The 56480-nt window shown below is 65.8% G+C and carries 61 protein-coding genes, 2 tRNA genes and 1 pseudogene (2 of these 64 cut by a window edge); 19 read left to right on the top strand and 45 right to left on the bottom strand.

Going from position 1 to position 56480, the window contains the following annotated elements; translation table 11 throughout:
- The 6 genes in view from H7J86_RS00455 to H7J86_RS00480 are tightly spaced (at most 49 nt apart) and all read right to left on the bottom strand, a layout consistent with a single transcriptional unit that may run on beyond the window.
- Positions 1-103: the 5' portion of an MCE family protein gene (locus H7J86_RS00455; RefSeq protein WP_267288684.1), read on the bottom strand. 1187 nt of this gene lie to the left of the window's left edge; only the first 103 of its 1290 coding nucleotides appear in the window; the start codon lies at positions 101-103; the stop codon falls past the left edge of the window.
- Positions 100-1461: an MCE family protein gene (locus tag H7J86_RS00460; RefSeq protein ID WP_187095965.1), complete on the bottom strand. Its 1362-nt coding sequence runs from the start codon at positions 1459-1461 to the stop codon at positions 100-102. The genes H7J86_RS00455 and H7J86_RS00460 overlap by 4 nt, the downstream gene beginning before the upstream one ends.
- Positions 1458-2486, bottom strand: coding sequence for an MCE family protein (locus H7J86_RS00465; protein WP_187095966.1), 1029 nt, complete (start codon positions 2484-2486; stop codon positions 1458-1460). Before H7J86_RS00465 ends, H7J86_RS00460 begins: the two co-directional genes overlap by 4 nt.
- A 49-nt stretch (positions 2487-2535) precedes the next feature.
- A complete protein-coding gene (locus tag H7J86_RS00470; protein ID WP_267288685.1) occupies positions 2536-3933 on the bottom strand; it encodes an MCE family protein in 1398 nt (465 codons plus the stop codon).
- A gap of 4 nt (positions 3934-3937) precedes the next feature.
- Positions 3938-4777: an ABC transporter permease gene (locus tag H7J86_RS00475; RefSeq protein WP_187099433.1), complete on the bottom strand. Its 840-nt coding sequence runs from the start codon at positions 4775-4777 to the stop codon at positions 3938-3940.
- Between the two features lie 14 nt (positions 4778-4791).
- Positions 4792-5502 (bottom strand): MlaE family ABC transporter permease, encoded by a 711-nt coding sequence (locus tag H7J86_RS00480; RefSeq protein WP_170847502.1) that lies wholly within the window; start codon positions 5500-5502, stop codon positions 4792-4794.
- Positions 5503-5996: 494 nt separating this feature from the next.
- On the opposite strand from H7J86_RS00480, the gene H7J86_RS00485 reads away from it, so the two are divergent.
- Complete coding sequence (locus H7J86_RS00485) at positions 5997-6455, top strand: nuclear transport factor 2 family protein (protein WP_267288687.1); 459 nt, start codon at positions 5997-5999, stop codon at positions 6453-6455.
- A 40-nt stretch (positions 6456-6495) separates the two neighbouring features.
- Positions 6496-7689 (top strand): aminoglycoside phosphotransferase family protein, encoded by a 1194-nt coding sequence (locus H7J86_RS00490; protein WP_267288689.1) that lies wholly within the window; start codon positions 6496-6498, stop codon positions 7687-7689.
- Between the two features lie 28 nt (positions 7690-7717).
- Here the strand turns inward: H7J86_RS00490 and H7J86_RS00495 are convergent, their stop codons facing one another.
- The 3 genes from H7J86_RS00495 to H7J86_RS00505 all read right to left on the bottom strand — a co-directional run bounded on the left by H7J86_RS00495 (position 7718) and on the right by H7J86_RS00505 (position 10698).
- Positions 7718-8722: a MaoC family dehydratase gene (locus H7J86_RS00495; protein ID WP_267288691.1), complete on the bottom strand. Its 1005-nt coding sequence runs from the start codon at positions 8720-8722 to the stop codon at positions 7718-7720.
- Between the two features lie 84 nt (positions 8723-8806).
- A complete protein-coding gene (locus H7J86_RS00500) occupies positions 8807-10003 on the bottom strand; it encodes an acyl-CoA dehydrogenase family protein (RefSeq protein ID WP_090364139.1) in 1197 nt (398 codons plus the stop codon).
- A 71-nt stretch (positions 10004-10074) separates the two neighbouring features.
- Entirely contained in the window at positions 10075-10698 is a 624-nt protein-coding gene (locus H7J86_RS00505; RefSeq protein ID WP_090364137.1) for a TetR/AcrR family transcriptional regulator, read from the bottom strand.
- Positions 10699-10901: 203 nt separating this feature from the next.
- On the opposite strand from H7J86_RS00505, the gene H7J86_RS00510 reads away from it, so the two are divergent.
- Entirely contained in the window at positions 10902-11486 is a 585-nt protein-coding gene (locus H7J86_RS00510) for a calponin homology domain-containing protein (protein WP_267288693.1), read from the top strand.
- A 66-nt stretch (positions 11487-11552) separates the two neighbouring features.
- Here H7J86_RS00510 and H7J86_RS00515 read toward each other — a convergent pair whose 3' ends face one another.
- The 6 genes from H7J86_RS00515 to H7J86_RS00540 form a co-directional block, all read right to left on the bottom strand.
- Entirely contained in the window at positions 11553-11765 is a 213-nt protein-coding gene (locus tag H7J86_RS00515) for a CsbD family protein (protein WP_090364134.1), read from the bottom strand.
- Positions 11766-11869: 104 nt separating this feature from the next.
- A complete protein-coding gene (locus H7J86_RS00520) occupies positions 11870-12424 on the bottom strand; it encodes a hypothetical protein (RefSeq protein WP_090364132.1) in 555 nt (184 codons plus the stop codon).
- Entirely contained in the window at positions 12421-13185 is a 765-nt protein-coding gene (locus H7J86_RS00525) for a hypothetical protein (RefSeq protein ID WP_267288695.1), read from the bottom strand. The genes H7J86_RS00520 and H7J86_RS00525 overlap by 4 nt, the downstream gene beginning before the upstream one ends.
- Before the next feature lie 2 nt (positions 13186-13187).
- Complete coding sequence (locus tag H7J86_RS00530) at positions 13188-13370, bottom strand: DUF2273 domain-containing protein (RefSeq protein ID WP_187095973.1); 183 nt, start codon at positions 13368-13370, stop codon at positions 13188-13190.
- Positions 13370-13675, bottom strand: coding sequence for a hypothetical protein (locus H7J86_RS00535; RefSeq protein ID WP_090364127.1), 306 nt, complete (start codon positions 13673-13675; stop codon positions 13370-13372). The genes H7J86_RS00530 and H7J86_RS00535 overlap by 1 nt, the downstream gene beginning before the upstream one ends.
- A complete protein-coding gene (locus tag H7J86_RS00540; RefSeq protein ID WP_187095974.1) occupies positions 13672-14139 on the bottom strand; it encodes an Asp23/Gls24 family envelope stress response protein in 468 nt (155 codons plus the stop codon). The genes H7J86_RS00535 and H7J86_RS00540 overlap by 4 nt, the downstream gene beginning before the upstream one ends.
- 134 nt (positions 14140-14273) lie before the next feature.
- Between H7J86_RS00540 and H7J86_RS00545 the strand changes: the two genes are divergently transcribed.
- From H7J86_RS00545 to H7J86_RS00555, 3 genes are all read left to right on the top strand, one after another.
- Positions 14274-14834, top strand: a complete 561-nt coding sequence (locus H7J86_RS00545) for an RNA polymerase sigma factor (protein WP_187095975.1) — start codon at positions 14274-14276, stop codon at positions 14832-14834.
- Between the two features lie 89 nt (positions 14835-14923).
- Entirely contained in the window at positions 14924-15436 is a 513-nt protein-coding gene (locus H7J86_RS00550) for a hypothetical protein (protein WP_267288697.1), read from the top strand.
- A 192-nt stretch (positions 15437-15628) separates the two neighbouring features.
- The gene (locus tag H7J86_RS00555; protein ID WP_267288699.1) at positions 15629-16150 is read left to right on the top strand and encodes a hypothetical protein; all 522 of its coding nucleotides are present in this window, start codon (positions 15629-15631) and stop codon (positions 16148-16150) included.
- An 848-nt stretch (positions 16151-16998) separates the two neighbouring features.
- Here the strand turns inward: H7J86_RS00555 and H7J86_RS00560 are convergent.
- Positions 16999-17169, bottom strand: a complete 171-nt coding sequence (locus H7J86_RS00560) for a hypothetical protein (protein WP_267288701.1) — start codon at positions 17167-17169, stop codon at positions 16999-17001.
- A 163-nt stretch (positions 17170-17332) separates the two neighbouring features.
- Between H7J86_RS00560 and H7J86_RS00565 the strand changes: the two genes are divergently transcribed.
- Genes H7J86_RS00565 through H7J86_RS00575 form a run of 3 tightly spaced genes read left to right on the top strand, consistent with a single transcriptional unit; the run spans position 17333 to position 18416 of the window.
- The gene (locus tag H7J86_RS00565) at positions 17333-17830 is read left to right on the top strand and encodes a hypothetical protein (RefSeq protein WP_267288703.1); all 498 of its coding nucleotides are present in this window, start codon (positions 17333-17335) and stop codon (positions 17828-17830) included.
- Between the two features lie 52 nt (positions 17831-17882).
- A complete protein-coding gene (locus H7J86_RS00570; RefSeq protein WP_267288705.1) occupies positions 17883-18089 on the top strand; it encodes a site-specific integrase in 207 nt (68 codons plus the stop codon).
- A 30-nt stretch (positions 18090-18119) separates the two neighbouring features.
- Entirely contained in the window at positions 18120-18416 is a 297-nt protein-coding gene (locus H7J86_RS00575) for a tyrosine-type recombinase/integrase (RefSeq protein WP_267288707.1), read from the top strand.
- On the opposite strand, the gene H7J86_RS00580 is transcribed toward H7J86_RS00575, so the two are convergent.
- The 10 genes from H7J86_RS00580 to H7J86_RS00625 all read right to left on the bottom strand — a co-directional run bounded on the left by H7J86_RS00580 (position 18322) and on the right by H7J86_RS00625 (position 25531).
- Positions 18322-18705 carry a hypothetical protein gene (locus tag H7J86_RS00580; protein ID WP_267288751.1) on the bottom strand — a complete coding sequence of 128 codons (384 nt, stop codon included), beginning with the start codon at positions 18703-18705 and terminating at the stop codon, positions 18322-18324. The genes H7J86_RS00575 and H7J86_RS00580 overlap by 95 nt on opposite strands.
- A gap of 163 nt (positions 18706-18868) precedes the next feature.
- A complete protein-coding gene (locus H7J86_RS33335) occupies positions 18869-19273 on the bottom strand; it encodes a DUF3263 domain-containing protein (RefSeq protein ID WP_308204802.1) in 405 nt (134 codons plus the stop codon).
- Positions 19274-19578: 305 nt separating this feature from the next.
- Positions 19579-19758 carry a hypothetical protein gene (locus H7J86_RS00590; RefSeq protein WP_267288709.1) on the bottom strand — a complete coding sequence of 60 codons (180 nt, stop codon included), beginning with the start codon at positions 19756-19758 and terminating at the stop codon, positions 19579-19581.
- A 43-nt stretch (positions 19759-19801) separates the two neighbouring features.
- Positions 19802-20926 (bottom strand): MFS transporter, encoded by a 1125-nt coding sequence (locus tag H7J86_RS00595; protein WP_267288711.1) that lies wholly within the window; start codon positions 20924-20926, stop codon positions 19802-19804.
- Positions 20927-20997: 71 nt separating this feature from the next.
- Complete coding sequence (locus H7J86_RS00600) at positions 20998-21690, bottom strand: hypothetical protein (protein WP_267288713.1); 693 nt, start codon at positions 21688-21690, stop codon at positions 20998-21000.
- A gap of 527 nt (positions 21691-22217) precedes the next feature.
- Complete coding sequence (locus tag H7J86_RS00605) at positions 22218-23666, bottom strand: hypothetical protein (protein WP_267288715.1); 1449 nt, start codon at positions 23664-23666, stop codon at positions 22218-22220.
- Between the two features lie 218 nt (positions 23667-23884).
- Complete coding sequence (locus H7J86_RS00610) at positions 23885-24130, bottom strand: hypothetical protein (protein ID WP_267288717.1); 246 nt, start codon at positions 24128-24130, stop codon at positions 23885-23887.
- Between the two features lie 5 nt (positions 24131-24135).
- A complete protein-coding gene (locus tag H7J86_RS00615) occupies positions 24136-24486 on the bottom strand; it encodes a hypothetical protein (protein WP_267288719.1) in 351 nt (116 codons plus the stop codon).
- A 158-nt stretch (positions 24487-24644) separates the two neighbouring features.
- Positions 24645-24718: transfer RNA gene (locus H7J86_RS00620), tRNA-Cys, on the bottom strand.
- 60 nt (positions 24719-24778) lie between these two features.
- Positions 24779-25531 (bottom strand): DUF899 domain-containing protein, encoded by a 753-nt coding sequence (locus tag H7J86_RS00625; RefSeq protein ID WP_267288721.1) that lies wholly within the window; start codon positions 25529-25531, stop codon positions 24779-24781.
- 92 nt (positions 25532-25623) lie between these two features.
- Here H7J86_RS00625 and H7J86_RS00630 point away from each other — a divergent pair, with 92 nt between their 5' ends.
- Positions 25624-26358 carry an MgtC/SapB family protein gene (locus tag H7J86_RS00630; RefSeq protein WP_090364120.1) on the top strand — a complete coding sequence of 245 codons (735 nt, stop codon included), beginning with the start codon at positions 25624-25626 and terminating at the stop codon, positions 26356-26358.
- On the opposite strand, the gene H7J86_RS00635 is transcribed toward H7J86_RS00630, so the two are convergent.
- Together H7J86_RS00635 and uvrB are read right to left on the bottom strand one after the other, a co-directional pair.
- Positions 26334-27776: an MFS transporter gene (locus H7J86_RS00635; RefSeq protein WP_267288723.1), complete on the bottom strand. Its 1443-nt coding sequence runs from the start codon at positions 27774-27776 to the stop codon at positions 26334-26336. The two genes, H7J86_RS00630 and H7J86_RS00635, sit on opposite strands and share 25 nt — an antisense overlap.
- 45 nt (positions 27777-27821) lie before the next feature.
- Positions 27822-29993: an excinuclease ABC subunit UvrB gene (gene uvrB / locus H7J86_RS00640; protein ID WP_090364208.1), complete on the bottom strand. Its 2172-nt coding sequence runs from the start codon at positions 29991-29993 to the stop codon at positions 27822-27824.
- A gap of 80 nt (positions 29994-30073) precedes the next feature.
- Between uvrB and H7J86_RS00645 the strand changes: the two genes are divergently transcribed.
- Positions 30074-30577 (top strand): ribonuclease FAU-1 family protein, encoded by a 504-nt coding sequence (locus H7J86_RS00645; RefSeq protein ID WP_267288749.1) that lies wholly within the window; start codon positions 30074-30076, stop codon positions 30575-30577.
- 11 nt (positions 30578-30588) lie between these two features.
- Positions 30589-31134: a hypothetical protein gene (locus tag H7J86_RS00650; protein WP_267288725.1), complete on the top strand. Its 546-nt coding sequence runs from the start codon at positions 30589-30591 to the stop codon at positions 31132-31134.
- Between the two features lie 7 nt (positions 31135-31141).
- Here the strand turns inward: H7J86_RS00650 and coaE are convergent, their stop codons facing one another.
- From coaE to rpsA, 3 genes are all read right to left on the bottom strand, one after another.
- The gene (coaE, locus tag H7J86_RS00655) at positions 31142-32305 is read right to left on the bottom strand and encodes a dephospho-CoA kinase (RefSeq protein ID WP_267288727.1); all 1164 of its coding nucleotides are present in this window, start codon (positions 32303-32305) and stop codon (positions 31142-31144) included.
- Positions 32306-32335: 30 nt separating this feature from the next.
- Positions 32336-33568 (bottom strand): zinc metallochaperone AztD, encoded by a 1233-nt coding sequence (gene aztD, locus H7J86_RS00660; protein ID WP_267288729.1) that lies wholly within the window; start codon positions 33566-33568, stop codon positions 32336-32338.
- A 115-nt stretch (positions 33569-33683) separates the two neighbouring features.
- The gene (gene rpsA, locus H7J86_RS00665) at positions 33684-35126 is read right to left on the bottom strand and encodes a 30S ribosomal protein S1 (RefSeq protein WP_090364112.1); all 1443 of its coding nucleotides are present in this window, start codon (positions 35124-35126) and stop codon (positions 33684-33686) included.
- Positions 35127-35319: 193 nt separating this feature from the next.
- On the opposite strand from rpsA, the gene H7J86_RS00670 reads away from it, so the two are divergent.
- Positions 35320-36441 carry a PrsW family intramembrane metalloprotease gene (locus tag H7J86_RS00670; protein ID WP_372517198.1) on the top strand — a complete coding sequence of 374 codons (1122 nt, stop codon included), beginning with the start codon at positions 35320-35322 and terminating at the stop codon, positions 36439-36441.
- A 40-nt stretch (positions 36442-36481) separates the two neighbouring features.
- On the opposite strand, the gene polA is transcribed toward H7J86_RS00670, so the two are convergent.
- Both polA and H7J86_RS00680 read right to left on the bottom strand, forming a co-directional pair.
- Positions 36482-39142 carry a DNA polymerase I gene (polA, locus tag H7J86_RS00675; RefSeq protein WP_170847499.1) on the bottom strand — a complete coding sequence of 887 codons (2661 nt, stop codon included), beginning with the start codon at positions 39140-39142 and terminating at the stop codon, positions 36482-36484.
- A gap of 46 nt (positions 39143-39188) precedes the next feature.
- Positions 39189-40079, bottom strand: coding sequence for a LysR family transcriptional regulator (locus tag H7J86_RS00680; protein ID WP_090364205.1), 891 nt, complete (start codon positions 40077-40079; stop codon positions 39189-39191).
- A gap of 71 nt (positions 40080-40150) precedes the next feature.
- On the opposite strand from H7J86_RS00680, the pseudogene H7J86_RS00685 reads away from it, so the two are divergent.
- Together H7J86_RS00685 and H7J86_RS00690 are read left to right on the top strand one after the other, a co-directional pair.
- Positions 40151-41273: pseudogene (locus H7J86_RS00685) on the top strand (FAD-dependent monooxygenase).
- Entirely contained in the window at positions 41270-41941 is a 672-nt protein-coding gene (locus H7J86_RS00690) for an alpha/beta fold hydrolase (RefSeq protein WP_267288731.1), read from the top strand. The pseudogene H7J86_RS00685 and the gene H7J86_RS00690 overlap by 4 nt, the downstream one beginning before the upstream one ends.
- A 6-nt stretch (positions 41942-41947) precedes the next feature.
- Here the strand turns inward: H7J86_RS00690 and H7J86_RS00695 are convergent, their stop codons facing one another.
- On the bottom strand, positions 41948-42334 hold the full coding sequence (locus H7J86_RS00695; RefSeq protein WP_267288733.1) for a hypothetical protein: 387 nt from the start codon (positions 42332-42334) through the stop codon (positions 41948-41950).
- 183 nt (positions 42335-42517) lie between these two features.
- Between H7J86_RS00695 and H7J86_RS00700 the strand changes: the two genes are divergently transcribed.
- The 3 genes from H7J86_RS00700 to H7J86_RS00710 are packed head-to-tail and all read left to right on the top strand — an operon-like array spanning position 42518 to position 44376.
- The gene (locus tag H7J86_RS00700; RefSeq protein WP_090364103.1) at positions 42518-42955 is read left to right on the top strand and encodes a Zn-ribbon domain-containing OB-fold protein; all 438 of its coding nucleotides are present in this window, start codon (positions 42518-42520) and stop codon (positions 42953-42955) included.
- On the top strand, positions 42952-44151 hold the full coding sequence (locus H7J86_RS00705; protein ID WP_267288735.1) for a lipid-transfer protein: 1200 nt from the start codon (positions 42952-42954) through the stop codon (positions 44149-44151). The genes H7J86_RS00700 and H7J86_RS00705 overlap by 4 nt, the downstream gene beginning before the upstream one ends.
- A 3-nt stretch (positions 44152-44154) precedes the next feature.
- Positions 44155-44376 (top strand): DUF167 domain-containing protein, encoded by a 222-nt coding sequence (locus H7J86_RS00710; protein ID WP_267288737.1) that lies wholly within the window; start codon positions 44155-44157, stop codon positions 44374-44376.
- Here H7J86_RS00710 and H7J86_RS00715 read toward each other — a convergent pair.
- From H7J86_RS00715 to H7J86_RS00760, 10 genes are all read right to left on the bottom strand, one after another.
- Positions 44366-45961 carry an ATP-binding protein gene (locus H7J86_RS00715; RefSeq protein ID WP_187095990.1) on the bottom strand — a complete coding sequence of 532 codons (1596 nt, stop codon included), beginning with the start codon at positions 45959-45961 and terminating at the stop codon, positions 44366-44368. The two genes, H7J86_RS00710 and H7J86_RS00715, sit on opposite strands and share 11 nt — an antisense overlap.
- 125 nt (positions 45962-46086) lie before the next feature.
- Positions 46087-47406, bottom strand: coding sequence for a sensor histidine kinase (locus H7J86_RS00720; protein ID WP_187095991.1), 1320 nt, complete (start codon positions 47404-47406; stop codon positions 46087-46089).
- The gene (locus H7J86_RS00725) at positions 47388-47807 is read right to left on the bottom strand and encodes a response regulator (protein WP_235633113.1); all 420 of its coding nucleotides are present in this window, start codon (positions 47805-47807) and stop codon (positions 47388-47390) included. Before H7J86_RS00725 ends, H7J86_RS00720 begins: the two co-directional genes overlap by 19 nt.
- A gap of 32 nt (positions 47808-47839) precedes the next feature.
- Entirely contained in the window at positions 47840-48514 is a 675-nt protein-coding gene (locus H7J86_RS00730; RefSeq protein WP_187095992.1) for a response regulator transcription factor, read from the bottom strand.
- Positions 48515-49326: 812 nt separating this feature from the next.
- Positions 49327-50076: an ABC transporter ATP-binding protein gene (locus tag H7J86_RS00735; protein WP_267288739.1), complete on the bottom strand. Its 750-nt coding sequence runs from the start codon at positions 50074-50076 to the stop codon at positions 49327-49329.
- Positions 50063-50899, bottom strand: a complete 837-nt coding sequence (locus H7J86_RS00740; RefSeq protein ID WP_090364091.1) for an ABC transporter ATP-binding protein — start codon at positions 50897-50899, stop codon at positions 50063-50065. Before H7J86_RS00740 ends, H7J86_RS00735 begins: the two co-directional genes overlap by 14 nt.
- Positions 50896-52086, bottom strand: a complete 1191-nt coding sequence (locus H7J86_RS00745) for a branched-chain amino acid ABC transporter permease (RefSeq protein ID WP_090364089.1) — start codon at positions 52084-52086, stop codon at positions 50896-50898. The genes H7J86_RS00740 and H7J86_RS00745 overlap by 4 nt, the downstream gene beginning before the upstream one ends.
- Positions 52083-53120 carry a branched-chain amino acid ABC transporter permease gene (locus H7J86_RS00750; protein ID WP_090364088.1) on the bottom strand — a complete coding sequence of 346 codons (1038 nt, stop codon included), beginning with the start codon at positions 53118-53120 and terminating at the stop codon, positions 52083-52085. Before H7J86_RS00750 ends, H7J86_RS00745 begins: the two co-directional genes overlap by 4 nt.
- 95 nt (positions 53121-53215) lie before the next feature.
- Positions 53216-54427 carry a branched-chain amino acid ABC transporter substrate-binding protein gene (locus tag H7J86_RS00755; RefSeq protein WP_090364086.1) on the bottom strand — a complete coding sequence of 404 codons (1212 nt, stop codon included), beginning with the start codon at positions 54425-54427 and terminating at the stop codon, positions 53216-53218.
- Between the two features lie 198 nt (positions 54428-54625).
- Complete coding sequence (locus tag H7J86_RS00760; RefSeq protein WP_090364085.1) at positions 54626-55237, bottom strand: ANTAR domain-containing response regulator; 612 nt, start codon at positions 55235-55237, stop codon at positions 54626-54628.
- 117 nt (positions 55238-55354) lie between these two features.
- On the opposite strand from H7J86_RS00760, the gene H7J86_RS00765 reads away from it, so the two are divergent.
- Positions 55355-55431 (top strand) — tRNA-Leu (locus tag H7J86_RS00765).
- Positions 55432-55492: 61 nt separating this feature from the next.
- On the opposite strand, the gene H7J86_RS00770 is transcribed toward H7J86_RS00765, so the two are convergent.
- Positions 55493-56480, bottom strand: partial view of a cellulase family glycosylhydrolase gene (locus tag H7J86_RS00770; protein ID WP_267288741.1) — the final stretch only. 1133 nt of this gene lie beyond the right edge of the window; 988 of the gene's 2121 nt are visible here — the last part of the coding sequence; the start codon falls outside the window, past its right edge; the stop codon is at positions 55493-55495.

A 56480-nucleotide genomic window follows, 5' to 3' on the forward strand; every position in this document is an offset into this window, starting at 1 on the left:
TGCGCGAGATGTTCGTCGTCGCCGGGATGACCACGACGAGCCCGGCGATCAGCAGTAGCGCGAAGAGGGCCACCACGGCAATGCGGATGCGCGGTTGTGTCATTGGTGTTCTCCTGCAACGGGAGTGCCGTCGGGACCGATTTCACCGGGCGCGGGCTGGTAGACGGCGCTCGGAGTCGGCTCGGGCACGGACACGTGGCCTGGGGATTCGGGCGCCGGTGGACCGGGCGGGGGTCCGCCGGGCGCCGCCGGTGGACCGGGGTCGCGGTAGGGATAGCACCCGGGGCCGGGCAGCGGGATGCCCGGCGGCCCGCATTGCTGATCGCCGGGATTGCCGGTGATAGCGTCCGGGATGGTCATCCTGGGCTCGCCGCTCTGCCCGGTCCGCGGGAACGGAACGGGAAGTGCCGGGGTGCCGGGCTGGCCGGTCTGGGGGTCGGTGCGCTGGGAGGGCGCGAGCACGTGTGGGTCCAGGCCGAGGTCCGAGAAGGCGGCGTCGATGAACGGCTGAACGAACTGCCCCGGCAACAGGTTGGACAGGTAGGCCTTGAAGAACGGACCCGATGCCACCGACTCGCCGAGTGCGAAGGCGTACGACGTGAAGCCCTTGATCGACTGCTGGACTTCGGCTTTCCGATTGGCGACGATGGTCAGCGCGCCGTTCAGCTTGTCCAGAGCCGGTTTGAGCGTGTCACGGTTGTCACCGATGAACCCGTTGATCTGGGCCGCCAGCGCCGAGATGTTGTTCGAGATCTGATCCAGCGCGGCGCGCTGACCCTCCAGTGCTATCAGCAACGCGTTGGAATCACGTACGAGTTGGACGATCTTGTCACTGCGCTCGGCGAGAACGCTGGTCGCCTTGTTCGCGTTGGCCAGCAGGTTGCGTAGTTGGTCGTCACGGCGGTTGAGGGTGTCCGAGAAGCGACCGACACCGTCCACGGCGAGCCGGAGGTCTTCCGGGGTGTTGCGAAAGGTGTCGGCCAGTGTGGACAGCGAGGCGGACAGCTGATCGGTGTTCAATCCGCTGATCTGAGCCGTGATGTCGCCGAGCGCATCCGGCAGCTGATATGCCGACGTGGTGCGCTCCAGCGGGATGACGTCCTTCTGCTCTCCGTCACCGCGTGGGGTGATGTCCAGAATCTTGGACCCCAGCAGGCTTTTCGTCTTGACCGCGGCTTCGGTGCGATCACCCAGGTGCACATCGTCGTCGACCTGGAACCGGACGAGAACCTTTGCGCCGTCTAGGGAGATGCTCTCGACCTTGCCGATCTTGAATCCGGAGACCTGCACCTCGGCACCGGACGTGAGACCACCCGCTTCGGCGAAATAGGCGGCGTAGCTGGTCTGCGCGGACACCAGGGGCAGCTTGTCGTAGTTGAGGACACCGACGCCGATCGCCGTCACCGCGACGACTCCGACGGCACCGATGACGAACGGGTTTCGTTCTTGGAATGCCTTCATCGCGGAGTGCACCTACCCGAATCCTGGCCTGCCATCTTGACGTAGACGGGCTGTCCACCTTTACCGTTGAGCTTCAACACCAAGTCGCAGATGTAGAACGAGAAGTAGTCGCCGTTGAGGCCCTGCCGTCCCAGAATTCGGTACGACTCGGGCAGGGTGGCCAAGAGATTGTCGACGTAGTCGTGGTCGGCGACCACGATGCCGGCTGTCCGGTCGGTCTCCTTGACCATGGTGGCCAGCGGCGGCCGCGCCTGGGCCAAGAGATCGGCGATGCTGCCGGCCGCGGCATTCGTATACGCCACGGCATTGCTCAGATCGCCTTTTCGCGATTCGAGGGTGTGCACGATCTCCGACAGTGAATCGACTGCGGTGCCGAACTTCTCCTTCTGATCGCCGAGGGAACCGAGCACGGTGTTGAGATTGGTCACGACCTGGCCCACCAGCTGGTCGCGGTCGGCCAGGGTGTTGGTCAGTGCCGCGGTCTGCGAGAGAAACGAGCCGACCGTCGCGCCCTGACCTTGTAATGCCGAAAGTAGTTGTCCGCTCAGCGCATTCACCTGGTTGGGATCCAAGGCGCGGAACAACGGCCGGAAGCCACCGATCAGGGCGTCCAGGTCCAGGGCGGGTGAGGTGCGGTCGACGGGGATGGTGGCGCCGGGCTGCAGCAGCCTGGGTGACCCGGTGCCCTCTTCGAGGGCCAGGTAGCGACCGCCGATGACGTTGTCGTAGCGGATCGCTGCGCGGCTACCTTCGGTCAGCACGACCGAGTCCTGCGCGGTGAACTCGACGGTCACGGTGCTGTCCTTGTTCAGCGCGATGCGCTTGACCTTGCCGACTTCGACACCGGCGATGCGCACGAAGTTTCCGTTCTCCAGTCCGGTCACATTCGTGAACACCGCGCGAAACGTCCGCGCCTCATCGAAACGGAACTGCGCGAAAATCGTGAGCAGTGCGAACATTCCCAGTGCTGCCACGATCACGAACACGGTGAGCCGCCAGGCTGCGCCTGACAGGTTGTCTCTCACGTCGTCGGCCTCTCACTGTTCGTCTGATGGGGTCGTGTCATGCCTGTGCTCATCCCGGTGGCTGCGTCGACGGATCCGGCGCCGGGCCGCCGATCCCCGGAGGGATGGGCGCCTGGGCGTCCGGCGGCGCGGGTGGCACTCCGGGGAAGAGCGGCGTCCCGCCGGGTCCGTATTGCGCAGCGCCGTAGGGCGGTTCCCATGGCGGGGTGGGACCTGGGGCCGGACCACCCTGGTAGCGGATGCTCGGAGGTTCCGGGACGGCCCGGGTCACCGGGAAGAAGTTGGCCCACCCCGGGAAACCGATTCCCGGATTGGGTCGGTTGTCCAGTCCGGTACCGAACCCGGTGTTGGTGACGAGGGTGCGTACCGGCCAGTTCTTGGCGACATCCGGCAACGATCCACAGCCCGGTTTACCGCCGGGACCGCCCTTGGCCCCGTTGATCGGGAGATTGTCGGGATATCGGTAGGGATCATCACCGAGGAGCAGCGCGGCGTCGACGATCAGTGATTTGCCGTTGGCGCCACCGGTGTAGTCCGCCTGGCCGAAATCGATCGCGTTCTTTCCGCCGAGGAACAGACAGGTCAACTCGGGGTTGTACTTGTTGAACAGGCCTGTGGTGGGGCGCAGGACGTTGATCGCGTCGACGAGGTTGTCCTTGTTCGGACCGAGAAGTTGGGTGCCGCTCTGGGAGAACCCGATGACGTTGACCAACAACGAATCCAGTTGGTGCGCCTGGGACGCCACCGTGGTGCTCGTGGTGCTGGCACCGTCGAGGATCCGGATGAGGTCCGGTGCCGCGGCCGCATAGGTGTCGTTGAAATCTCTGAACGCGCGCCAGTCCTGCCCGATGGTCTCCGACCGCGCGTTCAGGGCGGTCAGCACTTCATTGGCCGACGTCGTGGCCTCGCCCATCCGCGGACCCTGACCACGCACACCCTCGGCAACCGCCGAGAGCACCGAATTCAGCTTCGCGGGATCGATCTTCTTGATGACGCCGACGAGGTCCTGGAACACGGTGTTCACCTCGGTGCTCACGTTCTGTGATTGCAGCACCGCACCGGCCGCCAGCGCTTTACCCGACGGGTTCTCGGGGTAGATCAAGTCGACATACTTGGCCCCGAAGACCGTGGTCGACGCGATCCGCGCCACCACGTTGGAGGGCACATAGCGGACCTTGTCAGGGTCCAGCTCCAGTCGCAGGCTCACCGGATCTCGCCCCCCGGCGATCGACCCGACACGCCCCACCTGCACACCGCGCAGCTTGACTTTCGCGCCGACCTCCATCACCAGGCCGGCCCGATCGGAGGTGAGGGTGACCGGAACATACCGCCGGAACGAACCGTTGAACAGCGCCCAGGTGAGGGCGATGCATCCGACCGTGAAGACGATGAGAATCGCTGTCCACCAATCGGCGTGGATCCGAGGTTCGCCTGCTCGACGCGCCATCCGCTCAGCCCGCCAGGTTGAAGTTGCCGGACTGCCCGTAGATGGACAGCGTGACCAACAGGGTGACGAACACGGCGACGACCAGTGAGGTCCGCGTGGCCCGACCGACCGCTTCACCCACCCCGGCGGGGCCCCCGGACGCGGTGAAACCGTAGTACGTGTGGACAAGCATGATGACGACCGCGGTGACCACGGCTTGGACGAACGACCAGATCAGGTCGGTGGGAATGAGGAAGGTGCGGAAGTAGTGGTCATAGACGCCGGTGGACTGGCCGTAGATCACGGTGGTACCGATACGGGCGGCCAGGAAGGACATGATCACCGCGACGCAGTACAGCGGTATCACCACAACGACACCGGCGAGCACGCGCGTCGTGGCCAGATAGGCCAGCGAACGAACCCCCATCACCTCCAAGGCGTCGATCTCCTCGTTGATGCGCATGGCGCCGAGTTGCGCAGTCGAGCCGGCACCGATGGTGGCGGCCATCGCGATGGCCGCCGTCAGCGGCGCGATGAGTCGCACGTTGAAATACGCTGATGCGAAACCCGTCAACGCCTCCACACCGACCTGGGCGAACTGGTTGTAGCCCTGTACGGCAACCAGCGCACCCGTCGAGACGGTGAGAAAACCGACGATGACGACCGTGCCACCGATGACGGCGAGCGCGCCGGTTCCCAGACTCATCTGCGCGATCAACCTGACCAGTTCGGTCTTGTAATGCACGAACACATCCACCGCCGAGCCCAGCGTGCGTCCGTAGAACTGGGTCTGCTCCCCGACCCTGGTCCAGCTCGCATGCCATGCCCGCGACTGCCGCGACAGGCGCGGGAATTGCTGTCGGATAGTGGTTTTGACGCTCACAGGTTCACCTTGATTCCCACTGCGGTCATGAAGATGTTGATGATGAACAGCGCGAGGAACGAGAACACCACGGTCTCGTTGACCGCATTGCCGACACCGGCCGGGCCACCGCCGACGGTGGTGCCCATGTAGCAGGCGATCAAACCGGCCGTCATCCCGAACAACGTGGCCTTGATGAGGGAGACGACGACGTCTCCGACACCGGTGACCAGGGTGAGTCCGGCCACGAACGCACCAGGCGTCACGTGCTGAAAGAACACGGAGAAGGCGAATCCGCCTGCGAGGCCGACCAGAATGACCAGTGAGGACAACAGCAGCGCCACCACGGTGGCGGCGAGCACCCGTGGGACCACCAGGGCCCGGATCGGATCGATCCCCATCACGCGTTGGGCGTCCAGTTCCTCGCGGATGGTGCGTGCTCCGAGGTCCGCACACATCGCCGTGGCGCCGGCACCGGCGACGACCAGCACGGTGACGATGGGACCGATCTGGGTGACCGCGCCCAGCGCTGCGCCGGTACCCGAGAAGTCTGCTGCGCCGAATTCGGCCAACAGCACGTTGAAGGTGAACACCGTCAGCACGGTGAACGGGATCGACAGCATCAGCGTCGGCAACAGTGACACCCGCGCCACAAACCATGACTGGAGGACGAATTCACGCCACGGGAACGGCGGCCGGAAGATGGCGACAGCCGTATCCAATGCCATGGCGAAGAATCCGCCGATGGCCCGTACAGGTTTCGCCGCGGTACTGGTCTTGAACACCAAGCTCCTCACAAGTTCCCGTCTGAACTGGCGGTCACGGGTACGCCGCGCCCGCTCGACCCCGGCCGGCAGTTCGCTGAAGCAAGCACAGCGCGCATCTCCTTCGCCCTCCGGCCGTGGGTCACATCGATAGCCATCGAGTGACGCGGCTCACGGATCGAATCAAACTTAGACTAAAAACGTCAAGTCTGAACGAGGGCCGCACGCAGTCCGATTTCCACGGCCGGGTCATCCACGCAGGCTGACCCCCTTTTGACGCAATCGTCAGAGATTTAGCTGCGCAGCCCTGGCGGTATCACTGGTTAACAGCACTAAATTGATTCCCGAGCCGCCACGGCGCCATCGCCATCCACAGGGCGACGCCGGCCCCGAGCACATCCGAGCGGAAAGTCGCCAAACGACTGACACTGTTTTCGAATCAGTGATAAATTTTTTTGATGGCCAGTACCACTCCCCACCCCGCCGCGGACGATTTCGCCGAGGCCTACGGTCGGGCGTGGACCGACGATCCCGATTTGCTTTGCACGTACTTCGCCGAGCGCGGCACGTACGCGGATGTGGCAATGGGCGGAACCTATGTGGGCCGGGAGGAGATTCGGCGCTTTCACCGGTGGATGCTGAGATTCTCGCCCGATTCGCTGATCGTGTTCTCCCATCCCGCCGTGCAGGACGACCGTGCCTACTACGAGTGGACGTGGAGCGGCTCGATCAACGGCCCCCTCCTCCTCCCCAGCGGCGACCGCGTCGACGCGGTCGGCCGCCACTTCTCGGTCACCGGTATCGCCACCTGCCGGTTCGACCAGGAGGGAAAGTTGACCAGCCATCACGACTACTGGGACGTCGGGCTCCTGGTCGAGCAGGTCGGGCAGTCGCTGGTCGCGAAGCCTCGCCCCTGAGGCTCACCTCCAGCCGACACTCACGAAAGGAGGCGTCGGCATGACCGCGCGCAATGCCGTGGCGACGATCGCCATCGCTGGGCGGATCGCCACCTCGGTCGCCAGGGAGAGGTTCCTTCCTCAGCCACCACTGCTCGACCCGGCGGTGGTGCCCCCGTCGGCGGAAGCCCTCACCCCCGAGTGGCTGACCGCGGTGCTGTGCTCCCAGGTCGCCGGTGCGCGAGTCGTCGACGTCACGGTGTCGCGGGGTGACAACGGCACAAGTGCACGACGAGCACTTGTAGTGGACTACAACGACATCGGCAGACAGGCCGGCCTGCCGGCAACGCTGTTCACCAAGTCCACGGCGACCATCGGCTCACGCATACTGCTCGGGGTGACGGGCATCGCCGAAGGCGAATCGGTCTTCTACAACAACGTCCGCCCCGGGCTCACGTTGCGCAGTCCGCGCGCGTACTACTCGGGATACGATCCGAAGTCGCACCGCTCGTTGGTGATCCTTGAGGATCTCAACGAACGCGGGTGGACGTTCCCGGACCCGATGGCCAACGTCCTCCAGCGCAGCGATGCGGAGGATATGGTGTCCGAACTGGCGGTCTACCACGGCGCGTTCTGGGACAGCCCCCGCTTCGGCGGCGACCTGTCCCGGCTACGCCCGGCATATGACTGGCAGGAGAATCTGAACCGGAAGGTGGGATTCGAGAAGCGAACGCTGACCGGCTTGGACCGCGCCAAAGATGTGGTCGACGGCGAACTCTACGGCCGGCGCGAGAAGCTGTATCCCGCGTTCATGAGGTCACTACTGCTGCATCGCAGCACCGCGTCAACACTGTTGCACCAGGACCTTCACCTGGGGAACTGGTTGCGCGACGAGAACGGCCGGATGGGGCTCTACGACTGGCAGTGTGTGGCGAAAGGCAACTGGGCGTTGGACTATTCGTATGCCCTGGGCGCCACGCTACCCACCGAAGACCGCCGAAACTGGCAGGAAGATCTCCTCCGGCTGTACTTGGCGCGCCTCAAAGAGGCCGGCGTAGCCACCCCGCCGACCTTCGACGAAGCGTGGCTGGCCTACCGCCAACAGCCGATGCATGCACTCGCTTTCGGTCTGTTCACCCTCGGGGGCAGTCGTTTAGAGCCGGAGCTGCAGCCCAGGGACTACACCTTGGCGTCGATCGAACGCCTCGCCCGGCACGTCTGCGATCTCGGCTCGATCGACGCGCTGACCGGCTGAGCGAGCGCCCGATTGCGCGAAGGACCGGTCAGAACATCAATACGGTGAAGCGCCAGTCGAGCACCTGACGATCGGCTTCCCCCTCGGCACCGACGGCATAGACCTGCGACCGGAGATTCAGTCGTCCCCCACGGCCGTCCGACAGCGGGACGGCGTCCTCGACGTGGAGGTCACTGTACAAAGTGTCCCCTTCATGGACCGGCCCGGTGTGATCGCAGGACGCCCAACTCAAGATGCTCGCCACATTGGGCAGCAGTCGCGTCGCCTGCGCCATCGCGATTCCGATGGTGTGGCCGCCGTATACCAGCCGCTGACCACCACTTCGCCAGTCATGGTGAGTGGCAGCAATGTTCAGACTCAACCTGGCCAGTTCCGGCGCACTGCTCACCACGTCACCGGTGCTGCGCATCCGCACGCCCGCCAGGTCGACGGTGAAGTGCGGCCCGGGAACTCGTGATCGGAACGCCTCTGCGTCCCAGTCGCGTGCCGGGTCTGTGACCACCTCATCCACGCCGATCGACGACAAGTCGTCGGCCCGGCCCGTCTCGACGACACCCGGCGACAGGGGCAGCATCGCGCACCGGTGGAAATCGAGCACGAGGCGGTCGCGCTGGTCGACTGTCGTCATCCGCAGCGCCACCAGGCCGGTCGGCGCGCGCCCCTCCCGTACCGAGTTCTGCTTCATCCCGACGACTTCGGTGCGGGTGAACAGCGAATCCCCCAGCTCGACAAAGCGATGAAATGCCAGACCACGATAGAAGAGGTTGGCTTTCACGCGCTGGGTCGCCAACGTACTCTGTCCGATCGCGATATCGGTGACCAGGCACGGATGCGCAAGCGGCCGTGCACTTCCCGTCACCGCGGCGGACAGCGTCGCATCGAGCGACAGCCGCATCCGGTCACCCAGGACAGCCTGGTGCAGCGCGGCCGCCCCTTCGGTCAGCGTCATCCGCGGGGCACTGTCGAAAACCTGTCCCACCCGTAGATCATCGAAGAACGGCCCACCCGACACCTGGGCTTGTACATTGTTCATCGGCTACCTTCTCTCCGGCCGCGGCACAAAATTTTAATATAGATTAATGCGCCGCGCGAGAGAGGGGGTGCCCCCACCGCCGAGCTATCCGGTCACATCGCGACCGATGAGACGTCGTGCGATGATCCACTGCTGCAGTTCGTTGGCACCTTCGAAGATCTCCAGGATCTTGGCGTCGCGATACATCTCCTCCAGCCGCACGGATTCACCCGTCTCCCCGACCTGGCGAGCGAAGCCCAGCGCCCCGTAGATCTGGATCGCCTCGCGGACAAGATCATTGGCCAGCCTGGTGCCGTAAGCCTTGGCCATCGCCGCCTCCGGTTCGGCGGTGCGGTCACCGCGATCCACCAGAGTGGCCGCCTTCTGATAGAGCGTGCGTGCACACTCGATCTCGGTGGCGCGTTGCGCCATGACGAACTGCCAATGTTGCATCGCCCCCAGCGGGGCGCCGAACACCTCTCGCGTTCGCAACCGCTCGACCGCCAGATCCAGCGCCGCCTGCGCGACACCGACTCCGGCGGCGCCGATGCCGATGCGCCCGCGCACGAGTGCCGAGAGCGCCACATTCATCCCGCCACCGTGCGCACCCAGCAGGTTCTCCCGGGGGACCAGCACGTCGGTGAACTCGATATCCGCGGTGATCTGTCCGCGATGACCCATTTTCAGATCGGGAGTTCCGACCCGTACACCCGGCGACGTGAGGTCGACCAGGAGCATGGTTGCCCGGTCACCGTGGGCACCGGCGCGTACCAGCACCGATACCCAGCCGGCCGCCACGCTGTTGGTGATCCAGCGCTTTCGGCCGTTCACCACGAACCCGTCCGCCGTTTCTTCGGCGACCGTCTGCAGCCGCACTGCGGTGAGGTCGGAACTGGTGTCCGGCTCCGTGGTGGCGAAGGCGAAGGCCACCCGGCCGCTCACCAGCTCCGGAATGAGACGGGCCCGCAGTTCATCCGTGGCGAAGGTCAGGGTCTGCGGAACCAGAATGCACTGCCCGTCGTACACACCGGCCAGCGAGGACGAGTGGTAGGCGATCTCCTCGGCGACCGTGCAGGTGCCGAGCATCGGATGGTTCAAGCCCCGGCCGAACTCGGCCCCGAACGGGACCGCGAACATGCCCTCGTCGGCAAGGCCGCGGAACGCCACCCACGGGAAGCTGTCTGCGGATTCCTCGCGCTGCCCGATCTCGCGCGCGTAAGGGGCGACGCTGCGTTGCACCGCGTCCCGCGCCTCGGCGCGCAACGCGATGATCTCGTCGGGCAACCAGAGATCGTGGGTCATCCGGTCCTGAGTACGGGGAGGTGAAACGGTCACGAGGTCACATTAGCAGTCAGGCTTGACTGTTAATAGAGTCAGGCCAGCGCCGCTCTGGCCAGCTTCTGCCACAGTGCGAGATGCACATCCGCATCGGCGTCGCGGTCGTCGATCGCATACGTGAGCGCCACCCCACGCATGCTGGTGAACAGCAGCTCGCGGAGGTCGGCGAACCCCGCATGACTGCTGTGCACCGGACCGAACATCGTCGCGATGACGTGCTCGATCGCGCGCCCCAGTCGCCGCTCGGATGCGGCCAGCTCCGCCCGCAGTGCGGGGTCCGTGCGCGCAGCCAGCCAGAGTTCCATCGCCGCCCAGAAATAGGGTTGCTGAAATGTCCGCCACAACAACACCACTGCGTAGTCGATCCGCTGCGGACTCGCGACCGAGTGCTCGGGCGCGGCGTCGAACCACTGTTCCATCTCCGAGATGCGCTCGACGGCCAGATGCTGCGCGGCGGCAACCAGTAGCTCCTCCCGCGACGGGAAATAATGCAACAGCCGTCCCCGCGAGACACCCGCAAGCCGCTGGATCACCACGGTCGTCGCTCCGCCGTATCCGTACTCGACCAAGGCCCGCACTGCCGCATCGAGGATGACGGCCCGGCTGTCGGCACGCCGCACGACATGAGGCCTGCGTTCCGCCCGAGGCACGACATCCATGGCAGCAGCCTACTCATTGCGGTCATACTTGACTGTGACATGCCGATAGCCGGCCGACGGGTTGCTGCCCGCTCCCCACCGAGGGCCGAGTTCGCCACGCCGGGCGTCTGACCTGGCGTTCCAGCGAGAGCGCGGTAAAGGGTCAGTAGCTCGGCTACACTTTGACTGAATCGTTAGCTGGATCAGATATTGAGGGGCACGTCGTGCAGAAGTCGAAGCGCCGCTACGCTGCGGCGACGCTGGCCGCCTTCACCCCGTTGGCCGCTGTTTCCGTGATCACTGCCGCCCCGAGTTCTGCCGCGTGCGGTGAGGGCAAGATCGACTTCAACGGCAACTGCGTTGCCGAGACCTGCAACAAGGGTTCCGTCCGCACCGACAGCGGCCTCTGCAGCAGCGCACTCTCCGAGGCGCTGCGCAAGGCGCAGCCGCCCGCCATCTCGAAGGTGACGCCCGAGCAGTGGGCCAACTCCTACGCCACCCTGGACTCGGTACGTCGGTTGCCGGGAACGCTCAACGACGTCAACAGCGTGGTCAACCTGGCGATCGACATCCCCACCAGCATCACGGGCGGTGTGAGCGATATCGGCAGCACGTTCTACCTCCTGAGCCAGATCGGCGGCGGTGGAAGCAGCTTCTTCTCGAAGAGCGCGCTCTCGACGGCCGCCAACGTGGCCCAGGCGGTCCCGTCGGTGGGCGTGCCCAAGGTTGGTGTTCCGAAGCTCAGCATGCCCAAGCTCTTCCAGAACTGCCTGCCCGTCAAGCTCGTGTTCTTCCGCCCCTGCATCTAGATAGACCAGACGAAGACGGGCGGTGCCGGGATCGCGTCCCGGCACCGCCCGTCTTCTGTCAGGTGATCAGGAATTGCCGGTCAGCTTGTCCTTGACCGCCTCGACGCCGTCCTTGACCTTGTCCGCCACATCGGCGATGTGGTCCTTCACCGCTGCGACGGCCTGGTCGACCTGACCTTCGGCCTGAAGATCGGAATTGTCGGTGGCCGAACCGACCGCTTCCTTGGCCTGTCCCTTGAGGTCCTGGGCCTTGTTCTTCGCGCTGTCGGCGATTCCCATGTCGGGTGTTTCCTTTCGTTGTGGGTAGCGCATCAAAGATGTTCTGCCCGTTGTTATTTCGACCCGACGCAGACCCCTCGTACCATCTGCGCCGGACGTTTGTGTCAGGTCAGCGCGGGCCGCACCTTATCCGCGGATACCCGTTTGACCAGGAGTTGAAACTCCACATCGTCACCAGCGGCGCGGCGCACCTCCGCCCCGCACCTGCGCGCCAGACGACAGATCTGCGCGCTGGACGTCAGCGCTGCGACGCCGACGGTGATCCGCACGACGGACTTGCCCCCTGCGGTGCGGGTGGCCGCCTTGGCCGATTGCACGGCCGGGTGCCGGCCCAGGTCCGCGGCGGCCGCGTCGGCGAGCCGGTCCAGGTCGACCGACCCGATCCCGGTGGTGACGGCTCGAACCGCCCGGGGCCGGAAGTGCAGCAACACCCACCAGGCACCGACGAGAACCGCGACCACACCGACCGCCGCCGAGACGGTGGTCCACCACGGCCACTCGGGGAGCCGGCCGATGAAGTCCGCGTCGATCCTGGCCGCCGCGTCCCGCGCAAGGCGGTTGCCGGCGCCGTAGCCGATGGTCCACGCGGCCCCGCCGAGCAGCAGCACCGCCACGACGCCGGTCAGCAGCCTGTCGAGGATCCGCACAGCCGGTGTCATGAGTCTTCTCCCGTCAAACCCGTTGTCGTCGAGGCCGAATCGTCGACCTGCCAGTCGTTGACGAGCCCCCGGGGAACCCACACCCCGTCCCCCACCGGGACATGCGTGCGGCGACGTGGTTTCACCGCGGCCACCAGTAGCACCAGGCCCGCGAGCGCAGCGACGACCGCCGCCGGCCATAGCCACCACTGCCAATGGACATCGCCCAGCCAGCACAGTGCCGTGCCGATCCACTCGGTATCGGAGGTCACCGCATCGCGGATCGCCACCGCGCCGACCGCCGTCAGAGCGAGGGCAATCAGTACCCCGGTGACGGTGGAGGCCGCGATACTGCGCGGAGCCAGACGGCGGGAAGCGTTTCCCGGCACCGCAGGCATATCGTCCGGCGCGGCGTAGGCGTCAGCCACTTGCGCCGGGCTGCGGTCGGCTTCCAGACGAGTGATCCGCACGTCGATGCCGGCCGGGTGCTCACCGAGTGCGGTGGCCAGCTCGGCCCCGACCGCGGCGCGCACCCCCTCGATGACCTCGCCGCTGACGACCGGCCACCCGGCGGCGATCTCGATGTTCACCCGGGGCTCATGTCGTTGTCCGCCGATGACGACGGCCGGCAGGGTCCGGCCGGGAACGATGGTGCGGCGCGGCACCACGCCCGGCACGGACAGCACCGCCCGTTCGACCAGACGCTGGCGCACCCGGTCGTTGATCATCGTGCGACCACGGCCGGTCCTCACCGGTGCCGGCACGACCGCTGGTGTTGCCACGGTCAGCTCCTGGGCCGGCGGCCGAGCGCGGTCAGGTCGATGGTTCCGTCCAGGTGAGCGCCGATCGCCGCCCCCGCGCCGCCCAGTACGAGCGCCAGCAGAATCCCGACCAGGCCGCCGCCGATCGCGGCGAGGGCCAGCAGCAGGCCCGCAAAAAGGCCTGGCAGCAGATACTTTCCGTTCATCATTGCCTCCTACTGAATCTCGACACGGGTGCGGCGACGTCGCCGACCACCACATCGACGGGTACGCCGGCGGCGGCGCTGGCCGCTGCTCTGACCTTCTCGGCCGTGGCGAGCAGCGGGCCGCGCAGCTCCAGGACCACGTGGACCTTGCCGTTCTGATGCCCCAGGCGCACCCCGGCCACAGTCCGTCCGGGCAGATGGGTTGCGGGTACGCCGGGGCCGGAATGCAGGCCGACCACGCCGTCCACGGCGGTCACCGCCGCGACGACCCGGTCGACCCGCTCCGCGGCGCTCGCCTCGGTCACTGGACGCGGGGTTGGCTGTCGCCGGCCGATTCGGCGCGGTCGTCCTCGTCGGCGAAGTGGACGTCATGGACGGTGATGTTGACCTCGGTCACCTCCAGGCCCGTCATGTTCTCCACCGCCGAGATGACATTGCTGCGGATCCCGTCGGCGAGGTCGTGGATGGCGACGCCGTACTCGGCGACGATGCCGATGTCCACGGCGGTTTGCCGCTCACCCACCTCGACGCTGACGCCCTGGGTCAGATCGCGCGCACCCGGGAGCGTCTCACGCAGCTTCCCGACCACTCGAGCGGCCTGACCGCCGAGGTCGTACACCCCGTCCACCTCGCGGGTGGCGATTCCGGCAATCTTGGACACCACGACATCGGCGATGGTGGTGACGCCGTGATCGGTCGCCAGCGTCTCCAACTCCTTACCCGCCTGAGCAACTGGACGGGTCTCGCGTGCCTGCGTCGGTGCGGTCATCGATGTCTCCTTCGTTGTTGGCAAACTCGGCCGTGTGTCCGGCACAATCGTTTAGTCGCGCACCGGCACGCCGCGCGCACGCACAAGAGACGTAGAACACACTTTGTTTCGAACGTGGCGGGAGGGACGGCGGCGTGCAGGTCGACGATGTGCTGAGTTCGCTGCCGGACGAAACCCTGGCCCGCCGCGCCCAACGTGGCGACGCGGCGGCCTTCGACGCGCTGGTCGTGCGGCATGCGCCGGCATTGCATCGTTTCGTCACCCACACCTACAGCGAATCCGGCGATTGCGACGACATCGTCCAGGAAACCTTCATCGCCGCGTGGAAGGCGTTGCCTACGTTCAGCTTCCGGTCACAGTTCCGCACCTGGCTGTACGCGCTGGCATCCCGGAAGACTGTGGACGCGCTCCGGCGCCGCCGCCCGCAGAACGATCTGGATTCGGTGGCCGAGGCCGCAGATCTGCGGCCGGGACCCGGACAGCAAGCCGAACACAGCGCGTTCATGGCGGCGCTGCACCGCGAGCTGGCGCGATTGCCGTATCCGGCCCGCGCAGCATGGTGGCTGCGCGAGGTCTACGACCTGCCCCTGGCCGAGATCGCCACGGTGCTGCACACCACCGAGGGCTCGGTGCGGGGTCTGTTGCAGCGCACCCGAAAACGCCTGGCTGTCGCGCTGGAAGGGTTCAAGCCATGAGGCCATCACATGACGCGGCGGTATCCGGCCGGCTGTACAGCCGCGGCCACGTGCGTAACACTGGAGAACGACGCCACCCTGGAGAAGTGATGAGCACGGCAGCCGAGGACGACTACGAATCCACCGCGCTAGCGACGGCCTGGATCGCCGATGCCACGCGCCAATTCGCCGGTCTCAGCGCGACGGACCCCGTCGAGGACGATCGATGGTCGCAGACCGGTACCGCCCTGAGCCAGCTGCGCGCCGGTATCGCACAACGGATTTCGGTTCTCCCGCGACAGGGCAAGCAGGTCCGGACCTCGCAGCCGGGTATCACCGTCAGCCATTTCGCGCTTGCCAAACTGCTCACCTGGGCGCTGGCCGAACCCGCGGCCGCTGTCACGGCGGCCATCGCCGATGTCGAGGTGCACGTGGAGGGGCAGCAGTTGGCGGCGGTCCACATCCACCTGATCGGCATCGGCACCGAGGAACGAGACCGAACCTATCTGCAAGACGGTGATGCCCTGCGGCGGGAAGCAGCCCGCGTGTTACGCGCCGCCCTCGGCGAAGACTCCGCCGAGATCACCGCCAGCTGGGATGACGTGGTGGTGGAACGCCGCTAGCGGCGATGCTGGAGCGAGTGACGGGATTCGAACCCGTGTAAACGGCTTTGCAGGCCGCCCGGTACGCGGCCGGCGAAATCGAATCAACTGGTAGCTGGGCCGTCCACGGCGGGAGGGTGTGGAGGCGTACCCCGCCCGTACCTCCAGACCGGCACAGGCCCTGCGTCGGCGGACGTCTCTACGATCACAGCCATGACCGAATCGTCGCCGCTCGAAACAGCCGGCCCACCTGTCGACTGGACATGGTTGGCCCAGCCAATTGCTACGGTGCTGGCTGCATGCATCGCGATAAGTGCAGCGTGGCTCGCCTACAACGGCGTGAAGAGGTCCATAGCAAACGCGCGCGAGGAGCGCGATCACACGCGTGTGGAAAGCCGCCGCGCCGAGAAGGTGGCTCTACTTACGGAGGCCTTGTCTGCCTCTCACCTTCTCTTTGCAGAGTGCAAACAGATCGCGAACCGAACTGGCGAAGACCGGCTCGATATCGAACGCTGGCGCGAACTCACTGACGCAAACACGCTCGTACTGATGCGCGCACTTTTGTTTGGCTATGACGGTCCCGTCAAGTGCGCAATCACGCTGAGCACTGAAGCATCGGAAATCTACAAGAAGGCGCGCGAAGATCCCGAGTCCGAACTGTCAATGGACGAGATTTCCAAGGCATACGGGCAACTACTCACGTCGTTGCAGGCAGAGTTTCGTGCTCTTAAGTAAGTAGCGATCGCAGGCACATGCCCAACCCCCATCGTCCAACTGGAGCAGCCCCGGTTCAGAAGAACCGGGGCTGCCCGTTACTCAGTGCGGGTGAATCACCCGCACTGCTTAGCGCGGCTTCTTCACCGTGATCTTCGTAGTGAAGCCAGGCATCTTGACAGTCTTCGACTGCCCCGGCTTCACGATCACTGTCTTGCGGACAGTAGCCACAGGAACCACCTCCTTCCGCGCCGGAACGCGTTAAACCGGATGATCGACACGCGCCTGGTGCGCGCCGACCAAGGAGGGGTACGGTTGCCTCGCGCCTTCCCCGTCAAGTTGTGCGCAACAACAGCCCCACACCGGTCGCCCCGGGTGGGGCTGTTTCACTCTCGGCGTGATTGACACTACACCTGGGTACCGACAAGACATGGGACACAACATGTTGTGTTCCAGCGTGTCGCGGCGGCTAAATGCAAAATGCCTGGTAACCGCACCAATACAGGCGGTCTTCGCCATTGGCAGATCGGCGTGTCGAGCTGGTGTGTCGGGGATATGTAGTGGGAACATACGTTCGTCAATCAGCCCCGGAGACGCACAACGTTGCTGCCCTGGACCGGTGAGAAACCCATCGCTGCCGAGGGCATCCATCGTGTCGGAATGGTCGCTCTCGAATAGGTGCGCGTAGATACCCAGCGTTGTGGTGACCTTCGAGTGTCCGACGAAGCGGAAGATCTCCATCGCCGAGATTCCCAGGGCACCGTGAGGCTGACATACGAGTGACGGAGTGAGTGGAAGACCGTCTCTGGGTCCAGCCTCGCCGTCGGTGTGAGCCTGTTTGCCCGAAGAATCGCCGGTCGATAGACGGCCTAGTAGAACGTCATGTGTCTCAACACAATCGCCCAGTCCAGCACCGGCCGCGCCTTGACGTCGTGAACGCTCAACTTTGCGAGGGCGGTGGCGTGGCAGTCGGCAATGAATTGCCAGGACCCGGGTTCAATTCCCTGCAGCTCCACCAATATCACCAGTTCAGCATCCACATTTTATGGGGGCTGACCTCTTCAACAGGATTTTTCAACATATGGTGTCGGTACGGCATCCACTCGCCCTGACAAACTCAAGGACGGCACCCCCGCCACCCGCGTCCTGTTCCGAGCGAACGGCAAGCAACGGTCGAAGACGTTCGGCGATCACGCGGTCGCATTGCGGTTCAAGGACCTGGTCGAACAGATCGGCCGCGAGCGCGCCGAGGAGATCGCCCAGATCGAGTCGAAGAAGCGCAAGTCGCTCACGGTGTCGGACTGGGTGAACCACCTACATCGACCACCACACCGGCGTCGACCAGAGGACAGTCCAGGAGTAACGCGGGTACTTCCGCACCACGATCAAGCCTGTCATCGGCGCGCTGCCACTGGCTGGCTGTCACGGGAAGAAGTGTCGCGGTGGGTCCTGCAGATGCGTGCGGCCGGGGCGAAGCAGACGACGATCGCCAACAAGCATGCCCTGCCGTCCGCCGCCCTCACTTCGGCGGTGACCGCCGGCCACATTCCCGCCAATCCGGCTGCAGGAACCAAGATCCCACGGGATGTCCGGCGGGAGATGGTTTGCCTTGGGGACGAGCAGTTCGCCGCATTGCTCGCTGCGGTGACGGAACCTCACCGGCCGCTCGTGGAGTTTCTCGTGGCGTCCGGCTGTCCGTAGTCAGGAAGCGACCGCGCTGACCCCCGCAGGCGTTGACCGCGTCCGCGGCACGGTGCGCATCACCAGGGTGTGGAAGCGGGGCGGCAGCTACCGCATCGCGCCGACCAAGACCGTCCGGTCGGTGCGCACCATCGACGTCCCGAAGTCAGTGCTGGACAAGCTGGACTGCACCGGCGACTGGCTGTTCACCAACCCCGCCCGCGGCCGGCGCGCTGAGGGAGGCCCAGTGCGAGCGCCGAACTTCCGCGTCAACGCGTAGAACCCCGCCGTCACCCGAGCCGAGTTACCGGTGAAGCCCCGCGTCCACGATCTGCGGCACACCGCGGCATCATGGTGGATTCAGGCTGGCATTCCGCTGCCCGTGATCCAGCGACAGCGCGGCCACGAATCGATCATTACGACGGTCAACACCTACGGGGCATCGACCGGCGGTCAGCCCAGGCCGCCGCTAACGTCATCGCGAGAATTTTGGATCCCCGCAAGATGGCTCCTTAAGGCTCTTCGAAAACCCAGTCGGCGACTGCTTGGTATCTCTCCGACGGCGGCTCATGCGGGAAGGCGACAGTCAGATATGAGCGCTGCTTGAACCCGGGCACTGGATTCTCGCCCTCTCCGTTCCAAGCCAGTAGCAACCTCGCGAGGTCGCGGAAGTCCTTGGCGAATGGAGAGACGACAGCCCACATGGCAACTGCGGCAGCTTTATCCGGGAATGCAAGGGAGCTGCGGTGTTTGGAGCAATCGTCGAATGACCGAGTTAGGGCAATCTGGTATTCGACCATCACTCCGACATGCGAAGGAAAGTGGATGTTGGTCAAATCAATTGCCTTGTCCAGGGCCGCATGCCCAGGCCAGGGTTCATCCGAACCCGACGCCATGCTGGCAGTGTGAGCGTAGAAGGAGTTCTCCGCAGCCAGCAGTGCGTGGGCTACGCTCGCCCCGCCGCTGCTTCTTCCGATTTATCTGCTCGTCGAAGCGCCCGGTCCGTACCGATTTGGTGGCGCAAGAAGAGGTAGGCGAGTAGCAGGCCGACAAGCGTGGCTACCAAGGGAATTCCTGTGTTCGCCATCCATTCTGTCGATGCCAACCGACGCAATAAGTCCGTACCGTAGCCGACATGCACGCACCGCTCACACAGCGTCGAATCCATGCGCGCAGCGTAGGGCAAGTCTCAGGGCGCAAGCCTGATACGCAAGATCCGATCACGACAGTCGCGTTGTACGCCAAGGCTGACTCCCAATCGGCCAAATGATTGAGACGCTGGTAGTACCGGATGGGAGTCAGGCCGAGCGCGCGGATCGCTTCGTCCTTGCTGCCCGAGATGGCCCACCACTTGCGCTCCAGATCGAGGTATTCGGCTAGTTCTCGCGGCTGCCGCGACCACCGCAGGCCATCGGTGAGGGCGGGCAGGGCGATAAGGCGTCGGGAAGCGATCTCGTCGACGATCTTCTCTTCACGATCGGCCGCGGTTGGATCTTAGGCACGGGGCCGTGTTCGCGGTGGACGAGCTCGTGAGTGAGGGTGCAGCGCGGCTCTGCCTGGGTAAAACCCCTCGCGAGCCAGATCCGCCGACCGACCTGCAGACCCGTGACGCGGCCAGGGAGCCGGTATCGGCAGGACAACCTGAACATCATCACGATGATGTTCAGGTGTCCGCCACGGATGGAAGAGGATGTCGATGCCCATGACGACGGACGCTAGGGCAGGGGTCTGACCGAATTAGTCCTGACCTGGAACCAAAAAGCGTGTAACTATCGTGCTGCGTGCCGCGGCTCGTGCGCTTCTTCGCTGACTGCGAACCCGAAGGGCTGCACGCGGGCGTTCTTGAAGTAGGCATCGGGATCAGACTTCAGCAGTTTGATCGCCTCTGGGTCGACAGTGTCAAAGACACGGTTTGAGCGGCGTGTCATTGTTTTCTCCTGTTGGCTCACGCGCGGCACCATCCGCGCAACTTTGAGGATACCCACAAAATCGCTAGATGCGAGGACGTGAATATTTTTCACATTCGTACGTGACGGCCATCAATCGAGTGAGAACGAGCATCATCGGCAAGTCGTCCTCCTCCACTAGATCGCCTTTTCGCGGGCAATCGACAACCAACACACCGTGGATTCGGTTGGGGACATGGATGGAGTACGTGATGCACGTCTCGAAGTCCAGTCCGGCCCCGCCTCCTGGGAGGTCCTTGGGTTCACCCGCGAAGAAACCTTGGCGGTCAAGCATTGCCTGGTAAATGGGGTGATCCGGGCCGAACACGCGCTCCCATGGTTCACCACCCGAGGACCCCCCGGGCTCGAGGCTGAGGGTCTGCTGCTCGGCGTCGTATCTATATAGGTGGGCTTGGGTTCCGTGCCGTGACTTTGGGCCGACGAGGTTGGCCGCGGCGGCGAGGATCGCTGCGCGGGCCGAGTGCGCGAGCTTTTTTCGTTCTGTCAGGTTTGCTGTCGAGGCAGCTTCGGCTACGAGCACCAGCAACCCATTTAAGTTCCGGCCGAGAAGCTCGCGAAGAGTCTTACGGTGGTTTTCCTCAGCAGCGTCGATCCACTGTTCTTGACGCCTACGCTCGTCGTCACGAGCGATCGCGATGGCGCCCGCGAGAAGAACGAGCCCGGCGGTGATGGCGAACCACAAGAGGCGCGCGTTGTCCGTGTAGATGCTCGTGAAAAGACCAGTGAATCCTGCCAGCAGAGTGATGAAGACTGTCACCCAGTCCGGGCACGTCCGCATCCACTCCGGCATACGAGCACCCGCGAAGACGATCCCGGCGGCCTTCTTCGCGTGTGCTCCGCTCGTTGGTTTCCAGCGCCAAACGAGCACTGCCGCAACCACAAAGAGTAGGGCGGCGACCCACAAAACGACCGTCCAGGCGAGCCTCGTCGACAGCGCCTGTTTGCATTGCTTGCCGAGATCCTCAGGCTCGCTGGACTTTTCGTTCGCGCCACCCTGGGCAACCGCTTTCAGCGCCTGTGGGGCAGCTTCAAGTTCACTCCCTTCCTGCATACGCCGGTATTCGTCGAGAGCCTCCTGATCTCGGTTGAACACCGACCCGCATCTCAGCGCCGTTCCGGTCTCGGCGGCGCTTTCCCTCGTAACGACCACCAGGCACAGGATCAAACCTACGCCGACCGCTGTGGCAGCCAGTGTGCTGAAGATTACTGCGACTAGCCACCTCACTCGCGGGCCTGGGTCTCGTCACCGCCGGCATCCCTCTGAAGGAATCTCACCCCGGAGTGTTTGGTGAGAACTAGTTTTCCAGGAGTAGGGCGCAACTCTCCATGGGAATCGAACCGATCGAGGTATCTCGCCCTCAACGCCGTAACGAAAGTGCTGTCGACCCCACCCGGAGGAAGATCGGATGGCGCTGTCACCGTGGGCATTTCGCCGACTCCATCCCACGACAACATTCGTGTCCCCAGGGTCAGCATCGCCGACTGACAAGGCTCCAACACCTTGCGCGCTACTCCGACGTGGTAGGCCACGTCAGGGTTGACTTTGTCACCGCCTTGCACACAGGCCATCCACCCGCCTTCGAGCGCCTGCGCAAGCAGCACTACCTGCGAAAGATCACGAGCATCGCCAGGCGGCAAGGACTGTTCGGCGGTCTTGATCGCCGCTGCCAGTCGATCCCGGTACGGCCAAACTCGCGAGCGCCATTCAGGTGCCTTTTTGTCGTACGTGAATGTGCCTTCAGCGGCTTCGATGAGCACGGCACCCAACGTGCTGACGACTTTCTGTTTCTGTTCCGTGCGCCGCACTCTGGCCGCTGCCTCCTCGGCGGGATCCGGGCGACGCAGCCTCAAGACCCAACCCACGACACCAAAAATTGCGGCCACAATGCCGATGATCGCGCCAATAAGCTGCACCCAGTCCTGTAGAGACTGAGGCGGCGAAATCAACCCGTCATCTGAACTCGGAGGCGCCTGAGTCGGCGGTACCTGACTCGGCGCCGGGGTTGTCGTTGCCTCGCTCCCCGGAGGAACTGTCGCAGCGGCTGTTTCACCGGTCGGTGACGGCGATACAGTCGACATGGGCGTCGGCTCGGACTCTGCAGCCGCCGCACTCCCCAACGCGAGAATTATCGCGATAAGAGGGATAGACAGGACTCGCAGGGATGTCATCTATCGGTCGCTCCGGTCGTCCTGATTGACTTCGCCGCCCGCGTCGCCTTGTTCGGCCTGCCCAATAAGGTAACTGGCCGGCGCTCAGGCCTCAAAATTGCGGGCTCAATTCTCGGCAGCTTCACCAGAGATGCAGGTTGAGGAAGATAATTCCCGACCTGCATCTGCATCTGCATCAACATCGGCGGGCTCTACACTCGGATCAGGGTTGGTGCCGTCTCATTCCAGCAAGCCAGAAACTCGTCTCTTTCCAGAAGTCGGCACGACTGTCGTCAGTCGGTCGTGTGCAGCTCAGTATCGACTGCGCCGTGATCCCGAGATTCTTCGTCAGAAGGAAAGGCCTCCGCTGGAGAGCCGAGCGTCTCTCCAGCGCCTGCTGAATCTTTCGGCTTGATGGCCGATGTGGCGATTGAGAGTTGGCCATGAGCAGCAATGTCTGGCAGTAGATCCGCCCGGCGCCGCGCAATGAGGTCACGATACATTGGTGACGCAACTAACTCCACGGCTGTAAGGCTTTTCCGCTCCACGAGTTCATTTATCTGCCGTACGGACATATCGTCGTCATCAAGTAGAACCGCGCGCGCATGCGCGTACTTGAGATCGATTCCGCTCGAGTCCCACTCGCGCACCTCTTTCTGAACTGACTCGACGTCTCCGAGTTCACGGCGGGCGACCCAGGACATAGTCCGCAACGCGAGTTCAATCTCTCGACGCAACCTGCCGCGAGATCTCTCTAAGACGGTGCTGGAGATCGTACGAACTGCGCGGAAATGCTCCAGTTCGAGTAATTGTTCAGTCCGAGAAACAATCCATCGCTCCGCCTTTTTGGAATTACGTTTTCGGAGCTGAAGCCACGTGCCTGCCACGAGCAAGACACCGCAGGAAAGAAGATGTTCGCTAGACGCGTCTAGATACGTGTCATCCAGCTTCAGATTCGTGCCAAGCTCGGGTAGCTCTGTGTCTCGCAGGCCAGCTGAACGGAGAACGCTCAAATACTGTTCGGTGACTCGTCCGCCGGCATGCACTACGACGTTCCGGCGAGCAAATATCTCGATAAATGACGGCCATTCGTCTGGGATGTCTTTTAGATTGACGCCGATACGGTCGAACCACGTGGCCCACTCATCCATGCTTTTACGTAGTAGGTCATCGACCTTGCGGTCCACGATTACACGCTTGGCTTCTTCTACATTGGCGATCTGTTCGAGCTCCGTCAATGATATGGACGCATCACCCAAACCTGCCTTGCCCGGCTGATCCAGCAAGACCGCTCGCATGACTTCGCCGACCAGAAGTTCGAAATCACTTACCGCAAGTAGGAGAACGGCCCGTTTTAACAGGAGTTTCCGGGAGGGCATCCGGAACTGATGGAACGTTCTAACGAACATGCGACCGATTGCACGCTCGACCGCCGGATCGCCGGGATCGAAGTTGACCGAAAATTCTTTCGATTCACCCGCGTCGGCCGCATCAGCTGCGCTCTTAAGGGCGGTGGCAACCGAGACCATACCTTCCCGAACAGCCGCGCGCTGAGATTGCGACAGACCTTCGCGGGCTGTTTCGACGTCGAGCCGTCTTTCGTCGGCATCTGTAGCGAACTGGCGGAGATCACGAATTGCGCCAGCTTGCGAAACGAACATGTCACCGTGGTTTGCGAGCTGCCCTTCGAACTCATCTGGCGGCATCGGGCCCTTAACCCCCGCCGCCTTGAACGTCGCCATAGATTGACACTCTTGCACGGCGTGAGACGTGATTGCGGAGAAGGCCGTCATGACCGGCGCGGGAGTCCGAGGGGATCGACTAATGCGATGTCCTGCGCAGGCGGCGAGAACGCTGGCCCCAATGTGTGCAAGATCCCCCAGTCGGGAGTAATTGGTCGAAGGTGGCAAACACGAGGGCCACCCAAGGCATGTGTTGATGAGATCAACACATGCCGCGTTCAGCTGGGGATTTCGGCGTAATTGACGTGCTTTGCCGACGAACTCAAGTCGATTTTGCGCACGTCAGCACCCAATACTGATCGTGGTTCAATTCCCGGCACATGCAGAATCTCGCTCGGGCCGTCCTCGTTCTTCACGCCAGTCGGACGCGGAACGGTCAGACGTAGCCTCGGGAACAACGGTGCGGTCGGCTCATTCCGGCGCGGGTGAATCTCCAGATAGTCGCGCAGCAACGCAGTCGCCACAGCAGTCAGCGGGACCCGCCGTCATGAGTTTGTGGTCTTTGGCGTCGCGTATCCCAACTCGCCGTCGATCCGCTAGACAGTGCGCTCCACATTGAGCACCAGGCTTCGCCCAAGCGTTCGGGTTCAAGGAAGGTGCGGGTTGAGCCACATCGCGGATCTGAAGACCAGTCCGAGATGCCTTCACTGGTGATCTGGTTCAGCGGATAGCCACCGAAGGTCGCATCAATGCCAAGCTCACGCATGTCACGTCGGCGCTCGTCGGCGGCTGCGAGCGTCTCGCGATATCCGACCATCGTGCGCGGCTTGAGGTGGTGGCGGGATTCTAGGAACAGCTGAGCCGCATCCCACAGCAGCATCTCTCCAGCCTTGTGGTCCCGCTTTTTCTCGCCGTAGTCCGCTTTAGCCCGCCGGAGTCCGCAGCGGCCAGTTGCGGCCCGAAACGAGACCGGGCCGATAAGGGCTGGTAGATCGGCACTTCCGGACAAAGAAAAAGCCCCTACCGGGGCTTTTTCGCTGGAGCGAGTGACGGGATTCGAACCCGTGTAAACGGCTTTGCAGGCCGGTGCCTAGCCACTCAGCCACACCCGCAGCGCCAGCAACATTGCCACTGGAGCCGACCTGCGCCAACCGTTGCGCTCACCGTGATCACTATTCGTGCGGCATACCCGCGGCCAGTCCGCTCTGCGGCCAGCCCGGCGGGGAATCCTCCCAGGGTTCCTGCCGGCCGAACGGGGTGAGATCCAGGAACGGATACCCGACCGCGGTGTGGTCCAGCCCGCGGGCGTACGTCGAATACGTGTGGAACACCGCGTCACCGCGGCGCAGGAAGACGCTCGCCCCGGGCCAGTCGCCGCGCAGGTCACGGTCGGTCCAGCCGTCGGCGCGCAGTTCGTCGAGCGATTTGTAGTTGTACTGCACCACAGCACGTTCCGGGTCGAGCGTGACGCCGAGGTCGTAGGTGAAGTCCCCGTCGCGCGAGGAGTACCAGGGGAAGGTCCACCTGTGGGCGTCGCGGTAGCGGGCGATGCTGGCGTACGGCGCCCGCGACACGCAGACGAACGTCACCCCTTTCGCGGTCAGCAGAGCCCGGTCTGATTCGGTGAACGTCAGGTCGGCGGCGGCGGTGCAGCTGGGGCAGCCCTGGTCGATATCGTCGAGCCACATGAAGTGATGGATGTAGAGCTGTTGCCGTCCCTCGAACAAGTCAAGGAGGCGGACCTCGCCGTACGGGCCGTCGAAGCGGTACTCCTTGTCGACCAACACCATCGGCAGCCTGCGCCGCTCGGCGTTCACCGCATCACGCAGGTGGGTGGCCTCGCGTTCGCGTGCCAGCAGCTTCTTTCGCGCCGCGAGCCACTGCTCGCGGGACACCACGTCGGGATAGACGGTGCTCAATGACATCGGTTCGACCTCCTGTGAGTCGTGTCCCAGTACCGACCCGCCCGGGCACCGAAACTCATCACGGCAGGCCACACACGGTTTAGGTTGTTCGCATGATTGAGTGGCTGGCCGATCCCCCACTGTTCGGCGGTCCCGGCCAGGGCACCCGCCAGATCGTCGAATTGTTCGCCGCATTCGGCTTGACCGCGCTGATCGGCTTGGAACGCGAGATCCAGGGCAAGGCCGCCGGCCTGCGCACCCAGACCATCGTCGGCACCGCCGCCGCGTTGATCATGCTGATCAGTAAGTACGGCTTCACCGATGTGCTGGTCGCCGGAACCGTGATGGTCGACCCGTCCCGGGTCGCGGCCCAGATCGTCTCGGGCATCGGCTTTCTGGGCGCCGGCATCATCATCACCCGGCGCGGGGCCGTCCACGGTTTGACCACAGCCGCGGCGGTCTGGGAGTCCGCCGCCATCGGTATGGCCGCGGGTGCGGGGCTGCTGCTGCTGGCCGTCACGGTGACCGCCATCCACTTCCTGATCATCGTCGGGTTCATGCCGCTGGCGCGCCGGCTGGCCGCCCGACTGGCGGGGACGGTCCGCATGCACATCACCTACGAGGAGGATCGCGGGGTGATGACCCAACTGCTGGCGGCCTGCGACCGGCGCCAGTGGCAGCTCACGGAGTTGGCCGCCGACCCCGGCGGGAAGCCGCTGGACGCACCCGCCCATCTGGCCGGCGCGATGCTCACGCTGGCCGGTAACGGTGTCACCCAGGCGCCCCTGCTGTTGGCCGGCATTCCCGGGGTGACGGCAATCCGTCAGCTCGACGAAGATCCCGACTGAACACCGGCTCTGGTGGCCCGGTATGAAGCCACCGCGGTGAGCGCCGCCAGCGCGGCGAACACCGCGAACATCCACCGCGCCGCCGCGGCGTCGTCGTTCGGGTTGGCGTTGACGATGACACCGGCCAGCCCCGCGCCGAAGGCCCCGCAGATCAGCTGAACCGTGTTGATCGCCGCGGCCGCCGTTGCTCCTTCGGCCGCGTCGTCCACCGAGCCCATCGCCCACGCCGACAGATGCGGCCAGGCCATCCCGATCCCCGTGCCGGTGACCACCAGCGCTGCCGCCCAGCCGATCGTGACCGCGGCGGACGCGTCGGCCCGCACACTCAGCGCGACGGATCCGAGGCCGATCGCCATCACCAGCGGCGCGACGGCCACGATGCGGGTGACCGCCTGCCTGCGCTCCACCGACGCGCTGGTGATCTCCCCCGTCGTCCATCCGACGGCCAGCGTGACCCCGAGGAACCCCGCCACCAACGGTTCGAGGTGAGCCAGCCGCTGCCCGAACAGCGGCACGTACATGTCGACCATGGTCGCCGCCATCAACAGCCCCAGGGTCAGGTAGATCCATTTCAGCGGCCCGGGCCGGAATGCCGTGGGCGGCAACACCGACGCTCGTGCCGTCCCGGCGAGCCGTCTGTCCACCACGAGGAACGCCGCGACCAGACCCAGTCCCGCGACCAGCAGGACCGAGGTGAGCACCGGATCACGAGGGATACCGGCCACGCTGATCGCCAGGGCGGCCGTGCCGAGCAGCAGCAGCGACCAGACCGGGATCCGGAGTGCACCCGCCTCGGCCGGCTTGTCCGCCGGCGCACGGCCGGGCAGCGCCAGGGGCACCAACACGGCCATCGCCACGGTCAGGATCACCAGCACCCCGAATGCCCAACGCCACGAACCGAACTGGGCGAACAGTCCACCGCCGGCCGGTCCGAGCAGCGTACCCACGCCCCACATCGCCGACACGAGCGCCGATGCGCGCACCCACAACGACTGCGGCAGAGCCGCATTGATGACGGCGTAGCCCAGGCCGGCCAGCAGGCCACCCGCCGCGCCCTGCACGGTGCGGCCCACCAGCAGCAGTTCCATGGTCGGCGCGGTGGCGCACAACAGGCTGCCGGTGCCGAACACCGCCAGCCCGGACAGATACGACCAACGGGGCCCAAGGCGGCTGAGCACCGCACCGACGGTCGTCGCGGCGACGACCGAGGCCACCAGGTAGACCGTCGTCACCCAGGCATAGAACCGGTGCCCGCCGATCTCGGCGACGGCGCTCGGCAACAGGCTGATGGTGAGGAATTCATTGGTCGCATACAGTGCGACACCGCCGGCCAGAACCGTCGACGCACCAAGGTTTTTCGGGCCGAGGAGCTCCCGCCAGCTGCCTGCGGTCACGGATTCGGCGTGTGTCTCGGTCACCGGGAAGACGCTAGATGCTCAACCACGGTTGAGGTCAAGGGAGACTCATTTCAGCCCGGCCGCGTCCATCCCGCGCAACTCCTTCTTCAGATCCTGAATCTCGTCGCGGATACGCGCGGCCAACTCGAACTGCAGATCCCGGGCCGCCGTCATCATCTGCTCGGTGAGGTCCTTGATCAGGTCGGCCAGCTCGGCCCGCGGCATATTCGCGGTGTCGCGGCCCTCGATGATGCCCGCGCTGACGGCGCGCCCGGGTTCGCCCTGCGCGCGGCGCCCACGGGAGGCGTTGCGGCCCGATCCGCCGACCTGCACCGACTCGGTGTCATCGGCTTCGCGGTACACCTGGTCGAGGATGTCGGCGATCTTCTTGCGCAGTGGCTGCGGATCGATCCCGTGGGCCTCGTTGTAGGCGATCTGCTTGGCCCGGCGCCGCTCGGTCTCCTCGATCGCCTGCTTCATCGAGTCGGTGATCTTGTCGGCGTACATGTGCACCTCGCCGGACACGTTGCGCGCCGCCCGGCCGATGGTCTGGATGAGGCTGCGCGGGGACCGCAGGAACCCTTCCTTGTCGGCGTCGAGGATGGCCACCAGCGACACCTCGGGCAGGTCCAGACCCTCGCGGAGCAGGTTGATACCCACCAGCACGTCGTACTCGCCGAGACGCAGCTGTCGCAACAGTTCGACCCGGCGCAACGTGTCCACCTCGGAGTGCAGGTACCGCACCCGGATGCCCATCTCCAGCAGATAGTCGGTGAGATCCTCGGCCATCTTCTTGGTCAGCGTGGTGACCAGCACCCGCTCATCGCGTTCGGTGCGCAGCCGGATCTCGCCGATCAGATCGTCGATCTGGCCCTTGGTGGGCTTGACGTGCACCTGCGGATCGACCAGCCCGGTCGGGCGGATGACCTGCTCGACGAACTCACCACCGGCCTGCGCCATCTCGTAGTTGCCCGGCGTCGCCGACAGGTAGACCGTCTGGCCGATGCGTTCGGCGAACTCCTCCCACGTCAGCGGGCGGTTGTCGACGGCCGAGGGCAGCCGGAACCCGAAGTCCACCAGATTGCGCTTACGCGACATATCGCCCTCGTACATGCCGCCGATCTGCGGCACCGTGACGTGCGATTCGTCGATGACCAGCAGGAAGTCCTCCGGGAAATAGTCGATCAGCGTGGCCGGCGCCGTTCCGGCGCCGCGGCCGTCGATGTGGCGGGAGTAATTCTCGATGCCGGAGCAGAAACCGACCTGCTTCATCATCTCCAGGTCGTAGTTGGTGCGCATGCGCAGCCGCTGGGCCTCCAGCAGCTTGCCCTGGCCCTCCAGTTCGGCCAGCCGGTCCTCGAGTTCGGCCTCGATGCTGGAGATCGCGGTGGCCATCCGATCCGGGCCCGCCACGTAGTGAGTGGCGGGGAAGATACGGACCGAGTCGACCTGGCGCACCACGTCACCGGTCAGCGGGTGCAGGTAGTACAGCGCTTCGACCTCGTCGCCGAAGAACTCGATGCGGATCGCGAGTTCCTCGTAAGCCGGGATGATCTCGACGGTGTCGCCGCGGACCCGGAAGGAGCCGCGGGTGAACGCGATGTCGTTGCGGTCGTACTGGACGTCCACCAGCAGCCGCAGCAGGCCGTCGCGGGGCACGTCGTCGCCGACCTTGAGCTCCACCGAGCGGTCCAGATAGGACTGCGGGGTACCCAGGCCGTAGATGCAGGACACCGAGGCGACCACGACCACATCGCGGCGCGAGAGCAGGCTCGACGTCGCCGAGTGCCGCAGCCGCTCGACATCGTCGTTGATCGAACTGTCCTTCTCGATGTAGGTGTCCGTCTGCGCGATATACGCTTCGGGCTGGTAGTAGTCGTAGTACGACACGAAGTACTCGACAGCATTGTGCGGCAACATCTCCCGCAGTTCATTGGCCAGCTGGGCGGCCAGGGTCTTGTTCGGCGCCATCACCAGGGTGGGCCGCTGCAGCCGTTCGATGAGCCACGCCGTGGTCGCCGATTTGCCGGTACCGGTGGCGCCGAGCAGAACGACGTCACGCTCCCCCGCCCTGACTCTGCGCTCCAGGTCGTCGATGGCGGCCGGCTGGTCACCGGCCGGCTGGTACTCGCTGACCACCTCGAACGCACCGCCGGCGCGCACGATGCCATCCACGGCGTCGGCGGCAGGCCGGTACTCCGAATGCGCCAGTACGGGATGTTCGGTAGCGAAAGCCATGGTCACCAGGTTAAGCGCGAACACCGACAACTTCATTCCCCACCTGAGCCGCGCTGGGTTACCGTGACGCGGTGCAGGCCATCCACCCGCCCAAACGCGAGATCTTCGACCTACTCGCCCGCACCAACACCGATCCCAAGGGAATCGTCCGGGCGGTGGACGTCTACACGGTGCAGCCGTGGGGTCTCTACATGGCCCGGCCCACGCCCGGCCGGGCACAGTTCCACTATCTGGAGTCCTGGCTGCTGCCGGCCCTCGGGCTGCGGGCGACGATCTTCCACTTCAACGCGGGCTTCGAGCGCGACCAGGACTTCTACCTCGATGTCGGCCGGTACACCGCCGGTGCGGATGTCTGGGAGGCCGAGGACCACTACCTGGATGTCGTGGTGCGCACCGGCAAGGACGCCGCCGTGGCGGATATCGACGAGTTGGTGGCCGCCGTCGCGCACGGACTGCTGGACGCGCACGCCGCCGAGCAGGCCATCCGGACCGCGCTGACGGCGGTGGACGCACTGGCCCGCCACGATTACGACCTGGAGCGCTGGCTGACCGGTCGAGATATGCCGCTGACCTGGCGGGCGTAATGTCTGGCGTTATGAGTGTTACCAGGCGCGCAGGACTGGCGGCGGCCCTCTCGGCCGCATTGCTGTGTGCAGGGCAGCTGATACCGGCCGTCGCGGCCGCCGACCCGGAGCCCGCACCGCCGTCCCCGATTCCCACGCAGGCGACGGACCCGGCCGCGGCCCCCGGGCTGCTGCACAACATCACCTACAAGGCCAGGGCCGACGGCACGTCACGCGGCGCGACCGTGGCCTACAAGGCCGACGACCACAACATCAACAGTGAGCAGCCGACGCTGCTGCCCGGGCAGACGTTCGAGATCAACACCGTGATGTCGGATCCGAAGCTGGCCGGGATGGAGCTGACCATCCAGTGGCCGTACGGGTCCAATCTGCACTGCGAGATCCTGGTCGACGACCAGACCGTCGCGCAGGCCGATCAGTTCATCGCGCCGCGGGTGTTCCGCGTCAAAGACGATCCGCTGTACGGCACGCTGCAGTGCGGTGCGCCGCTGGACGTCCCGGCCGCCGGTCAGCTCCCGGCGCCGACACCCACGACGGTCCCGGCTCCGCCCGAATAGGCCCGGGTCAGGACCGCCAGCCGGTGCTGTCGGCCCACAGCCGGGCCCGCCGGTAGTTGTCCAGGAACCACGGCTCCTTGGCGTGTGCGTAGTCGGCGGTGGCCTGCGCGGCACGCTTGGCCGCCAGGTAGTCGGCCCGCACCCCGGGGTTGGCCTTGAGCCAGTCCACGAACAGCAGCGCGAACTGCTGGTTGGGACGGCCCTGCACCCGGATGTGCACATTGGTGGGTCGCCCGGGGTCCGCGGAGACGTGAAACCGCTTGTGCCACAACGCGGGATCATCGGAATGCGCGGTGTCCGCGGTAACCGACGCGACCTGCGGATAACCGGCTGCCAGTAGTGGTTCGATCAGTTCATCGGCCACTTCCGGCGCGGCGATGGTGATCTGGACGTCGATCACGTCCTTGCCGTCCATCCCCGGTACCGCGGTGGAGCCGATGTGATCGATCCGCACCGCCCGGTGTCCACACGCCGTGCGCAGCCGGGCCGTGATCCGCTGCGCCTGCTCCGGCCAGGTGGGGTCATAGGGCACGACGGCGTGGTCGCGGGCTGCGGGTGAGCCGGCCTTCAGGTTGTGCGCGAACGGCAGGATGCGCTCATACCAAAGCCCCCTTGCCTTTTCGACCAACTCGCCCGACGACCCGGAGTTGTCCAGCCACACATCGGCGACGGCCCGGCGCTGCTCCTCGGTGGCCTGGGCGGCGATCCGGGCCCGTGCGTCGGCCTCGGTGAAACCGCGGTACTCGATGAGCCGTGCGACGCGGAGTTCAGGGTCGGCGTTCACCACGATCACCAGCGGGAACATCGGCGCCATCTGGGACTCCACCAACAGCGGGATGTCCTCGACGATCACGGCGTCTTCGGAGGCGGCGGCGATCAGTTCGGAGCGGCGGTGCGCCACCAGCGGATGCACGATGCCATTCAGGGTTTGGCGCTTCTCGTCGTCGCTGAACGCCACCGCCGCCAGGGCGGGCCGGTTCAGCGCGCCGTCCGGTTGCAGAATGTCCTCGCCGAACGCCTCGACCAGCCGCGCCAGTCCGTCGGTGCCCGGTTCGACGACCTCCCGGGCGATGACGTCGCCGTCCACGACGATCCCGCCGAGTTCACTGAATGTCGAGGACACCGTCGACTTGCCGGCACCGATTCCCCCGGTCAATCCAATCCTTAGCACCGCCCCAGTCTGTCAGGGCGCGATCGGGGCTCAGCCGCCGACGCCGGTCAACTCCACCGTTGGATGGGCCACCTGCGTCTGCGCCACCGTCGCACCGTCGGACAGGTCGATCGCCACCAGACGCTGGGCTGCCGGGTCACTGACGTAGGCGACACCGTCCTGGATGTGCAGATTGGGCATGGGCGACTGCCACTCGTCGGGCTCTGCCCAGGCGTCGATGGCGGCGAGGTGCGCGGTGCGCTGCGCCGTCACCGGATCGAAGACGTGCAGGTGCCCGTCGGTGCCCAGGATGACCGCCTCGCCCTTGGGTCCGCGGTCCAGGGACCGGAAGCTGTAGCTGGCGTCGATGGGCACCACCCGCAGGGCCCCGGTCGCGGTGTCGGTGAGGGTGAACCGGCGTGGCCGCTCGAGGTCGGCGTCCGGGTCGGTCTTGTAGTCGCCGAGCACCACCGGTGACACGTCGCTGCCGGCCTGGTTGCCGATACGGCCATAGGGGTCGGGGCTGGCCACCTTGCGGATATCGTTGCCCCGCACGATGAGGATGCCGTCCTGGCAGCCGAAGGTCAGCGTCCCGCCGGCGGCGGCCGCCTCGCCGTGTAGCCCCGGGCAGGTCTCATTGGTGGCGACGGGGACACCGGTGCCGTCGAGAATGACAGCGCCGGAACGGGTTTCACTGTCTCCGACACTGACCACGGTGGAGCCGTCGGCGCGTGCCACGGCGACGCCGTGATGCGGCGCGGTCACGGTGGCGCTGCGCGCAGCGGTGTCCCCCTTGAGCAGTTTCGCCGGGTCCACCACGTCGACGGCTCCGGTGCCGTCGCTGAACAGGGTGAGCATGCCGTCATGCGCGACCACATGGCCAGGCTCGGCACCGCCGAAGCGGATATCCGTCAGCGCGGGAGGTGCCGTGTAGTGATGCCCGTGGTCGCCGTGGCGGGCGGTCCAGGTGCCCATGTCCAGAACGGCGAAACCGTCGGACTGCGAGACCAGGACGTGGCGGCCGTTGGCGGCCGAGTTCAGCCGGACGAAACCGTCGACCGGGATATCGGCGATCTGCTGCAGCGATTCGGCGTCCAGCACCAGCAGGCCGCCGTCATAGCTCAACGCCAGACGCGGTGTGGGTGAGGCTTGTTCGGTCGGCTTGACCGCCGTGGCTGTGGTGGTCGCCGCCTCGCTGGATACGGCGTCGGTGCCGGACGCGCCGCAGCCGGCGGTGAGCACGGACACGGACAGCACGGCAAGAACTCGCTTCGTCGTCGACATGCCGGCGAGTCAAACAGTTGTTGAAAATGATTGTCAAGAAGCGATACGTGCATGTGCCGCAACGAAAAAACTCCCCGGCTCGAGGTGAGCCGGGGAGTTCTTCTCAGACGATCTGTTACGCGTTGCCCGCGAGCTTCTCACGAAGCGCGGCGAGCTGAGCGTCGCTGGCCAGCGAGCCACCGGTGGATTCCTCCGAGCGCGACGAGCTGCTCGAGGTGGACGGACGTGCCGCCTCCTCGGCCTCGGCGGCCGCGAACTTCTCCATCTGCGCGGTGTGCATCTTGTGCCGGCGCTCGGCCTCGGCGTACCGGGCTTCCCACTCGGTGCGCTGCTTGTCGAAGCCGTCGAGCCACTCGTTGGTGTCGGCATCGAAGCCCTCGGGGAAGATGTAGTTCCCCTGCTCGTCGTAGCTGTCGGCCATACCGTACTTCGAGGGGTCGAACTCCTCGGTGTAGTCCTCGTTGGCCTGCTTGAGGCTCAGCGAGATCCGGCGACGCTCCAGGTCGATGTCGATGACCTTGACCATCGCGTCGTCGCCGACCTGGACCACCTGGTCCGGGACCTCGACGTGGCGCTCGGACAGCTCCGAGATGTGCACCAGACCCTCGATGCCCTCTTCGACGCGGACGAACGCACCGAACGGCACCAGCTTGGTGACCTTGCCCGGCACGATCTGGCCGATGGCGTGCGTACGGGCGAAGTGGCGCCACGGATCTTCCTGAGTCGCCTTGAGCGACAGCGAAACCCGCTCGCGATCCATGTCGACGTCGAGGACCTCGACGGTGACCTCGTCGCCCACGGTGACGACCTCGGACGGGTGATCGATGTGCTTCCAGGACAGCTCGGAGACGTGCACCAGGCCGTCGACGCCGCCGAGGTCGACGAACGCGCCGAAGTTGACGATCGAGGACACGACACCCTTGCGGATGGCGCCCTTGGTGAGCTGGTTGAGGAACTCGCTGCGCACCTCGGACTGGGTCTGCTCCAGCCAGGCGCGGCGGCTCAGCACCACATTGTTACGGTTCTTGTCCAGCTCGATGATCTTGGCCTCGATCTCCTTGCCGATGTACGGCTGCAGATCGCGGACACGACGCATTTCGACCAGGGAGGCGGGCAGGAAGCCACGCAGGCCGATGTCGAGGATCAGGCCGCCCTTGACGACCTCGATGACGGTGCCCTTGACGGCCTCGTCCTTCTCCTTGAGCTCCTCGATGGTGCCCCAAGCGCGCTCGTACTGAGCCCGCTTCTTGGACAGGATCAGGCGGCCTTCCTTGTCCTCCTTGGTGAGAACGAGGGCTTCGACCTCATCACCCACGGAAACGACCTCATTGGGGTCGACGTCGTGCTTGATGGAAAGTTCGCGAGAAGGAATGACACCTTCGGTCTTGTAGCCGATGTCGAGCAGAACCTCATCGCGGTCCACCTTGACGATGGTCCCTTCGACGATGTCGCCATCGTTGAAGTACTTGATGGTCTTGTCGATCGCGGCGAGAAAGTCCTCGGCCGAGCCAATGTCGTTGATGGCTACTTGCGGCGAGGTGATGGAGGGACTTGGCATGTGGTGGGTTGCTCCGGACAGGTTTACTAGAAGGGACAGAACGATTATTTTTTGCGTACCCGCCGCATCCGCCGAACCCACAGGACACACAGGTACGTTCAAAGGGTACTAGACCGGGTGCACGCAGGCCAAACCCGGTTAACCTGCTGTCGTGCATCCCGCAGCGCAGCCGCCTCACCTTCACCACCCGCCCGTGCCGCCTTGGCCCCGCCGGGCCCGCAAAGTCGGTGCGCCGCTGGCCGTGTTGATCGGCCTGGGCGCCGTGACCGGGCTGTTGATCATCCTGCTCACGCTGACCAATCCGGTCGGCGCCGCGATCGGATTCGCGCTGTCCACGGTGGCCATCGCCGTCGTGGTGCTGAGTTACCTGTGGCTGGACCGCTGGGAACCGGAGCCACCGCGACTGCTGCACCTGGCCTTCATCTGGGGTGCGTCGCTGGCGATCGTGGTGTCGCTGATCGTCGAGCTGTGGTTCGACTCGGCATTCGCCCCCGTCGCGGGCCTGCCGGAGGGCTTCGAATCCACCGCGATCCGTGCGCCACTCATCGAAGAGGCAGCCAAAGGCCTGTTCCTGCTGGTCATGATGACCGGGCGGCGCCGCAACGAGCTCAACTCGCTGACCGACTGCCTGGTGTACGCCGGGCTGGTGGGCGCGGGTTTCGCGTGGCTGGAAGACATCCTCTACATCGCCAACGGCGAATCGGTCGCGGGATCGCTGCTGACCGCCGCGTTACGCCTGGTGATGGCCCCGTTCGCGCATTCGCTGTTCACCACGTTCACCGGTATCGGTGTGTACTTCGCCCTCAAACAGCGCACCGCGATCGCCAAAGTGGCGTGTATCGGCCTCGGCTACGTCGCCGCCGTCCTCATGCATATGTTGTGGAACGGCTCATCCCTGCTGGGTATCGGGACGTACTTCGCGGTGTACGCGCTGTGGATGGTGCCGATCTTCACGCTGGCGATCGCGCTGGGCGTGTACAGCCGCAAGCGGGAGCAGCGGATCGTCGCCGAGAAGTTGCCCGGGATGGTGTCCGCAGGGCTGATCACCGCGAACGAGGCGAGCTGGCTGGGCTCGATCCGCACCCGCAAGCAGGCCATCGCCGAAGTCACCCGGCACAGCGGCAAGCAGGACGGCAAGGCGGTACGGGACTTCGCGGCCCAGGTGGTCGAGCTGGCCTTCGTCCGGGATCGGATCGACCGCGGGTTCGGCGATGCCAGGGTGCAGGCGCTGCTCCACGAGGAGGCCTACTGGGTGCATGCCGCGCGGGCTTCCGCGCCGGCGCTGGGTTGGCTGACGCACTACCGGGTGCACTGACCAATGCGTCGCTAGTGCGCCGCTGGGCCGACGCGCGGCGCTAGTGCGCCGCGGTGTCCCAACTGCGCCCGTACCCGACCGACACCTCCAGCGGCACATCGAGCGGGTAGGCATTACCCATGTGCTCGCGCACCAGCGCTTCGAGAGTGTCGCGCTCCCCCTCGGCCACCTCGAACAGCAACTCGTCGTGCACCTGCAGCAGCATCCGGGAGCGCAGGCCGGCGGATTTGATCGCCTCGTCGACGTTGATCATCGCCACCTTGATGATGTCGGCGGCGCTGCCCTGGATCGGGGCGTTGAGCGCGGCCCGTTCGGCGGCCTCGCGGACGTTGCGGTTGCTGCTGTCCAGTTCGGGCAGGTACCGACGGCGGCCGAGAACCGTTGAGGTGTAACCGTCTTTGCGGGCCTGGTCGACGACGTCGCGCAGGTAGTCCCGGATCCCGCCGAAGCGGTCGAAGTACTGCTCCATCTGATTCTTGGCCTCTTCGGTGCTGATCTTCAGCTGGGCCGACAGACCGTAGGCGCTCAGCCCGTAGGCCAAGCCGTAGGACATCGCCTTCACCCGGCGCCGCAGCTCGGGGTTGACCTCGCCGATCGGCACGTCGAACGCTCGGGACGCCACGAACGAGTGCAGGTCCTCGCCGGTGTTGAACGCCTCGATGAGGCCCTCGTCGCGGGACAGGTGCGCCATGATGCGCATCTCGATCTGGCTGTAGTCGGCGGTCATCAGCTCGGCATAGCCTGCGCCCACGACGAAACCGTCGCGGATGCGCCGGCCGGCCTCGGTGCGGATCGGGATGTTCTGCAGGTTGGGTTCGGTCGAGGAGAGCCGGCCCGTCGCCGCGATGGTCTGGTTGAACGTGGTGTGAATCCGGCCGTCCGCGGCCGTCGCTGCCAATAGGCCGTCGACGGTGACCTTCAGCCGGGTGGCGTCCCGGTGGGCCAGCAGGTGCTGCAGGAAAGGGTGACCGGTCTTGTCGAAGAGCGTCTGCAGCGCGTCGGCGTCGGTGGTGTAGCCGGTCTTGGTCTTCTTGGTCTTCGGCATCTCCAGCTCGTCGAACAGGACGACCTGCAGCTGTTTGGGCGAGCCGAGATTGATCTGCTTGCCGATGACGCCGTAGGCGGCCTCGGCGGCGTTGCGGATCTGGTCGCCGAACTCACTCTGCAGCTCCTGCAGATGGGCGGTGTCGACGGCGATGCCGGTGGACTCCAACTCCGCCAGCACCCGCTGCACCGGTAATTCCATCCGGTCCAGCAGCGACGACGAGTCGATGCGGGCCAGCTCCTCATCGAGCGCGTCGGCGAGGTCCATCACCGCGCCCGCCCGCAGCAGCACGGCCTGGACCGCCTGTTCGTCGACACCGTCATTGTCGTCGAGCAGCGAAAGTTGCTGCTGTCCAGTGTCTTCCGCGCGCAGCTCGCGCTTCAAATACCGCAACGACAGATCATCGAGTGAGAAGCTGCGCTGGCCGGGCCGCACCAGATAGGCCGCCAGCGCGGTGTCGGAGGTGACGCCGGCGAGCTTCCAGCCGCGCCCCGCCAGGTCGTGCATGGCCAGTTTGGCCTCGTGTAGCGCCTTGGGCGGGCCGGGGTCGGCGAGCCACGAAGCCAGGGCAGCCTCGTCGTCGGGGTGCAGCGTGGTGGTGTCGATATAGCGCCCGTCGCCGTCGTTGGCCACGATGGCCAGTGCCGTCGCGTCCGAGTCGAAGGCCTTATGCGTGCCGACCACCGCCAGGCCGAACCGATCGCCGAGACTGTGCTCGGACAGCCAGGCCGCGAGCTCACCCGGCACCAGCGCACCCCCGCGGACATCGAAGCCCTGATCGACCTCGGGATCGGCCGATGCGAGGGTGTCGAACAACCGGTCGCGCAGCACCCGGAATTCCAGGTCGTCGAACAGGCGGTGGATGTGGTCGCGGTCCCACGGCAGCATCCGCAAGGTGTCGGGCGTGTGCGGCAGCGGCACATTCTTGACCAGTTCGGTCAGTTCACGGTTGAGGATGACGTGGGACAGATTGGCCCGCAACGCATCACCGACTTTGCCCTTGACCTGGTCGACATTGTCGACAAGCGTCTGCAGGGAGCCGTGCTCGACGATCCACTTGGTGGCGGTCTTCTCGCCCACCCCGGGGATGCCGGGCAGGTTATCGCTCGGGTCGCCCCGCAATGCGGCGAAGTCGGGGTACTGGGCGGGCGTGAGACCGTACTTGGCCTGGACGGCATCCGGGGTGAACCGGGTCAGCTCGCTGACACCCTTGACGGGGTAGAGCACCGTGACGTCCTCGCTGACCAACTGCAGCGAGTCCCGGTCTCCGGTGACCACCAGCACCCGGTAGCCGGCATCCTGGGCCTGGGTGGCCAGGGTCGCGATGATGTCGTCGGCCTCGAAACCTTCCTCGGCCAGCACCGTGATGCCGAGCGCGTTCAGCACCTCTTTGGTGATGTCGATCTGCCCCCGGAACTCGTCGGGGGTCGCCGAGCGGCCCTCTTTGTACTCCGGGTACTTCTCCTTACGGAAGGTCTGGCGCGACACATCGAACGCGGCGGCCACGTGGCTGGGCTGCTCATCGCGCAGCAGGTTGATCAGCATCGCGGTGAACCCGTACACGGCGTTGGTGGTGAGCCCGCCCTGGGTCTTGAAGTTCTCGGCGGGCAGCGCATAGAACGCGCGGAACGCCAGTGAGTTGCCGTCCAGCAGCATCAAGGTGGGTTTGGTGTCCGTCGCGGTTGAGCTCACGGCGTTCACTCTATTCACCGCCACCGACGCGCAGCTGTTCCCGGGCCATCTGCACGAGGGCCCGGGCCGCCGGGCTGACCGGACCCTCGGCCCGCCAGGTCAACACCAGGCGCCCGCGGAGCTGCGGCACGATCGCCATGGCGTGCACATCGCCGCGGGCCCGCGCCAGCGAGTGGGGCACGATCGCCACACCCAGCCCGCGGGCGGCCAGATCCGCCAGCGCCTCGGGGGTGGCCGCCTCGAATGCCACCCGGGGCGTCACCCCCGCCGCCGCGCAGGCGCGGTCGAACTGGCGCCGGATGCCCGCACCCCTCGGCAGCGAGATCAGGGGCCGGTCCGCCAAGGCCGCCAAGCCGACCTCGCGGCGCCGGGCCCACGGGTCGTCGGCGCTCACCAGGGCGACGAGAGCTTCCTCGGTGGTGGGCAGGACCGCCAGCCCGTCGGGTGTCTCGTCCGCACCGACCGACGCGATCGCCACATCCAGGCGACCGGTACGCACGCCGTCGATCACCGCATCCGACGTGTCGGTGGACAGCAGGATCTCCACCCCGGGATGGGCCCGGTGATAGTCGGCGAGCAGTCGCGGCATGTCGACATTGTGCGAGGTGACGGTGCCGATCGTGACGACGCCGTGGACAAGCTGGGTCAGCTCGTCCACGGCGGTGCGCGCCTCGCGGACCGCACGCAGGGCGGCGCGGGCGAAGGGCAGCACCGCGGCCCCCGCAGCGGTCGGTCGGACCTCCCGGCGGGACCGATCCAGCAGCGTCTGCCCGAGCTCGCGTTCCAGCCGGGCGATCTGGGCGCTGACGGCCGGCTGCGCGACCAGCATCCGCTGCGCAGCCCTGGTGAAGTTGGCCTCCTCGACAACCGCGACGAAATACTCCAGCTGCCGAAGTTCCATAAGCAATGATTATAGTTTCTGTAGCGAGATGGTATTGGACGAATAGCACCAGGTCCGCGCACCCTTGAGAGATGGATATCCTCATCGCAGGCGCAGGAATTCGGAGGGCTCAGCACGGCACTGGCCCTGCACTCGCACGGCATCCACGCGACCCTCCTCGAGTCGGCCGCCGAGCTGCGCGCCCTCGGCGTCGGCATCAATCTGCTCCCCCACGCGGTGCGCGAGCTTCACGAACTCGGACTCGGCGACGAACTGCGTGCCATCGCGGCCACCCCGGCCGCCATCGACTTCTACACCCACGACGGCACGCTGCTCTTCCGGGAACCCCGGGGCATTGAGGGCGGCTACGGCTACCCGCAGTGCTCGGTGCACCGCGGACGGTTGCAGATGCTGCTGCTGGCCGCGGTCGTCGACCGGCTGGGCCCGGAAGCGGTGCGCACCGGAGCGGCCGTGGCCGGCTTCACCGAATCTGCCGACGGTGTCACGGTGTACACGGAAGCCGGCGAACTCGGCGCGGACATCCTGATCGGCGCCGACGGGATCCATTCGGCGGTGCGCTCCCGGTTGCACCCCGGTCCGGATCCGATGCGGTGGTCGGGAGCGCGGATGTTCCGCGGGGCGGCGCGCATGCCGGCGTTCCTGGACGCCCGCACCATGGCGATCGTCAAAGGCCCCGACGGGGTCGAGCTGATCACCTATCCGATCGGCGGCGGACTGGTGAACTGGGTGCTGCAAGTCGCCGAATCGGACTCCGCGACACTGCCCGGGGGAACCGGCTGGAACAGCCTTGCCGACCCCACCGAGGTGGCGTCCCTGATGAGCGGCTGGCGGCTGGACTGGCTGGACACCGAGAAGCTGGTGACCGCCTCCGATGCCGTGTTCCACTATCCGATGGTGGATCGTGATCCGTTGCCGCACTGGGGCACCCGCCGGGTGACCTTACTCGGTGACGCCGCGCACCCGATGTATCCGGTGGGCGCCAACGGGGGCTCACAGGCAATCCTCGATGCCCGCGCGCTGGCCGATGCGCTCACCCTCGGACATGGCCTCGCCGGCTATGAGGCGCGCCGGCTCCCGGAGACCGCCGCCGTGATACACGCCAACCGCGAGATGTACCGCAGCTCACCGGACGATCTGGCCCGGGTGACGGCGGACTATCGGCGAAAGACTTTCGCAGACAGGAGTTCCCGATGACCACCTTCGTACTGATCCCCGGCGCATGTCATGGCGGCTGGTGCTTCGACGACCTGGCGGGAGCCCTGCGCGAGCAGGGCCACCGGGTGCTGACACCCACACTGACCGGTGTCGCAGAACGGGCACACCTCCTGCACGCCGGTGTGAACCTGGAAACCCATATCAGCGACGTGCTGGCCGAACTCACCGCGCATCGGGTGTCCGATGCGGTCCTGGTCGGGCACAGCTACGGCGGCATGGTGATCACGGCGGTGGCGGATCGCGCTGCCGCACAGATCGATTCACTGGTATTCCTCGACGCGTTCGTACCGCGCGACGGCGAATCCTGCTGGACGCTGACGAATGACGAACAGCACCAGTGGTACACCGCCGTGGATGCCAGCGGATACGGTGTGCCCCCGCTGCCGTTCTTCGACGAGCGCGCGACTGCGCATCCCCTGGCCTCCCTGATGCAGCCGGTACGCCTGGAAGGTGACTTGTCGGGCTTCCGCAGGCGCGAATTCGTCTACGCGCAACGGTGGCCGACGGAGTCGCCGTTCGCACCGACCTTCGAGCGCTTACGTGCGGACCCCACGTGGCGGACGCATTCTCTGGACGGCGCGCACAACCTGATGCGGGACAACCACGACGATCTGGTGCGGATCCTGCTGGAGGTGGCGCGCAACTAGCCCAGGTCAGTAGCCGAGCAACGTGCGGAACTGCTGACCGACGGCCATCGACTGCCCCATCCGCTGCACCCAGCCGTCGAGCGCGGCCTTGGTGTCGGCCGGATCCCAGCCGCGTTCCCCGGACAGGGCGATCATGCCCGCTTCGTCTTTGATCCCACGCGCCTGCGCGTCCCGCGCGAGGTCGGCGTAATCCTGAAGCGAGATCCCGTTGATGGGGGCCCAAATCGGATCGTCGGCTGCGACCGACTTGGTGGACGGCCCACCGAAGATGGCCGGGTCGACCGGTCCGGCATTCTGCACGTGCACCCTGCCGTCTTGCTGCTGAGCCCAGCCCTGCTGCGCGGCGGCGGCGGCTTCCTTCGCCTTTTCCTTGGCTTTGTCGAAAAATCCCATCGTGGTGCTCCCCTTCGGCCGGGCCCCGGGCGTTCTCGCCGCGAAACGCTGTTCCCGGTCAGTACACGCCGCCGCGATCGCTACCGATCCCAATTCGACGAAGCGGGCCCCTGGGTGCATCGAACCCCGAACAGAACTGCAACACGTTTCAGTTTTGCGCCCGAACTGGGTAGTCTGACGCTCGTGCCAGCAGCATCCTCGGAGCCCGCCGTCGAAGGGTGGTTCGCCACCGACGACTCCGGTGCCACTCACCTGATCGGGGCCACGTGCCCGCAGTGCGCCACCTACGTCTTCCCGCCGCGGGCCAACAACTGCCCCAACCCGGCGTGCGACAGCGACGTGCTCGAGCAGGTTCCGCTGTCGCGGCGCGGCAAGGTCTGGAGCTACACCGAGAACCGCTACGCACCGCCGGCGCCGTACCCGGCCACCGATCCGTTCGAGCCGTTCGCGATTGCCGCGGTGGAACTCGCCGATGAGGGCCTCATCGTGCTGGGCAAAGTGGTCGAGGGCACCCTGGCCGCCGACCTGAAGGTCGGTATGGAGATGGAATTGACCACCATGGTCCTGTTCACCGACGCCGAAGGCGTCGAACGGATCACCCACGCCTGGAGAATCGCATGACCCCGGAACCCGTGTACATCCTCGGCGCCGGTATGCACCCGTGGGGTAAATGGGGCCACGACTTCACCGAGTACGGCGTCGTCGCGGCCCGCGCCGCGCTGGCCGAAGCCGGCCTGGACTGGCGTCAGATCCAGATGGTCGCCGGCGCGGACACCATCCGCAACGGCTACCCCGGCTTCATCGCCGGCTCGACGTTCGCGCAGAAGTTGGGCTGGAACGGGGTGCCCGTCTCCTCCAGCTACGCCGCCTGCGCCAGCGGCTCCCAAGCCCTGCAGAGCGCCCGCGCCCACATCCTGGCCGGATTCTGCGATGTCGCACTCGTGATCGGCGCCGACACCACCCCCAAGGGTGCGTTCGCCCCGGTCGGCGGTGAGCGCAAGAACGACCCCGACTGGCAGCGGTTCCACCTGATCGGCGCCTCCAACCCGGTGTACTTCGCGCTGCTGGCCCGGCGCCGGATGGACCTCTACGGCGCCACTTTGGAGGACTTCGCCCAGGTCAAGGTGAAGAACGCCAAACACGGCCTGAGCAACCCGAATGCCCGCTTCCGTAAGGAAGCCACCGTCGAGGATGTGCTCGCCAGCCCGGTCGTCGCCGACCCCCTGCGCCTGCTCGACATCTGCGCCACCTCCGACGGCGCGGCCGCACTGATCGTGGCCAGCAAGAGCTTCGCCGAAAAACACCTCGGCTCGGTCGCCGGTGTCCCCTCGGTCCGCGCGATCAGCACCGTCACCCCGCGCTACCCCCAGCACCTGCCCGAACTGCCCGATATCGCCACCGACTCGACGGCCGTGGTCGCCGCACCGGAACGCGTGTTCAAGGACCAGATCCTCGATGCCGCCTACGCCGAAGCCGGGATAGGCCCCAGCGACGTGGACCTGGCCGAGGTGTACGACCTGTCCACCGCACTGGAACTGGACTGGTACGAACACCTGGGCCTGTGTGCCAGAGGCGAAGCCGAGGCACTCCTGCGCAGCGGTGCCACCACCCTCGGCGGCCGGGTGCCGGTCAACGCCTCCGGCGGTCTGGCCTCCTTCGGTGAGGCCATCCCCGCTCAGGCCATCGCGCAGGTATGCGAGCTGAACTGGCAGCTCAAGGGCCAAGCCATCGGCAGGCAGGTCGAAGGGGCCAAGGTCGGCGTGACCGCCAACCAAGGGCTGTTCGGACACGGCTCCTCGGTGATCGTCGCGCGGTAACCAGTGATCACCGTCCTGGTCAAGCCGGGAAGCCGCAAGGGCCCGCTCGTCGAGGTCGACGCCGAGGGTGAGCTGACCATCTACGTCGCCGAACGCGCGGTGGACGGAAAAGCCAATGCGGCGGTGACCAAGCTGCTCGCGGCACATCTGGGCGTGCCGCGCAGCAGCCTGGAGTTGGTGTCGGGCGCGACGGCGCGGGTCAAGCGGTTCCGCGTCAACACCTGAGCGGCGACACCCCGAGCAGGTCCGGCTCCCCCGTCTCCGCATGCCGATCCCGGGCGTACTGGCGCATCGTCTCGGAGAGGCGGTAGCGCGTTCGCCCGCAACGGGTTTCGGCCGACAGCAGCGATTTGTCGACCAGCGACATGAGCAGGTCGACCACCTGGAAGGCACACACGTCCCCACCGACGGCGACCGTGCGGGCGGTGTGCATATCGAATCCGCCCGGAACCACCGAAACCCGCCGCAGAACAGCCTTCTCGTGTTCGTTGAGCAGCGTGTAGGACCAGTCGATACAAGCCTTCAGGGTCTGCTGGCGGCGTGCGACCGTGCGGCAGCCGCCGGTCAGCAGGCGGAACCGGTCGTGCAGGCTGCCGATGATCTCATCCAGCGTGAGCGCGCGAACCCGCGACGCCGCGAGTTCGATGGCCAAGGGCATGCCATCGAGGCGACGACAGATCTCCCGCACCACCTCGGTGGCGTGGGTGTCGAGGACGAACTCGGCGCGAGCGCGCTGCGCGCGTTCGGTGAACAGTGCGATCGCATCGTCATCGAGCGACATCGACGGCACCCGCCACACCTGCTCGCCGCCGACCGCCAGTGGCTCCCTGCTGGTGGCCAGCACGGTGACGTTCGGGCAGGACCGCAGGATCTCCCCGACCAGAGCCGCGCCGGCGTCCAGCAGGTGTTCACAGTTGTCCACGACCAAGAGCAGGCGCCGGTCACCGATGGTGCGCGTCAACATATCCGGGGTGGCGCAGCGGCCGCGCGGATCGGACAACCCGAGTGCCTGTGCCACGGCTTGCGGCACCATGTCCGGGTCCGTCACCACGGCAAGCTCCACGCACCGGACCCCGTCCTCGAACAGCTCCGCCGCGTGATCGGCCGCCTCCACGGCGAGCCGCGTCTTGCCGACGCCGCCGGCGCCGGTGAGGGTGAGCAGCCGGCACTCCGCCAAGAGCTTCGCGATCTCCACGAGTTCGCACGATCTGCCCACGAAGGAGGTCAATTGAACTGGGCGCCAGTGGAGTACGTCGTCTCGGTCGGTGCGCAGTGGCGGGACGTTGATGCTCAGGCTGGGATGGCACAGTTGCGACACCCGCTCTAGGCGGGCGATGTCGCGCAGCGGATGGCGGCCCAGGTCGATCAGCCAGGCGTCGTCGGGCAGCGACTCACACGCGAGGTCGGACGTCGTTCCGGACATCAGCGTTTGCCCACCCACCGCGATATCACGCAGCCGGGCGGCGCGGTTGATCGTCTGTCCCATGTAATTGCCTTGGTCGCGCAGCTGGATCTCCCCGCTGTGCAGACCTATCCGCAAGCGGATGGGCGCCAGCACCTCCTGCTGCAGCGCGAGCGCGCATGCCACCGCGTCGCTGGCGCGGGTGAAGGCGATGACGAAGCTGTCACCCTCGCCCTGCGCCGTCGGGCACACTCCGCGATGGGCGTCGACGAGTTCGGACAGTGAACGGTCCAGGCCCGACATGGCGGCCGCCATCGCTTCTGGCTGCACCTCCCACGACCGGGTGGACCCCTCGATATCGGCCATCAGCAACGTCACCGTGCCGGTCGGCAGAACGGTAGTCGACATTCGAACCCCCGTGGCTAGAACATTTTGCGAGCCAATTGCTTTCGATGCTGATTCCCCATCCTGCTGGACTCACGCCATGGTGGCTACCGTGCACGCAACACGATCGGCGGTGGTGTGTGCACCACTCACGTGGCGGGCACGGCAGAGGGGCCGGGAATGTCGACCGTGGCGACGATCCGGGTGCCACGCCCCGGTGCGGTATCGATGACGAGCTGACCGCCGATCGCCGAGAGCCGGTCGGCCATGTTGGTCAGACCGATCCCGGCCGTCGCGTGATCGAATCCCGGTCCGGTGTCGGCGATCACCAGCTGCAGGGTGCGCCCGTCCGCGCCACCGCTGATGGACACGGTGGTGCCGGGGCCGCCGTGTTTGGCCGCGTTCTGCAGCGCCTCGCTACAGCAGTAATACAGCGCGGCCTCGGTGGCCGACGGATAGCGCCCGATGTCCTGCAGATCCAGCCGGACGGGTATGGCAGCGTGCGCGCCCAGCGTGGGCAGCGCCTCGGTGAGCCCACCACTGAGCAGTAGCGGTGGATAGATACCGTGGGCGAGTCTGCGGATCTCGGCGATGGCCGTGTCCACCAGACCGGCGGCCTCGGTCAGCAACGGCTGATAGCCATCGCGATCGGCGTTGCGCGCCAACTGAATCAGCACCGACAACGCGACCAGATGTTGCTGGGCACCGTCGTGCAGGTCGCGTTCGATACGACGGCGTTCTTGGTCGGCCGCGGCGCTCAGCCGGGTGCGCGATGCCGCGAGTTCGACCGCGCGCTCGGCCAGGTGCACCTGGGAGGTGCGCAGCGCCGCCGCGTTGTGCCACACGATCGCCATCAGATTCAGGCCGGTGATGCCCAGCCCGACCACGACGAAGGAGGTCTCCACCCACTGCGTGGCGTGCCGGACCGCGTCATTGGGCGGGATGAAGCGGGCCAGTGCACCGGCGAGCATCAGACAGACTCCGGTCATTCCCGCGTACACCAGCCCGCGTTGCCATCGCAGGTACGGCTCGGCGAACGAGGCCGGCAGCAAGGCCATGATGGCCATCACCGCAAGCGTCGGCGGTGAGACATAGACGACGACCAGGACACCGATCCAGTTGCCGATGCACACCAGCGCGATCGACTGCTGGTACTTCTGCTGGGCCGCCAGCCGGATCGCGACGACGATCGCCACGGAGTGCAGGGCCGATATCCCGCCCAGGACCAGGAACCAGAACGACCGCTGCAGCCAGATGTACTGGAACATCGGGAGCAGGACGCCGGCGCCGAACCACATGGCGAAGTGGCCGACGAGAAAGACCTGAAAGCGTTCGTCCTGGAACCGCAGGATCAGGTCACGATCAAGGGGTGAGGCCGACCGTGTGATGCCGTGGATGAGGATCCTCGGCGCCTCCCACCGTGGCACCGACAGGGTTGCGGGTCCGAGGGTCAGCCGCCGGCTCGCCATATGCGCCTCAGCAGGTCCGGACTCAGCCGCTCCTTGTGCAGATAGGAGGCGGCGCCGCAGTCCGCGGCCGCGGCGGGAAGGTCTTCGATGTCATAGGTCGACATCAGGACGATGATCAAATCTGTTCGTACCGAACAGATTTGCCGGGCAGCCTCGATACCTCCCATGCCGGGCATGTGGATGTCCATCAGCACGATATCGCCATCACCGCTGCGCATCTGTTCGACGGCGGTTTCGCCCGTCTCGCATTCGCCTGCCATGACGAAGTCGTCCATCGCCGCCAGCGTCGCCGCGGTGGCACGGCGGAAGCTGGCTTGGTCGTCTACGACCCAGACACGTATCTGTTCTCCAGCCACCACGTCATCGTGCCCGAGAGCTTTGCTCGGCACGATGGTGTACACACCACTGCTTGCGGGATTCGCAGGCGGCACGATCAGCCGGTCCCACGGTGGTCGAGGAACATCAGCACGGCCTTCACCCGCCGGTCAACGCCATCATCGACGGTCAGTTCGAGCTTGGCGAAAATCGAGTTGATGTGCTTTTCCACCGCCCGCTGCGAGAGCACCAGGCGCTGCGCGACGATGCGGTTGCTGAAGCCCGTCGCCAGTTCACCGAGCACCTCGCGTTCGCGGGGTGTGAGCCTGCTCAGTGCGGGCGCGGACCGCGGTTGGGCCAGTAGCGCCTCGACCACCAGTGGGTCGAGCACCGTGCCACCAGTAGCCACTTGCCGCACGGCCTCGCCGAGTTCGTCGAAATGCGACACCCGATCCTTGAGCAGGTAACCCCGGCCCGCGGTGCCGCCTTCCAACAGGCCCGCCGCGTAACCGGGGTCCGCATAGTTCGACAACACGATCACCCCGACGTCCGGATGCGCCGTGCGCAGCCACCGCGCCAGCCGGATCCCCTCATCCGTCGAGGTTGGCGGCATGCGAACATCCGTCATCAGGATCGTCGGACGGTGTGAGGCGACGAGGTCTGCCGCGGAGTCATAGTCCTCGGCGACGCCGACGACATCGACCTCGGGCACGGTGGACAGCGATCGCGTGACACTGTCACGGACCAGCAGGGAATCCTCCGCGATCACGACCGAGATTCGATCACTCACCATCGGGAGTGTAACCGCGCTTTCGCGCGCAGACCTGCGCTCGCGTATCAGCTTATTTGCGAATTCACGTACACGAGCGCATGTTCCGCGGCCGGTCGACTAGGCGGGGAACCAGAAGGGACCCCACCAGAACCCCCATGAGTTGCGCACGTCGGACCAGAAGACGCGTGCGAACGGCGCCCACCACGGGGGTCCCGGCCGGTGCGACGCCCAGCCCGGGACGTTCCCCTGGCCCGGTCCCCAGTTCCAGTCGGGAGCCCAGTCCGGTGGCGCGGGCCGGTCGAACTGGCCGGGCGGAAGCGCCGGCGGCCGATCGGGATGCCAGCCGGGTGATCCATCCCGCGGGGGCCCGCCTGGTCCGCCAGGACCGCCAGGACCGCCAGGACCGCCAGGACCATTGTCATGCCAGCCGGGGCCACCGGGGCCGTTGTCATGTCCACCCGGACCACCCGGTCCGTTATTGCCCGGACCACCGGGGCCGCCCGGACCACCAGGACCGTTGTCACGCCCACCGGGACCACCAGGACCACCGGGACTACCGGGGCCGCCGCCCTGGCAGTTCTGTGCCCCAGGCGGGCACTGCGGCGCCGCGGTGGCAACTCCGGTGCCGAGCGCTCCGGCGGCCAGACCAACCAAGACGGCCGAGCTCGCCACCACTTTGATGCACCTGTTCATCGGTCTCGCGCTCCATTCACTAAGCCCCAACCGAAATCGAGTCTGCCGATTGGAATTCAGCGCAAGCCATGAGGAACCTGTGCGTGGTTATGAGATAACTGTGTGCAGCCTGCGGACAGGCCGACGACAGGCAGGGAGCGTCAGGCCACCCCGAGATACGCCGCCCGGATGCTGTCGTCCTTCAACAGTTCGGGGGCATTGCCGCTGCGGGTCACCGCCCCGGTCTCCAGGATGTACGCGCGATCGGACCTGCTGAGCGCCTGCTGCGCGTTCTGCTCGACCAACAGCACCGTGGTGCCCTGCTTGTTGATCTCGGTGATGATCCGGAAGATCTGCGAGATGATCATGGGCGCCAGACCCATCGACGGCTCGTCGAGCAGCAGCACCTTCGGCCGGGCCATCAACGCACGGCCGATCGCCAGCATCTGCTGTTCGCCGCCGGACAGGGTGCCACCCACCTGGGCGCGCCGCTCCGCCAGCCGGGGGAATGTCGTCATCACCCAGTCGAGGCGCTCGTCGTGGTCGCGCTTGGAGTCGAATTTCCTTCCGTAACAGCCCATTTCCAGGTTCTCGACCACGGTCATCCCGGGGAACACACCGCGGCCTTCGGGGGCCTGGATGAGCCCCTGCGTCACCCGGTGATGCGCTTTGACCTTGGAGATGTCCGTGCCGTCGAACCACACCGATCCCGACGTCAGCGGCCGCAGTCCCGAGATCGCCCGCATCATGGTGGTCTTGCCCGCTCCGTTGGAGCCCAGCAGCGTGACCAGTTCGCCTTCCCGCACCTCCAGCGAAACGCCATGCAGCGCTTGGATTCTGCCGTAATGAACGACGGCGTCACGCACCTCGAGCAGGACGGGACGCGGGTCCACAGGATCAGAGCTCGTCATCGGGAACTCCCAGGTAGGCGGCAATCACTTTCGGGTCCTCCCGGATCTCCGCAGGCAGCCCGTCGGCGATCTTGCGCCCGAACTCCAGCACCACGATGCGGTCGGTCACGCCCATGACCAGACGCATATCGTGCTCGATCAACAGCACGGTGTAACCGTCATCGCGGATTGCGCGGATCAGGTCGATGAGCGCGGCCTTCTCGCTCGGGTTGAACCCCGCGGCCGGCTCGTCCAGGCACAGCAGCTTGGGTTCGGTGGCCAGAGCGCGTGCGATCTCCAGGCGACGTTGGTCGCCGTAGGGCAGGTTCTTGGCCTTCTCCTCACCACGGTGCGCGATTCCGACGAACTGAAGCAGCGCCGCGGCCCGCTCGATGGCGTCCTTCTCCTCGCGCCGGTGCCGCGGCGTGCGCACGAGCGCGCCGGGCACCGAGGTCTTGTGCCGGGCGTCGGTGCCGACCACCACGTTCTCCAGAGCGGTCATCTCACCCCACAGCCGGATGTTCTGGAAGGTGCGGGCAATGCCGCGGCGGGTGATCTGATGGCGTTTGATCTTGCCCAGCGGTGCGCCGTCGAACGTGACGCTGCCGGCACTGGGCCGGTACACCCCGGTGATCGCGTTGAAGCAGGTGGTCTTGCCCGCCCCGTTGGGACCGATCAGACCCAGGATCTCGCCGCGCTTGATGTCGAAGGACACCGAGTCAAGCGCGGTGAGTCCGCCGAACTTGACGGTGAGATCCTTTGTCTCCAGCAGCTTCTCACCCTCGGCGGCGTTCACGTCGCGGTGCAGCGCAGCCAGTTCCTCATCGATGGCCGGTTCGGTCATGCTGCCGCCTTCGAGTCATCGGCCCGGCGAAGCAGAGTGCGCGCGGATTTGCCGTAGCTGAGCAGTTGCTGGCGCACCGGGAACAGGCCCTGTGGCCGGAAGATCATCAGCACCACCAGCGCCAGACCGAAGAACAGATATTTCAGATCGCCCAGGTTGATCCCGAGGAAGTGCACCCCGAGCAGCCGGTTGGGCAGGTAGACGATGATGAACGCCCCGAAGACCACTCCCAGCTTGTTGCCCTGGCCACCCAGGACCACGGCGCACAGGAACAGCATGGAGTTGATGATGTTGAACGTCGGCGGCGCCACGTACTGGACCTGGCCGGCGTACAGGGCACCGGAGAGCCCACCGATGGCCGCACCGATGACAAATGCCCACAGCTTGAACTTGAAGGTGTTGACGCCCATGACCTCCGCGGCGTCCTCGTCCTCGCGGATGGCCACCCAGGCCCGGCCGACCCGGCTGCGTTCCAGGTTTCCGACCAGAAGCAGCACGATGACGATGAGCACCAGGCCCAGCCAGAACCACCAGGTGCCGTAGTTGGCGTCCCCCGCCGAATTACCGCTGGAGAACACACCATTGGGCAGATGCTCGTTCTCCCCCAGCCTCGGATAGGCGATCTCGTTGAGCCCGCGCGGGCCGTTGGTGACATCGGTGAGGTTGTCCGCGAGCAGCCGGATGATCTCGCCGAACCCGAGGGTGACGATCGCCAGATAGTCGCCGCGCAGCCGCAGCGTCGGCGTACCCAGGATCAGCCCGGCCAGCGCCGTCACCGCCATGGCGATCGGGACACAGGACAACCAGGCCCAGTCCTTGCTGAAGAACCCGTCCGGGCCGACCTTGTTCCACGGACTGTCCGGGCTGGTGAGCAACGCGACCGTGTAGGCGCCGACGGCGTAGAAACCGACGTAGCCGAGATCGAGCAGGCCCGCCTGGCCCACGACGACGTTGAGGCCGATCGCAATGATCGCGATCATCGCGAACTGCGCCATGGTGCCACCGAAGCTGATTCCCGGGGTGTCCAGGAAGCCCGGGGTGTACAGCGGCAGCAGCCCGAGGAGCAGGAACAGCGCGGCCCCGAAGATCCACTTGCCCGGACGGCTGAGCTCAGACCACCACTGGCGCAGGCCGTCTCCCGGCGCGAGCACGGTGCGCCGCCAGCCGCTCGTCTGCTGATGAGTCATGCGCGTGCCTTCCCCAGGCTCTCACCGAGTATGCCCGTCGGCCGGATCAACAGCACCAGCACCAGCAGCACGAACGCCACCACATCCCGCCATTGGGTGCCGAACAGCGCCTGGCCGTAGTTCTCCATGACCCCGAGGATCAGACCACCGAGCAGGGCGCCACGCAGGTTACCGATACCGCCGAGCACCGCGGCCGAGAACGCCTTGATACCCAACAGGAATCCGCCCGAGTAGATGATCCCCTGCGGAAGTTTCAGGGTGTAGAGCAGAGCGGCCGCACCGGCGAGCAGACCGCCGATCAAGAACGTCGTCATGATGACCCGCTCCCGCGACACTCCCATCAGGGTGGCCGTGGTCGGGTCCTGGGCGACGGCGCGGATACCGCGGCCGAACTTGGTGCGGTTGATGGCGATATCGGTCAGCAGCGCCAACACGAGCGCGGCCACCACGATCACGATGGTCACGTTGGACACCGTCGCGCCGAAGATCGTGAACTGAGTCTTGGGTTGCACCAAGATGATCGGCTGTTGGGCGTTACTGCCGCCATAGCCCTTGATCAACTTGGGCAAGACGAAGTGCACGAACTCCTGCAGCACGAACGACATGCCGATGGCGGTGATCAGGAATGTCAGCGGCCGGGCGTTGCGCTTGCGCAACGGGCGGTACGCCACCATTTCCAGCCCGACCGCGGCCGACCCCGACACCGCCATGGCGACCAGCATCGCGATCGCCAGATACAACACCGTCAACGCGATGCCCTTGTTGTACGGCGTACCGCTCGGGGTGAAACCGAGGATGATGTCGAGCGCGAAATAGGCGCCGAACATGCCGAGCATGAAGATCTCGGAATGGGCGAAGTTGATCAACCGCAGCACGCCGAACACCAGGGTGTAGCCGACCGCGACGAGTGCGTAGATCGCTCCCCACGACAGACCGTCAATCGTCAACTGGCCGAACCCGTTCACCAGGTTGTCGACGTTGAAGTTGATATTGGCTGCGGTGCAGACGTACTGACCGATGCAATCGGGGGTCATCCGGTGGCGCGCTCCTGGTCGATAAGTGCGGCTGTCTGGAACGAGAACGCGTCCGGAACCGGGGTCCCGGACGCGTTCTGGCGTCAGCGAGTTACCTACTGGACCTTGAAGATCCAGATCAGGTTGGTGGTGAGCTCACCCTTGTCGGTCCACTGGTAGTTGCGGGCCACACCCTGGCCGTTGTACTTCTTCACGAAGTCCAGCAGCGCCGGCCGGGTGATGGCACCCGAGTCGATGCCCTTGAGCAGGATGGTGCCGAGGTCATAGCCCTCCGCACTGTAGGTACCCGCCTCGGTGTTGAACTTCTTCTTGTAGTCCTCGGCGAACGTGCCGGTGGCCGGGCCGCACGGGCAGGCCAGGATGGCGTCCTTGGAGGCCTCGCCTGCCTGCTTGACGAACTCGGGATCCTTGGTGCCGTCGGCCGAGGAGAAGACGCCGGTGTAACCACCGTCGCGGAGCTGTTGCACCAACGGGGCCGCTTCGGAGTAGTAGCCGCCGTAGAAGATGGCGTCCGGGCTAATCCCCTTGACCTGGGTGACCGCGGCGGAGAAGTCCTTGTCGCCCTTCTTCACCGAGATGTTGCAGCCGGAGTCGGCGACCGGGCCCAGGGTGTCGCGCACCGCGGTGGCCAGGCCCAGCCCGTAGTCGGTGCTGTCGTCGATCACGCAGATCTTCTTGTAGCCCAACGTGTTCTTCAGGTAGTTGGCCACCGACGGGCCCTGCACGGCGTCATTGGCGAGGCCACGGAAGAAGGTCTTCCAGCCGTTCTGGCTCAGCGTCGGGTTGGTGGCCGATGCCGTGGTAGCGACGAGTCCGGCCTGGTCGAACACCGTGCCGGTGGCTTTGGTCTCGCCGGAGAAGGCCGGGCCGACCAGACCGATCGTGTACTGGTCGTCCACGATCTGGGGGGCGATGGCCGTCGCCTTCTGCGGGTCACCCTCGGTGTCGAACGGCTTGAGCTGCACCTGGCAGCCGGGGTTGGCGGCGTTGTGCTTGTCGATCGCGAGCTGCACACCGTTCTTGATGTTGATGCCCAGCGCGGCGTCCGGGCCGTTGAGCGCACCGGCCATCGCAATGGACACGGGCGGGCAGGTGGCCTTGCCGTCGCCGGCGGGATCGGCCGGAGTGGCACCCGCGGATGCCTTGACCTCCGCGCCGTTCTCATCGATCTGGACCTGCTCGACGATCTTCAGGTCCGCCTTCGACGTGCTCTGCTCGGGCGAGGACTGGTTGCACCCGGCAATACCGAGTACCAGCAGACCAGCGCCGCCGAGCGCAAATGCATTCCGTGCCACGCGACTGCGCACGCTTCACCTCCGGGTCATGGATTCCAACGGCACCGACGATTAGCCGCAGGTCGGCCGTTCGCTGATGCTTCGGGTAGACACTAGCCAACCGGTCGCCGGGTTGCGCGATGTTGAACGATTGCCCGCGGCGCGTCGGTACCGCGAGCTGGTGTAGCGCAGGACCGGAAACGCAGTGTTAACCCAGGCCGTCCACAGGGATCAGGCAGAAGACGATTCGCCGCTTGGCGGGTCGAGTGTTTCCAGGACGACCTCGGCAACCCGTTTCATGGTGGTGCGCCGATCCATCGCCGCGCGCTGGATCCATTTGAACGCTTCGGGTTCGGTCATGCCCTGATTGGCCTGCAGCAAACCCTTGGCCCGCTCGACGAGCTTGCGTGTCTCGAGCCGGTCAGACAGGCTCGCCACCTCGTTCTCCAGCGCCGCGATCTCACTGAACCGACTCACCGCGACCTCGATGGCGGGGATCAGATCGGTGATGGAGAACGGCTTCACCAGGTAGGCCATCGCCCCGGCGTCACGGGCCCGTTCGACGAGCTCGCGCTGCGAGAAGGCGGTCAGGATGACGATGGGCGCGATGCGCTTGGCGGCGATCTCGGAGGCCGCGTCGATCCCGTCGCGGCGCGGCATCTTCACGTCCATGATCACCAGGTCGGGTTTGAGGCTCTCGGCCAGGTCGACAGCCTCCTGGCCGTCACCGGCCTGCCCCACGACCTCATAACCCTCCTCGCGCAGCATCTCTGCCAGGTCGAGTCGGATCAGTGCTTCGTCCTCGGCTATGAGGACACGGCGCGGCGTAGGAGCGTCGGTCATTCCGCCATTGTCTCGTGAAGGACGGCGATGAGCGACCTCGGGGTTAAATGGGCGCGTCGGCCCGGGATCTGGGACCTGTCCGGCCATCCTCTATGGTGGTAACCCGCACCAGTGCAGGCCCTCGTATCCCAACTGGCAGAGGAAACGGATTCAAAACCCGTGCAGTGTGAGTTCGAATCTCACCGAGGGCACCAGTACAGAGACGAAGAATGAGGGGCCGCGTCGCCGCGGCCCCTCATTTCCTCCCTTGTTTCCCTACTCGGAGCCGCCCGAACCCGAAGATGCGGACGCCCCGGCCTTCGTGCCCCCGTCGTCGGACTTGGACGCGGTAGCGGAGGTTGCACCCGCACCGTGGCGAGCCGGCTTGACCGGCTTGACCCCGTCGTTGTCCTTGACCCCACCCCTGGGCTTCGTACCGTGCTCAGGGTGACCGGCCTTCGATCCCTCGCGGGTGGCCTTTGCACCCTCGCCGTTCTTGTCGGCGCCGGCACTGCCGGACGCGGCAGCCGGCTTGGACGTGTCGCCGGCCTTGCCATCGGTTGTGCTGTCGGGCTTGGTATCGCCCTTGGCGTCATCCTTCGACGTGTCCGGCTTAGTGGTCCCCGACTCGGTGGTGTCGGGCTTCGTCGTGGTGTCGGGCTTCGTCGTCGCCTCGGGCTTGGTCGTCGTATCGGTACCGGTTGAGGGAGCTTCTGCTTCCTTCGTGGTGTCGACCTTTGTGGTGTCCACCTCCGTGGTGTCGACGGGTTCGACCGCGGTCCCGACCGGATCGGCCGCCGGTGTCGTGGTCGTCGACTCCTCGACCGTGTCGACCTCCTCGGCCTCCGTGGCGGTCACCTCGGTGGTGACGGCGGTCGGCTCGGTCACCTCGGTGGCGGTGGCCTCCACCTCAGTCGTGGCCGCCTCGGTTGTCGCCTCGGTGGTAGCCGCCTCGGTGGTGGCGTCGGATTCGCCGGACTTGGCCTCTTCACCAGCCGTCGAGACCTTGTCCCCGGCGAGAGCCGCCGACTCCACCGTCTCCGCGGAGACCCCCTCGACCGTGGCCGTGCGAGCAGCGCTCAGAGCCGTCGCGGTGGCCGTCTGCCCGCCGAATCCCTTGAAAATCTGGGTGATGGCGGTGACCACGGATGTCACTATCGCGCTGATCAGGTTCGGCACGAAGCTCAGCACATTGGTGATCAGCTGTCCGAGCAGCTGCAGCACCGATGTCACCGGGTTCGACGGGTTGGTAGGTGTGGTCGGC

The sequence above is a fragment of the Mycobacterium hackensackense genome (assembly GCF_025822555.1).
Taxonomy (GTDB): Bacteria; Actinomycetota; Actinomycetes; order Mycobacteriales; family Mycobacteriaceae; genus Mycobacterium; species Mycobacterium fluoranthenivorans.

Coding starts and splice junctions, on each gene's coding strand:
- H7J86_RS00460 (WP_187095965.1), bottom strand. CDS start 1,461: ATGAAGGCATTCCAAGAACGAAACCCGTTCGTCATCGGTGCCGTCGGA.
- H7J86_RS00470 (WP_267288685.1), bottom strand. CDS start 3,933: ATGGCGCGTCGAGCAGGCGAACCTCGGATCCACGCCGATTGGTGGACA.
- H7J86_RS00480 (WP_170847502.1), bottom strand. CDS start 5,502: ATGGCATTGGATACGGCTGTCGCCATCTTCCGGCCGCCGTTCCCGTGG.
- H7J86_RS00485 (WP_267288687.1), top strand. CDS start 5,997: ATGGCCAGTACCACTCCCCACCCCGCCGCGGACGATTTCGCCGAGGCC.
- H7J86_RS00490 (WP_267288689.1), top strand. CDS start 6,496: ATGACCGCGCGCAATGCCGTGGCGACGATCGCCATCGCTGGGCGGATC.
- H7J86_RS00495 (WP_267288691.1), bottom strand. CDS start 8,722: ATGAACAATGTACAAGCCCAGGTGTCGGGTGGGCCGTTCTTCGATGAT.
- H7J86_RS00500 (WP_090364139.1), bottom strand. CDS start 10,003: ATGACCCACGATCTCTGGTTGCCCGACGAGATCATCGCGTTGCGCGCC.
- H7J86_RS00505 (WP_090364137.1), bottom strand. CDS start 10,698: ATGGATGTCGTGCCTCGGGCGGAACGCAGGCCTCATGTCGTGCGGCGT.
- H7J86_RS00515 (WP_090364134.1), bottom strand. CDS start 11,765: ATGGGAATCGCCGACAGCGCGAAGAACAAGGCCCAGGACCTCAAGGGA.
- H7J86_RS00520 (WP_090364132.1), bottom strand. CDS start 12,424: ATGACACCGGCTGTGCGGATCCTCGACAGGCTGCTGACCGGCGTCGTG.
- H7J86_RS00530 (WP_187095973.1), bottom strand. CDS start 13,370: ATGAACGGAAAGTATCTGCTGCCAGGCCTTTTTGCGGGCCTGCTGCTG.
- H7J86_RS00540 (WP_187095974.1), bottom strand. CDS start 14,139: ATGACCGCACCGACGCAGGCACGCGAGACCCGTCCAGTTGCTCAGGCG.
- H7J86_RS00550 (WP_267288697.1), top strand. CDS start 14,924: ATGAGCACGGCAGCCGAGGACGACTACGAATCCACCGCGCTAGCGACG.
- H7J86_RS00555 (WP_267288699.1), top strand. CDS start 15,629: ATGACCGAATCGTCGCCGCTCGAAACAGCCGGCCCACCTGTCGACTGG.
- H7J86_RS00580 (WP_267288751.1), bottom strand. CDS start 18,705: ATGGCGTCGGGTTCGGATGAACCCTGGCCTGGGCATGCGGCCCTGGAC.
- H7J86_RS00605 (WP_267288715.1), bottom strand. CDS start 23,666: ATGGCGACGTTCAAGGCGGCGGGGGTTAAGGGCCCGATGCCGCCAGAT.
- H7J86_RS00615 (WP_267288719.1), bottom strand. CDS start 24,486: ATGCTGCTGTGGGATGCGGCTCAGCTGTTCCTAGAATCCCGCCACCAC.
- H7J86_RS00625 (WP_267288721.1), bottom strand. CDS start 25,531: ATGTCATTGAGCACCGTCTATCCCGACGTGGTGTCCCGCGAGCAGTGG.
- H7J86_RS00630 (WP_090364120.1), top strand. CDS start 25,624: ATGATTGAGTGGCTGGCCGATCCCCCACTGTTCGGCGGTCCCGGCCAG.
- uvrB (WP_090364208.1), bottom strand. CDS start 29,993: ATGGCTTTCGCTACCGAACATCCCGTACTGGCGCATTCGGAGTACCGG.
- H7J86_RS00650 (WP_267288725.1), top strand. CDS start 30,589: ATGAGTGTTACCAGGCGCGCAGGACTGGCGGCGGCCCTCTCGGCCGCA.
- aztD (WP_267288729.1), bottom strand. CDS start 33,568: ATGTCGACGACGAAGCGAGTTCTTGCCGTGCTGTCCGTGTCCGTGCTC.
- rpsA (WP_090364112.1), bottom strand. CDS start 35,126: ATGCCAAGTCCCTCCATCACCTCGCCGCAAGTAGCCATCAACGACATT.
- polA (WP_170847499.1), bottom strand. CDS start 39,142: ATGCTGCTGGACGGCAACTCACTGGCGTTCCGCGCGTTCTATGCGCTG.
- H7J86_RS00680 (WP_090364205.1), bottom strand. CDS start 40,079: ATGGAACTTCGGCAGCTGGAGTATTTCGTCGCGGTTGTCGAGGAGGCC.
- H7J86_RS00690 (WP_267288731.1), top strand. CDS start 41,270: ATGACCACCTTCGTACTGATCCCCGGCGCATGTCATGGCGGCTGGTGC.
- H7J86_RS00695 (WP_267288733.1), bottom strand. CDS start 42,334: ATGGGATTTTTCGACAAAGCCAAGGAAAAGGCGAAGGAAGCCGCCGCC.
- H7J86_RS00705 (WP_267288735.1), top strand. CDS start 42,952: ATGACCCCGGAACCCGTGTACATCCTCGGCGCCGGTATGCACCCGTGG.
- H7J86_RS00715 (WP_187095990.1), bottom strand. CDS start 45,961: ATGTCGACTACCGTTCTGCCGACCGGCACGGTGACGTTGCTGATGGCC.
- H7J86_RS00720 (WP_187095991.1), bottom strand. CDS start 47,406: ATGGCGAGCCGGCGGCTGACCCTCGGACCCGCAACCCTGTCGGTGCCA.
- H7J86_RS00730 (WP_187095992.1), bottom strand. CDS start 48,514: ATGGTGAGTGATCGAATCTCGGTCGTGATCGCGGAGGATTCCCTGCTG.
- H7J86_RS00735 (WP_267288739.1), bottom strand. CDS start 50,076: ATGACGAGCTCTGATCCTGTGGACCCGCGTCCCGTCCTGCTCGAGGTG.
- H7J86_RS00740 (WP_090364091.1), bottom strand. CDS start 50,899: ATGACCGAACCGGCCATCGATGAGGAACTGGCTGCGCTGCACCGCGAC.
- H7J86_RS00745 (WP_090364089.1), bottom strand. CDS start 52,086: ATGACTCATCAGCAGACGAGCGGCTGGCGGCGCACCGTGCTCGCGCCG.
- H7J86_RS00750 (WP_090364088.1), bottom strand. CDS start 53,120: ATGACCCCCGATTGCATCGGTCAGTACGTCTGCACCGCAGCCAATATC.
- H7J86_RS00760 (WP_090364085.1), bottom strand. CDS start 55,237: ATGACCGACGCTCCTACGCCGCGCCGTGTCCTCATAGCCGAGGACGAA.